At 39.3% G+C, this 57,671-nt stretch carries 50 protein-coding genes, 1 other RNA gene and 2 pseudogenes (1 of these 53 running past the window's edge); 32 read left to right on the top strand and 21 right to left on the bottom strand.

Annotated features, from left to right (window positions below):
- The 8 genes from AC1M83_RS12190 to AC1M83_RS12155 form a co-directional block, all read left to right on the top strand.
- A protein-coding gene (locus AC1M83_RS12190) for a YiaD family glycine zipper/OmpA-like lipoprotein (RefSeq protein WP_092768184.1) crosses the window boundary here: on the top strand, window positions 1–556 show its 3' portion. It extends 98 nt beyond the left edge of the window; only the last 556 of its 654 coding nucleotides appear in the window; its start codon lies off the left edge, out of view; it ends in the stop codon at window positions 554–556.
- 139 nt (window positions 557–695) lie between these two features.
- Entirely contained in the window at window positions 696–2,735 is a 2,040-nt protein-coding gene (locus tag AC1M83_RS12185) for a UvrD-helicase domain-containing protein (protein WP_092768186.1), read from the top strand.
- Between the two features lie 24 nt (window positions 2,736–2,759).
- On the top strand, window positions 2,760–3,212 hold the full coding sequence (gene dut, locus AC1M83_RS12180) for a dUTP diphosphatase (RefSeq protein WP_481590782.1): 453 nt from the start codon (window positions 2,760–2,762) through the stop codon (window positions 3,210–3,212).
- 195 nt (window positions 3,213–3,407) lie between these two features.
- The gene (locus AC1M83_RS12175; protein WP_481590781.1) at window positions 3,408–4,832 is read left to right on the top strand and encodes a phosphomannomutase/phosphoglucomutase; all 1,425 of its coding nucleotides are present in this window, start codon (window positions 3,408–3,410) and stop codon (window positions 4,830–4,832) included.
- Window positions 4,833–4,854: 22 nt separating this feature from the next.
- Entirely contained in the window at window positions 4,855–5,760 is a 906-nt protein-coding gene (gene argB / locus AC1M83_RS12170; protein WP_035267425.1) for an acetylglutamate kinase, read from the top strand.
- A 172-nt stretch (window positions 5,761–5,932) separates the two neighbouring features.
- A complete protein-coding gene (locus tag AC1M83_RS12165; protein ID WP_481590780.1) occupies window positions 5,933–6,781 on the top strand; it encodes a class II glutamine amidotransferase in 849 nt (282 codons plus the stop codon).
- Window positions 6,782–6,890: 109 nt separating this feature from the next.
- Entirely contained in the window at window positions 6,891–7,973 is a 1,083-nt protein-coding gene (locus AC1M83_RS12160; protein ID WP_481590779.1) for a hypothetical protein, read from the top strand.
- Window positions 7,970–8,293 (top strand): RnfH family protein, encoded by a 324-nt coding sequence (locus AC1M83_RS12155; RefSeq protein WP_035267448.1) that lies wholly within the window; start codon window positions 7,970–7,972, stop codon window positions 8,291–8,293. The genes AC1M83_RS12160 and AC1M83_RS12155 overlap by 4 nt, the downstream gene beginning before the upstream one ends.
- A 45-nt stretch (window positions 8,294–8,338) precedes the next feature.
- Here AC1M83_RS12155 and AC1M83_RS12150 read toward each other — a convergent pair whose 3' ends face one another.
- Window positions 8,339–8,737: an outer membrane protein assembly factor BamE gene (locus tag AC1M83_RS12150; RefSeq protein ID WP_092768200.1), complete on the bottom strand. Its 399-nt coding sequence runs from the start codon at window positions 8,735–8,737 to the stop codon at window positions 8,339–8,341.
- A 112-nt stretch (window positions 8,738–8,849) separates the two neighbouring features.
- Here AC1M83_RS12150 and fur point away from each other — a divergent pair, with 112 nt between their 5' ends.
- Window positions 8,850–9,287 carry a ferric iron uptake transcriptional regulator gene (gene fur, locus AC1M83_RS12145; protein ID WP_035267453.1) on the top strand — a complete coding sequence of 146 codons (438 nt, stop codon included), beginning with the start codon at window positions 8,850–8,852 and terminating at the stop codon, window positions 9,285–9,287.
- A gap of 55 nt (window positions 9,288–9,342) precedes the next feature.
- Here fur and AC1M83_RS12140 read toward each other — a convergent pair whose 3' ends face one another.
- Window positions 9,343–10,467, bottom strand: coding sequence for a PilT/PilU family type 4a pilus ATPase (locus AC1M83_RS12140; protein ID WP_180000250.1), 1,125 nt, complete (start codon window positions 10,465–10,467; stop codon window positions 9,343–9,345).
- 34 nt (window positions 10,468–10,501) lie between these two features.
- Window positions 10,502–11,539: a type IV pilus twitching motility protein PilT gene (locus AC1M83_RS12135; protein ID WP_092768204.1), complete on the bottom strand. Its 1,038-nt coding sequence runs from the start codon at window positions 11,537–11,539 to the stop codon at window positions 10,502–10,504.
- A gap of 122 nt (window positions 11,540–11,661) precedes the next feature.
- Here AC1M83_RS12135 and AC1M83_RS12130 point away from each other — a divergent pair, with 122 nt between their 5' ends.
- A complete protein-coding gene (locus tag AC1M83_RS12130; protein ID WP_481590778.1) occupies window positions 11,662–12,348 on the top strand; it encodes a YggS family pyridoxal phosphate-dependent enzyme in 687 nt (228 codons plus the stop codon).
- A 116-nt stretch (window positions 12,349–12,464) separates the two neighbouring features.
- Window positions 12,465–13,262, top strand: coding sequence for a thioesterase family protein (locus tag AC1M83_RS12125; RefSeq protein WP_180028750.1), 798 nt, complete (start codon window positions 12,465–12,467; stop codon window positions 13,260–13,262).
- Between the two features lie 44 nt (window positions 13,263–13,306).
- Here AC1M83_RS12125 and AC1M83_RS12120 read toward each other — a convergent pair whose 3' ends face one another.
- The 3 genes from AC1M83_RS12120 to AC1M83_RS12110 all read right to left on the bottom strand — a co-directional run bounded on the left by AC1M83_RS12120 (window position 13,307) and on the right by AC1M83_RS12110 (window position 19,392).
- Entirely contained in the window at window positions 13,307–16,906 is a 3,600-nt protein-coding gene (locus AC1M83_RS12120; protein ID WP_481590777.1) for an AAA family ATPase, read from the bottom strand.
- Between the two features lie 9 nt (window positions 16,907–16,915).
- The gene (locus AC1M83_RS12115; protein WP_481589482.1) at window positions 16,916–18,163 is read right to left on the bottom strand and encodes an exonuclease SbcCD subunit D; all 1,248 of its coding nucleotides are present in this window, start codon (window positions 18,161–18,163) and stop codon (window positions 16,916–16,918) included.
- A 95-nt stretch (window positions 18,164–18,258) separates the two neighbouring features.
- Window positions 18,259–19,392 (bottom strand): hypothetical protein, encoded by a 1,134-nt coding sequence (locus AC1M83_RS12110; RefSeq protein WP_481589481.1) that lies wholly within the window; start codon window positions 19,390–19,392, stop codon window positions 18,259–18,261.
- A gap of 365 nt (window positions 19,393–19,757) precedes the next feature.
- Between AC1M83_RS12110 and AC1M83_RS12105 the strand changes: the two genes are divergently transcribed.
- On the top strand, window positions 19,758–20,210 hold the full coding sequence (locus AC1M83_RS12105) for an ABZJ_00895 family protein (RefSeq protein ID WP_035266293.1): 453 nt from the start codon (window positions 19,758–19,760) through the stop codon (window positions 20,208–20,210).
- 64 nt (window positions 20,211–20,274) lie between these two features.
- A pseudogene (locus AC1M83_RS12100) lies at window positions 20,275–21,186 on the top strand (TIGR01777 family oxidoreductase).
- Here the strand turns inward: AC1M83_RS12100 and thiO are convergent.
- Entirely contained in the window at window positions 21,183–22,289 is a 1,107-nt protein-coding gene (thiO, locus tag AC1M83_RS12095) for a glycine oxidase ThiO (RefSeq protein ID WP_035266290.1), read from the bottom strand. The pseudogene AC1M83_RS12100 and the gene thiO overlap by 4 nt on opposite strands.
- Before the next feature lie 200 nt (window positions 22,290–22,489).
- Window positions 22,490–23,500 (bottom strand): porphobilinogen synthase, encoded by a 1,011-nt coding sequence (gene hemB, locus AC1M83_RS12090; RefSeq protein ID WP_035266288.1) that lies wholly within the window; start codon window positions 23,498–23,500, stop codon window positions 22,490–22,492.
- Window positions 23,501–23,608: 108 nt separating this feature from the next.
- On the opposite strand from hemB, the gene AC1M83_RS12085 reads away from it, so the two are divergent.
- Window positions 23,609–24,106: a thioesterase family protein gene (locus AC1M83_RS12085; protein ID WP_035266285.1), complete on the top strand. Its 498-nt coding sequence runs from the start codon at window positions 23,609–23,611 to the stop codon at window positions 24,104–24,106.
- 52 nt (window positions 24,107–24,158) lie between these two features.
- On the opposite strand, the gene glpK is transcribed toward AC1M83_RS12085, so the two are convergent.
- Entirely contained in the window at window positions 24,159–25,643 is a 1,485-nt protein-coding gene (glpK, locus tag AC1M83_RS12080) for a glycerol kinase GlpK (RefSeq protein WP_035266283.1), read from the bottom strand.
- 132 nt (window positions 25,644–25,775) lie between these two features.
- Between glpK and ssrA the strand changes: the two genes are divergently transcribed.
- Window positions 25,776–26,136: a transfer-messenger RNA gene (gene ssrA, locus AC1M83_RS12075) on the top strand.
- Window positions 26,137–26,223: 87 nt separating this feature from the next.
- Here the strand turns inward: ssrA and AC1M83_RS12070 are convergent.
- Window positions 26,224–26,976: pseudogene (locus tag AC1M83_RS12070) on the bottom strand (tyrosine-type recombinase/integrase); the annotation flags it as partial.
- 260 nt (window positions 26,977–27,236) lie between these two features.
- On the opposite strand from AC1M83_RS12070, the gene AC1M83_RS12065 reads away from it, so the two are divergent.
- From AC1M83_RS12065 to AC1M83_RS12040, 6 genes are all read left to right on the top strand, one after another.
- On the top strand, window positions 27,237–27,416 hold the full coding sequence (locus tag AC1M83_RS12065) for a hypothetical protein (protein ID WP_092768250.1): 180 nt from the start codon (window positions 27,237–27,239) through the stop codon (window positions 27,414–27,416).
- 684 nt (window positions 27,417–28,100) lie between these two features.
- The gene (locus AC1M83_RS12060) at window positions 28,101–30,035 is read left to right on the top strand and encodes a TonB-dependent receptor plug domain-containing protein (RefSeq protein ID WP_481590776.1); all 1,935 of its coding nucleotides are present in this window, start codon (window positions 28,101–28,103) and stop codon (window positions 30,033–30,035) included.
- Window positions 30,035–34,234, top strand: coding sequence for a cobaltochelatase subunit CobN (gene cobN / locus AC1M83_RS12055; protein ID WP_481590775.1), 4,200 nt, complete (start codon window positions 30,035–30,037; stop codon window positions 34,232–34,234). Before AC1M83_RS12060 ends, cobN begins: the two co-directional genes overlap by 1 nt.
- 10 nt (window positions 34,235–34,244) lie before the next feature.
- Entirely contained in the window at window positions 34,245–34,748 is a 504-nt protein-coding gene (locus AC1M83_RS12050; RefSeq protein WP_092768924.1) for a MotA/TolQ/ExbB proton channel family protein, read from the top strand.
- Window positions 34,748–35,053 carry a DUF2149 domain-containing protein gene (locus AC1M83_RS12045; RefSeq protein ID WP_092768927.1) on the top strand — a complete coding sequence of 102 codons (306 nt, stop codon included), beginning with the start codon at window positions 34,748–34,750 and terminating at the stop codon, window positions 35,051–35,053. The genes AC1M83_RS12050 and AC1M83_RS12045 overlap by 1 nt, the downstream gene beginning before the upstream one ends.
- Window positions 35,054–35,312: 259 nt before the next feature.
- A complete protein-coding gene (locus AC1M83_RS12040) occupies window positions 35,313–35,753 on the top strand; it encodes a transposase (protein WP_481590774.1) in 441 nt (146 codons plus the stop codon).
- Window positions 35,754–36,048: 295 nt separating this feature from the next.
- Here the strand turns inward: AC1M83_RS12040 and AC1M83_RS12035 are convergent, their stop codons facing one another.
- From AC1M83_RS12035 to AC1M83_RS12020, 4 genes are all read right to left on the bottom strand, one after another.
- A complete protein-coding gene (locus AC1M83_RS12035; RefSeq protein WP_481589477.1) occupies window positions 36,049–36,768 on the bottom strand; it encodes a PqiC family protein in 720 nt (239 codons plus the stop codon).
- Window positions 36,755–38,404, bottom strand: coding sequence for a PqiB family protein (locus tag AC1M83_RS12030; RefSeq protein ID WP_481590773.1), 1,650 nt, complete (start codon window positions 38,402–38,404; stop codon window positions 36,755–36,757). Before AC1M83_RS12030 ends, AC1M83_RS12035 begins: the two co-directional genes overlap by 14 nt.
- Before the next feature lie 93 nt (window positions 38,405–38,497).
- Window positions 38,498–39,232, bottom strand: a complete 735-nt coding sequence (locus AC1M83_RS12025) for a paraquat-inducible protein A (protein WP_481590812.1) — start codon at window positions 39,230–39,232, stop codon at window positions 38,498–38,500.
- Between the two features lie 35 nt (window positions 39,233–39,267).
- Complete coding sequence (locus AC1M83_RS12020; RefSeq protein ID WP_228143131.1) at window positions 39,268–39,900, bottom strand: paraquat-inducible protein A; 633 nt, start codon at window positions 39,898–39,900, stop codon at window positions 39,268–39,270.
- Between the two features lie 423 nt (window positions 39,901–40,323).
- Between AC1M83_RS12020 and AC1M83_RS12015 the strand changes: the two genes are divergently transcribed.
- Genes AC1M83_RS12015 through AC1M83_RS11985 form a run of 7 tightly spaced genes read left to right on the top strand, consistent with a single transcriptional unit; the run spans window position 40,324 to window position 47,822 of the window.
- Window positions 40,324–41,298 (top strand): acyl-CoA desaturase, encoded by a 975-nt coding sequence (locus AC1M83_RS12015; RefSeq protein ID WP_481590772.1) that lies wholly within the window; start codon window positions 40,324–40,326, stop codon window positions 41,296–41,298.
- A complete protein-coding gene (locus AC1M83_RS12010; protein ID WP_481590771.1) occupies window positions 41,295–42,581 on the top strand; it encodes an NAD(P)/FAD-dependent oxidoreductase in 1,287 nt (428 codons plus the stop codon). The genes AC1M83_RS12015 and AC1M83_RS12010 overlap by 4 nt, the downstream gene beginning before the upstream one ends.
- An 8-nt stretch (window positions 42,582–42,589) precedes the next feature.
- Window positions 42,590–43,378 carry a DUF1365 domain-containing protein gene (locus AC1M83_RS12005; RefSeq protein WP_481590770.1) on the top strand — a complete coding sequence of 263 codons (789 nt, stop codon included), beginning with the start codon at window positions 42,590–42,592 and terminating at the stop codon, window positions 43,376–43,378.
- A gap of 1 nt (window position 43,379) precedes the next feature.
- Window positions 43,380–44,576, top strand: a complete 1,197-nt coding sequence (locus AC1M83_RS12000) for an SAM-dependent methyltransferase (protein ID WP_035269391.1) — start codon at window positions 43,380–43,382, stop codon at window positions 44,574–44,576.
- A 20-nt stretch (window positions 44,577–44,596) separates the two neighbouring features.
- Window positions 44,597–45,376 (top strand): DUF1295 domain-containing protein, encoded by a 780-nt coding sequence (locus AC1M83_RS11995; RefSeq protein ID WP_481590769.1) that lies wholly within the window; start codon window positions 44,597–44,599, stop codon window positions 45,374–45,376.
- A gap of 8 nt (window positions 45,377–45,384) precedes the next feature.
- Entirely contained in the window at window positions 45,385–46,434 is a 1,050-nt protein-coding gene (locus tag AC1M83_RS11990; protein ID WP_481590768.1) for an SAM-dependent methyltransferase, read from the top strand.
- Between the two features lie 44 nt (window positions 46,435–46,478).
- A complete protein-coding gene (locus AC1M83_RS11985) occupies window positions 46,479–47,822 on the top strand; it encodes a sensor histidine kinase (RefSeq protein WP_035269429.1) in 1,344 nt (447 codons plus the stop codon).
- Window positions 47,823–47,890: 68 nt separating this feature from the next.
- On the opposite strand, the gene AC1M83_RS11980 is transcribed toward AC1M83_RS11985, so the two are convergent.
- The 6 genes from AC1M83_RS11980 to AC1M83_RS11955 form a co-directional block, all read right to left on the bottom strand.
- Window positions 47,891–48,574, bottom strand: a complete 684-nt coding sequence (locus AC1M83_RS11980; RefSeq protein ID WP_092768268.1) for a response regulator transcription factor — start codon at window positions 48,572–48,574, stop codon at window positions 47,891–47,893.
- A 10-nt stretch (window positions 48,575–48,584) separates the two neighbouring features.
- Window positions 48,585–49,085: a chalcone isomerase family protein gene (locus AC1M83_RS11975; protein ID WP_481590767.1), complete on the bottom strand. Its 501-nt coding sequence runs from the start codon at window positions 49,083–49,085 to the stop codon at window positions 48,585–48,587.
- Window positions 49,055–49,633 (bottom strand): nuclear transport factor 2 family protein, encoded by a 579-nt coding sequence (locus AC1M83_RS11970; RefSeq protein ID WP_180028018.1) that lies wholly within the window; start codon window positions 49,631–49,633, stop codon window positions 49,055–49,057. Before AC1M83_RS11970 ends, AC1M83_RS11975 begins: the two co-directional genes overlap by 31 nt.
- A 140-nt stretch (window positions 49,634–49,773) precedes the next feature.
- Entirely contained in the window at window positions 49,774–51,039 is a 1,266-nt protein-coding gene (locus AC1M83_RS11965; protein ID WP_481590766.1) for an OprD family outer membrane porin, read from the bottom strand.
- Window positions 51,040–51,103: 64 nt separating this feature from the next.
- The gene (locus tag AC1M83_RS11960; protein WP_035269629.1) at window positions 51,104–52,450 is read right to left on the bottom strand and encodes an MFS transporter; all 1,347 of its coding nucleotides are present in this window, start codon (window positions 52,448–52,450) and stop codon (window positions 51,104–51,106) included.
- Between the two features lie 365 nt (window positions 52,451–52,815).
- On the bottom strand, window positions 52,816–53,625 hold the full coding sequence (locus tag AC1M83_RS11955; RefSeq protein ID WP_180000496.1) for an IclR family transcriptional regulator domain-containing protein: 810 nt from the start codon (window positions 53,623–53,625) through the stop codon (window positions 52,816–52,818).
- Window positions 53,626–53,780: 155 nt separating this feature from the next.
- On the opposite strand from AC1M83_RS11955, the gene pobA reads away from it, so the two are divergent.
- On the top strand, window positions 53,781–54,971 hold the full coding sequence (gene pobA / locus AC1M83_RS11950) for a 4-hydroxybenzoate 3-monooxygenase (protein ID WP_481590765.1): 1,191 nt from the start codon (window positions 53,781–53,783) through the stop codon (window positions 54,969–54,971).
- Between the two features lie 77 nt (window positions 54,972–55,048).
- Here pobA and pcaU read toward each other — a convergent pair whose 3' ends face one another.
- On the bottom strand, window positions 55,049–55,873 hold the full coding sequence (pcaU, locus tag AC1M83_RS11945) for an IclR family transcriptional regulator PcaU (RefSeq protein ID WP_481587829.1): 825 nt from the start codon (window positions 55,871–55,873) through the stop codon (window positions 55,049–55,051).
- A gap of 272 nt (window positions 55,874–56,145) precedes the next feature.
- Between pcaU and AC1M83_RS11940 the strand changes: the two genes are divergently transcribed.
- From AC1M83_RS11940 to AC1M83_RS11930, 3 genes are all read left to right on the top strand, one after another.
- On the top strand, window positions 56,146–56,817 hold the full coding sequence (locus AC1M83_RS11940) for a 3-oxoacid CoA-transferase subunit A (protein ID WP_481590764.1): 672 nt from the start codon (window positions 56,146–56,148) through the stop codon (window positions 56,815–56,817).
- Window positions 56,818–56,837: 20 nt separating this feature from the next.
- A complete protein-coding gene (locus tag AC1M83_RS11935) occupies window positions 56,838–57,491 on the top strand; it encodes a 3-oxoacid CoA-transferase subunit B (protein WP_481590763.1) in 654 nt (217 codons plus the stop codon).
- Window positions 57,492–57,514: 23 nt separating this feature from the next.
- A partial coding sequence (locus AC1M83_RS11930) for a thiolase family protein (RefSeq protein WP_481590811.1) occupies window positions 57,515–57,671 on the top strand: 157 nt, incomplete at its 3' end.

Genomic DNA, 57,671 nt, shown 5'->3' with positions numbered 1-57,671 from the left:
AACTGCATTGGGTGCTTTAATTGGTGCAGCAGCTGGTTACGGTGTTTCTAAAGGTAATGCGAACACTAGCCGTCAAAATAACCGTGCAGCAGCGATTGGTGCTGTATTAGGTGGTGCTGCAGGCGTATATCTCGACAATAAAGAGAAAAAATTACGCCAAGCAACTGCTGGTACAGGTATTGATGTAAACCGTAATCCAGATGGCTCTATTAACTTAGTAATGCCAGGTGCTATCACGTTTGATACAAATAAATCAAATATCAAGCCAAACTTCTATGACACTTTAAACCGTGTTGCACAAGTTTTAACTGAAGACAACAAGAGCGGTATCCTTGTAACTGGTTATACTGATAGTTCAGGTAATGATGCGATTAACATCCCATTGTCACAAGCACGTGCTCAATCTGTTGCTAGCTATTTAGCATCTAAGGGTGTTTCTACAGCACGTATTAATGCTCAAGGTTTAGGTTCTTCAAACCCAATTGCTGATAACACAACTGCAGCAGGTAAAGAACAAAACCGTCGTGTAGAGATTGCTGTTTACGCAGTTCAATAATACATGATCTTAAAAAAGCCACCTTCGGGTGGTTTTTTTATGTCTGAAATTTATTCAAATATACCTTCATTAAATTTAACGTTAGTCATATTCGAAGCAGATGACTATAATCGAGCGCTGAAGGAAAAGAGGAAAGAATATGTCATCAGCCAGTCATTTGAACGACAAGCAACTTGAAGCCATGAAATACACTCAAGGACCCTTGTTAGTACTTGCTGGGGCAGGCTCAGGTAAGACCTCTGTAATCACACAGAAAATTGCATATTTAGTCAAAAAATGCGGTATACCAGCACATCGTATTACTGCGATGACTTTTACCAACAAAGCTGCACGAGAGATGAAAGAGCGTGTCGGTAAATTGCTTGGTAAAGAGGATGGAAAGGGTTTATCTGTTTCTACCTTTCACACCTTTGGTTTGAATTTATTAAGACTAGAATTAAAACATACGCCACTTAAAGCAAACTTTTCCATTTTAGATGCTGATGACTGTAAGCGTATTTTAATGGATTTAATGCACCGAGATAATTTGTCTGGTGCAGAAAGTAAAGAGCTGATCGCAAAAGCGATGAAGATGATCTCAGATTGGAAAAACGATCTAATTTTGCCTGAGCAAGCACATACGACTTGTGAAACGGCTGAAGATGTTCAATTTGCGCATCTCTATCAACTTTATGAGCGTAATTTACGTGCCTATAATGCGGTCGATTTTGACGATTTAATCGTAATGCCGACACGCCTTCTTCAAGAAAATGCTGAAGTCCGTGATAAATGGCAAAACCGTGTACGTTATTTATTGGTTGATGAATATCAAGATACCAATACCGCCCAATATATCTTGGTCAAACTGCTTGTTGGTGTCATGGGACAATTTACGGCTGTAGGGGATGATGACCAATCAATTTATGCTTGGCGGGGGGCAAAGCCAGAAAATATGGCCTTATTGAAGGAAGATTTCCCCAATTTAAAAGTCATTAAGCTTGAGCAAAACTATCGTTCAACCAGTCGTATTTTAAAAGCTGCAAACCATGTGATTGAGAATAACCCACATATTTTTGATAAAAAATTGTGGAGTGATAAAGGTCATGGTGAGATGATCCGCATTATTACTTGTCGTAATGATGATGATGAAGCGGAACGCGTTGTTAAAGATTTGCTGACTCATAAATTGATGAATGGTAAAAATTGGAAAGATTACGCCGTGTTATACCGTGGAAACTTCCAAGCACGTGTTTTAGAAACACAACTTCGTCAGATGCAGATTCCTTACAAACTTTCTGGTGGTCAGTCGTTCTTTGGTCGTGCTGAAATCAAGGATATTATGAGCTATCTACGTCTCATTATTAACCCTGAAGATGACAGTGCTTTCTTACGCATTATTAACACACCTAAACGTGCCATAGGACCTGTGACTTTAGAAAAACTAGGTTTATTTGCGCAAGAGAATAATCTTTCTTTACTAGGTGCCGCGAATGATCAGCGCCTAAGTATGGTATTACCGAAGAAGGCGACATCTCAATTGGCTGAGTTTGCTGATTTTATCGAAGGTTTTACGCGTGAACTGTTAGATGATGATGAACCTGTGCCTAAAGTCCGCCAAATGATGGTTGAGGCAGGATATATCGACTACATCAAAGAAACGGCAGCGACGCCAGCACAAGAAAAAACTAAAATTGACAATATTGAAGTGCTTTATAGCAGTATTCAAAGTTTGATCAATCGTGCTGAAGATGTCGATGAAAAAAATATCGAAAGTGTCATTCGTAAGATGGTGTTGCTGGATATGTTGGAGCAACAGCAAGAAGATGAAGATATCGATAAAGTAAACTTACTGACTTTGCATGCTTCTAAAGGCCTGGAATTCCCATTTGTTTATATTATGGGGCTTGAGGAAGAGTTGCTTCCGCACAAGAATTCAATTGTGGCTGATACCATCGAAGAAGAACGTCGACTGATGTACGTTGGTATTACCCGTGCCAAACAAGGTCTGACTTTGACGCTTGCAGAACAGCGTAAAAATGGCGGTCAGATGAAACAAATGACACCAAGTCGCTTCTTGGATGAATTGCCACAAGATGAAGTCGATTGGCTAGGTCGAAAAAAGAAATTGGCTGAAAATATCGATCCAAAATTACAGGCACAGCATTATCTGCAAAATCTGAAAGCTTTACTCAAACGTTAATTACATTTTAAAACAGGATTGAATATGAAAGTTCAAGTGAAAGTACTCGACCAACGACTTGGTCAAGAATGGCCATTACCTACTTATGCAACAACAGGATCGGCAGGTTTAGATTTACGTGCATGTGTAGATGAAGCGATCACTATTGAGCCTGGTCAGACTGTTTTAGTTAAAACAGGTATGGCAATTTATATCGAAGACCCAAGTTATGCGGGTTTGATTTTGCCTCGTTCTGGCTTAGGTCATAAACACGGGATTGTATTAGGAAATCTCGTCGGTCTAATTGATTCAGATTATCAAGGTGAATTAATGGTTTCAGTTTGGAACCGCAGTCAAAATGCATTTACATTAGAGCCGGGTGAGCGATTGGCTCAATACATATTGGTTCCTGTTTTACAAGCTGAATTTGATTTAGTTGACGAATTCAAGGCAAGTGAGCGAGGAGCTGGTGGATTCGGACACACTGGAAAACAATAGTATTTTGGATAAAAGCCTGTAAAATCAGGCTTTTATTTATATGTTGCAAAATATTAACAAAGATTATATAAATTGAAATTGGTACACGTTATATAAAGAATAACGATATTTTTTATTACTCAATATATTCAAAATTTATTTGGATCAACTCTCATCACGCTGTTCTGACTCAGCAGTCAACGGTGTTAATTAAGAATGAATACCCAACCACTTATTTTTCCAAGACAAATTTTCCGCGCTTATGATATTCGCGGAAAAGTCAGTCAATTGGATACAAGAACAATTTATGCGATTGCGCATGGGCTTGCTGCTCAGTATCAATCACGTGGCCAGAAAAGTATTGTGCTAGGTTACGATGCTCGATTGACTGGGCCTACTTTTGCTTGGATTATTGAATCAGTCTTCAAAAACCAAGGGATGAATGTCGAGAACATTGGATGTTGTTCAACCCCACAAATGTATTTTGCTGCTCGACATAAAAATGGCAATGGCATCATGGTGACCGCGAGTCATAACCCTAAACATGATAATGGGATTAAATGGATTATTGAATACGAACCACCTTGTCCAGACATGATTCAAAATGTTGGGGAGTATGCAGAAGGTTTCTATTTTCAACATGATCACTTTCCAACGCCACCTCAACTGACACATCAGATTAAATCAGAGTATTGCTTGGCTTATCAGCATGCTTTGCTCAAGGATATTCAATTAAAGCGTCCACTCAAGGTTGTATTAGATGGTATGCATGGTGCCGCTGGGCGTTGTGCTGATTTAGTACTACAAAAAATGGGATGTGAAGTCATTTCAATACGTTGTCATGAAAATGGAGAGTTTCCTGATCATCCTCCAGACCCTTCACAAGCGAAGCATTTGACGCAGCTAAAAGAAAAAATTTTGTTGCATCAGGCGGATTTGGGGATTGCTCTTGATGGTGATGGTGATCGTGCCGTCATTTTGGATGAGAATGCTCACATTGTGTCTGCTGATCGCTTGTTAGCATTATTCGCATCATTGTGTTTAACTCAGCATCCGCATCATGAAATTGTTTATGACGTCAAATGTTCAACGATGGTGTCAAAAACCATTGAACAATTACAAGGCATCGCAAAAATGATTCGTACTGGCAGCAGTTTCATGCGCCGTTATATTTCCCAATCCAAAGGTCGAGCTGTTTTTGGGGGAGAATATGCGGGTCATTATGTCTTCAATGATGGTCGTGGTTTTGGTTACGATGATGGTATCTATGCAGCATTACGGGTCATGGAGGCATTGAGTCAACTTAATATCACGCTATCTGAATATCTCGCTCAATTCCCAGATCGCTTTGGTACTGAAGATACCTATATTGAAACGCAAGATGCAAATCCGCAAGACGTCCTAGCCTTGATAGAGCAGAATTGTAAAAGTACTGGGGCTAAAATGAGTAAAATCGATGGTATTCGCCTTGATTTTGACTACGGATTTGGCATTATGCGAGCATCAAATACTGGTGAATACTTCACGGTACGGTTTGATGCAGATAGCCCATCGAAACTTTATGAAATTCGCCAGCATTTTGTAAAAATTTTAAATGAAAAATATCCTGTGCTTGCTCAAAGTATTTTGAATGCACACTAATGTAGGAATGAAGGAGAGGCGAATGCCACACCAACAAACTGGCATCGACAAAGCTCAAATTTTGACAGAAGCTTTGCCATACATCCAAAGATTTACAGGTAAAACACTTGTAGTGAAATATGGCGGCAATGCAATGACTGATCCTGCATTAGAAAGTTCGTTTGCCCGTGATATCGTGCTATTGAAAACAGTTGGTCTTAATCCGATTGTGGTTCATGGCGGTGGTCCTCAAGTCGATTCATTTTTGAAACAACTTGGGCGTGAATCAGACCGTATTGATGGAATGCGTGTAACTGATCCTGCAACCATGGAAGTTGTAGAAATGGTGTTGGGCGGAAGTGTAAATAAGTCTATTGTGAATTTGATCAATCAACATGGTGGTCGCGCAATTGGATTAACAGGTAAAGATGGTAACTTAATTCGTGCTCAAAAGTTGTTGATGGAAAAAACTCAAGAGGATGGATCTGTTCAACAGATTGATCTTGGGTTAGTGGGTGAAGTGGTCGGTGTAAAAACTGACGTTCTGGAAATGTTCACTCAAAGTGATTTTATTCCAGTGATTGCGCCACTCGGTGTTGATGAGGAAGGTAATACTTACAATATCAATGCAGATTTAGTTGCTGGTAAAGTTGCTGAAGCTTTGGGTGCAGAAAAGTTAATTCTTCTTACGAATATCAGTGGTGTATTGGATGAGAATAAAAACCTACTCACTGGACTAACAACACAAGAAGTCGATCGCTTGATCGATACAGGTGTGATCTACGGCGGTATGATTCCGAAAGTGGGATGTGCGCTTGATGCGGTGAAAGGTGGTGTAGTGAGCGCGCATATTGTGGATGGTCGTGTTCCACATGCGACTTTGTTGGAAATTTTTACGGATCACGGTGTTGGAACATTGATTACCAATCGTTCTAAGTCGGCGCACTAATTCATAATCACATAATAAAAAGTCACTTCGGTGGCTTTTTTTGTTTGATAAGAATAATCGTTTTATGTCCCATATATCCAGCATAAAACATATTCAATTGCTATATTCATATTTGCAACATCTATAAGGCTGATGCACAATAAAACTGATAATTAAAGCAAAATGAAAGATTATGTGCCAACTACTTGGAATGAATTGTGCCACCCCTACGGATATTACGTTTTCTTTTCGTGGTTTTTCTCAGCGCGCTGGAATAACGTCAGATCACTCAGATGGTTTTGGCATCGCTTTCTTTGAGGATAAGGCATGTCGCTTATTTGTTGATAACCAATCTGCAGTCGAGTCTCCAATTGCAGAATTCGTTCGTAATTACCCGATTAAATCGCGTAATGTCATTGCCCATATTCGTAAAGCAACACAGGGAAAAATTACTTTAGAAAATTCTCATCCATTTATTCGTGAATTGTGGGGGAGACAATGGATTTTCGCGCATAATGGCGATCTGCATAATTTTCATCCAAGGTTGTCGGGACAGTTCACACCAGTAGGTAATACAGATAGTGAGCTTGCATTTTGCTATTTATTAGAACATCTCGTACAAAAGTTTGGTTATGTAGAGCCAAGTGTCCACGATGTATTTCATGCATTAGAAGAAATTTCACCAACAATAGCAGAGCATGGGACATTCAATTTTTGTTTATCAAATGGACAGGCTTTGTATAGTTATGCGACCACAAAATTACACTGGATTGTTCGCGAATATCCATTTCAACCTGCACGATTAATTGATATTGATGTTGAGGTCGATTTTAGTCAGGTCACGACACCTGAGGATTGTGTGGCTGTGATCACGACAGAACCATTAACAGATAATGAAGCTTGGTTTGCATATACGCCCGGCGAAATGATTTTATTTCAGGATGGTAAGCCAACACTACGTACCATAACTCACGTTGAGCGATTGGTCAGAGAAGCTCGTGACCCAAGCTTGAAGCGTGTTACTCGCGCGGATCAGTATTAAAAATTTAATTTGAAGTGGCTAAGATCTACACTTATTTTTTTTACGCTAGACTTTGATTTTAATGATTGAGCTAGGCAAAATAGCGTAAAACTTTTTAATGGAATACCTCATGCAGGACACCGCTATGTCACGATGGTTATCGCCGCTGATGGCATTTTGTTTGTCATTTATCATTATTGTGGGTCTAGCACCAAGCTTAGGCTTGCAAATTGATCGACAACTCGATTTTTGGTTACTTTGGTTTGCAACGATGTTGTTTTTAGCGTTGCCAATTATTTATTTAGAAATTGGATTGGCGAAACGAGCTCAAACTTCAGCGCTGAACGCATTATCAAAATTGACCCGTGAAGCCGATGCAAACCAACGTTGGAGAGTAGTGGGCTGGCTTGCTGTTATTTTTATTCCATTCTTAGCAGGCGGTATATTACTTAATACTTCTAATGCTGTAGCACAACAAAATGATTTTGGTATTGGTTCAAATATTTTGATGGGTATCGCAGCATTCATTGCATTTGGTTTATCATTTCTTCAACGTTCTGTATTGGTTGTACTTACTGCGATTGCAACGATTGCAAGTTTAATCGCGGCTCAAGTTTTTGGTGTCCAAGTCAATGATTGGCAGCTGACTCCTGTTGAGTTTAAAGAGTGGGGCAATGCAACTATTCTTGCTTTAGTGGCTTCTGGTCTCGGGCTTGGATTATATTGGCAGACAAATCTCAATCAAGAGAAACAAGATGCTGCAACGCCAAAAACTTTACCGATTTGGCTAGCGCAACTGGTGGCTGTGGCTGGATTTGGATATTTTGCAATTAGTGCTGCAATTCCAGCATATATCGTTTTAATCGCGACAATATTTGCAGTAGCTTTACTCCTGCAACTTGGCAAGGAACAACTCGTACATCGTGGATTAGCTCAAGCGGTGCAATATATTTTATTGCTTGCACCACTTTTAATTTGGGTATTCCCTGCAGCCGATCTATTTTTAACTCCGATTTTAATGCTTTGGGGATTAAGCATTTGTTTAATCTATGCAATTTTCGTGGGTTGGATCATGAAAATTAGTCATTTACGTAAAGCGCTGAATTTTAGTAATGAAGCTTTTTATAATATCTGGCGTGTGGCTGTGCGTATTGTGACACCTTTAGCAATTGTGGTTGCTATGATTTCTTACTTAGGTCAATTGTTACCATGATCCAAAATGCAAAAGTTTGGGTTGCTTATGCTGCTGTAGACCAGCAGTTTCACATTGAACTTGAATTTGTGGAAGGCATGTCTGTTGCGGATGCTATTACACAAAGTGGTATTGCGTCGTGTACGCAGTTGCCAGATGAGTATGCTGTTGGAATTTTTGGGATGAAAGTACAAGATCAATCGCATGTTCTGCAAGCAGGTGATCGGGTGGAAATCTATCGGGCATTAACGATTAATCCAAAAGATATTCGCCGTAAGCGAGCGGCAGCGAATCCAGTTGGGCGCTATTGTCGTGGCAATCGCTTTAAACAATTGAAATGATATGAAAAACCCCTCTTTGAGGGGTTTTCTTTTATGTCTAATTCTTTATAGTGGTGGCGCGTTCAAAATCGCATCTTTCGAACCTGGTAAACCAGGTTGAGTTTCTGGGATAGTTTCTAAACCTTCGATTTTATTCACGACGCCAGAACCATCGAAATATACTTTTAGATGCTGACCTTGAGTTGCAGGAATATTTGCTTTTTTAGCATATGTACCTGGGGTATAATTGTAGATGTAATCCCAACGTAAAGGATTCAAAGGATCTGAAATGGTTGGGCTACCAAGTAAAAAACGAACTTGTTGGTAAGTCATCCCGACTTGAATTTTTGAAGCTTGCGCTTGGGTTAATGGTGTTCCTTGAGGAATATCAACTTTGTATACACCAAAGACAGAACAACCACCCAGTAAAGAAGCGACGAATAACGTCAGCATGATTTTTTGCATTTTGCTACACTATCCCAAATTAATTATGATGCAATTGATCCAAGGATAGATCATACTGCATCTCAACTCTGTTGCATATTCCAACTTAAAATTTGTTGAGAGACCTTTTTATATGCCTATTTCAAATCAAGATTTACGCAAAGCTGGACTTAAAGTTACCCTTCCACGAATCAAGATTTTGGAATTATTAGAAAATTCAAGACAGCATCATTTGAGCGCGGAAGATATCTATAAGACCTTACTTGAGCAGGGCGAAGATGTCGGTCTAGCAACTGTATATCGTGTGTTAACTCAGTTTGAAGCTGCTGGTATTATCCAACGTCATCATTTCGAGAATAATCACTCTGTATTCGAAATCATGCAAGATGATCACCACGATCATATGGTCTGCCAGAACTGCAACAAAGTTGTTGAATTCCACAATGATTTGATTGAACAAGAACAACATAACGTTGCTGAACAACTTGGTTTTGTTTTAACAGGTCACTCTTTGAATTTATATGGTTATTGCGATGCGCCTGAATGCCAAGAAGCATACCGTAAAAAATAAATCTTGATTGCATTAAAGAAGGAGCAATGATTGCTCCTTTTTTATTCACTATTGATTAATCATCTTGACCATCAAAAGTGAGGCGGGGGCCAGAATTCAACAGATAGTTTGGATCTTCTTCAGAGAGTTTGATTTGTAAGCGTAAATCGTTGGCAGAGTCAGCATGACGTAATGCTTCGTCATAAGTGATTTTCTCAGCTTTATATAAGTCAAATAGCGCTTGATCAAACGTCTGCATTCCAATTTCACGGGAACGCTTCATGACTTCCTTAATTTCATGAACTTCGCCTTTACGCACTAAGTCTGAAATCAGTGGAGAATTGATTAAGATTTCAATTGCAGGATGACGTGATTTTTTATCAGGAGTCGCAATTAACTGTTGTGCAATGATTGCCTTCAAATTAAGTGAGAGGTCCATAAACAGTTGGCTGTGACGATCTGTCTCAAAGAAATGAATAATACGATCTAAGGCTTGGTTGGCATTATTTGCATGTAAGGTCGCAAATACTAAATGACCTGTTTCAGCAAAACTAATCGCATAGTTCATGGTTTCACGAGAGCGGATCTCACCAATAAGAATAACATCAGGTGCTTGACGGAGTGTGTTTTTCAGTGCAATTTCAAAGGAGTCTGTATCAATGCCAACTTCACGTTGAGTAATAATACAGCCCTGATGTTGATGAATAAATTCAATTGGGTCTTCAATGGTAATGATATGACCTTTAGAATTTTGATTACGATGACCGATCATTGCTGCCAGCGAAGTTGATTTACCTGTACCAGTAGCACCTACAAATAAGATGATCCCGCGCTTAGTCATTGCCAGATCTTTAAGTACGGGCGGTAGTTTCAGCTCTTCAATACTTGGAATGACAGTTTCAATCCGACGTAAGACCATGCCAGGTTGATCACGTTGCTGAAAAGCACTCACACGAAAACGTGCAGTTTTATCGCGATTGGCAATAGCAAAATTACATTCGTGTGTTGCAGCAAATTCGATTCGTTGTCTTTCACTCATAATCGAGTGAATCAATTGACCTATGATTTCACCTGTGAGCTTTGTTTTAACTACAGGCACAATTTCACCATTAATTTTCATTGATGGTTCAATATCTGCACTGATAAATAAATCTGAAGCCTTGCGCGCAATCATCATGTCGAGCAGGTCATTAAAATCCATTTTGATTCCCCTAAATCAAATGACGTTCACTTTTTTATAAAAATGATTCTGGTTGTTTAGCCGCAGTACGTGCAACTTGCGGGGTAATAATGCCTTTCGCGACAAGATTTTTGAGACTTTGATCGAGAGTGGTCATGCCATAATTTGCACCGGTTTGTATTGCAGAATACATTTGTGCAACTTTGTTCTCACGGATGAGATTTCGAATCGCTGGAATTCCAATCATAATTTCGTGAGCAGCTACCCGACCGCCACCTGTTTTCTTTAAAAGTGTTTGAGAGATGACGGCTTGAAGCGATTCAGAAAGCATGGCACGAACCATGTCTTTCTCATCGGCAGGAAACACGTCGATAATACGGTCAATTGTTTTTGCGGCAGATGTGGTATGAAGTGTTCCAAACACCAAGTGACCAGTTTCCGCAGCAGTGAGTGCAAGTCGAATGGTTTCGAGGTCACGCATTTCACCGACGAGAATAATATCTGGATCTTCACGCAGTGCAGAGCGTAGCGCTTCATTAAAACCATGTGTGTCACGATGCACTTCACGCTGGTTAATCAAACACTTTTTGGATTGGTGCACAAATTCAATTGGATCTTCGACGGTTAAAATATGGTCGTACCGGTTGTCGTTAATGTAATCCATCATCGCCGCAAGCGTAGTCGATTTACCTGAACCCGTTGGTCCTGTGACCAAAACAATTCCTCGTGGATAGGCGCAAATGTCTTTGAAAATTTGCCCCATGCCCAAGTCTTCCATAGAAATCACTTGAGAAGGAATGGTACGGAATACCGCGCCAGCGCCACGATTTTGGTTGAATGCGTTGACACGGAAGCGTGCTACACCGGGTACTTCAAATGAGAAATCGGTTTCTAATTTTTCTTCATAATCGCGACGTTGTTTATCATTCATGATGTCGTAGATTAAGCGGTGTACTTCTTTGTGTTCTAAGGCTGGTAAGTTAATACGACGAACTTCACCATCAACACGAATCATCGGTGGCATTCCTGCAGAAAGGTGCAAGTCAGACGCCCCGTTTTTCACTGAAAATGCCAGTAATTCTGTAATATCCATAAATTCCCCGAACGCATTAAAATCGTAATTATTTTGATAGAATAATAAGGCTTTCCTACAGCTTAACCAACAGTTAGCGTGCAAGAAAGTAAAAAAAGATAAATTAACTGAGATAGCTATACATGATGAGTCTAGAGCAAGCGAGAAATAGTGTCATTCAACAAATTGAACAAGCCTGTGAAGTTGCTCAACGACAATCTAACGAGGTTAAACTCCTTGCTGTTTCCAAAACGCATCCAGCGGATATTTTGAGAGAAATGTATCAGACTGGTCAACGAGCATTTGGTGAGAATTACCTGCAAGAAGCATTAGATAAAATCAAAGCGCTGAATGATTTAGACATCGAATGGCATTTTATTGGTCATGTACAACGCAATAAAACCAAACAGTTGGCTGAACAATTTGCATGGGTGCATGGGGTTGATCGCTTTATTATCGCAGAGAGACTCTCTAATCAACGCACAATCGAACAGGAGCCTATCAATATTTGTCTTCAAGTGAATATTGATGCTCAAGAAAGCAAAGATGGTTGTGCAGTTTCAGAGGTCGAAGATCTGGTTGCTCAAATGAGCATATTACCTCGACTTCGATTACGAGGATTAATGGTCATTCCAGCGCCTGGCAATGTAAATGCACTCTATGATGCCAAGACACTTTTTGATCAGATGAAAGAGCATCATGCACATCCTTCTGATTGGGATACCTTGAGTATGGGAATGTCGGATGATTTACAAGATGCGATTAGCGCTGGATCGACTATGGTTCGCATAGGGACGGCCTTATTTGGGGCGCGAGATTACTCAAAATGATTGGATTCAGTCTGCACTGAACTTTCGGGTTCAGTCACTGTCATTGTAAATACAACTTTTTATGTATAAAAATAAACCAATATATTTCACATAATCATAAAACAGGGAAGAATTGGATGAGTTCGTATTATCAGCTTTTAGAACGAAAAGTGTGTGATGATGGATCAGTACTGGCTAAGTATAAGTCGACTATACATGCTCAAGGTGCATGGAATGCGCACGAACAGCATATGGCGCCCGCAACAGGGATTATTTGTGCAGAGTTGGATCACTTTTCTGCTCGGTCTGACCTACGGATTGGACGTATAAGTTTAGATATTTTGGGCCTGATACCCGCTGGGGAGTTTCAAATTGAAACTCGAATTATTCGACCTGGAAAAACCATTGAATTGATCGAGTCGACCATGTCTGCACATGGTAAAAGCTGCATTCAGGCACGTACTTGGCGAATGATGATGAGTGATACTCAGGCAGTCGCAGGATTAGAAGATCAAAAAGTTGCTGATCCTGACGAGGGGATCTTATGGGAAGAAATTAGAAACTGGCCTGGAGGCTATATTCAATCACTTGAGGCACGCCGTTTAGATCGACGGGCAGGCAAGGGAATTGTATGGCTAACCAATCCTTATGACATGGTTGAAGGACAAATACATTCAGACTTTGTGAAGTTGATGGGAATGGTCGATACAGCGAATGGAATTGTCACACGACAAGGTTGGCCATTTAACTATACTTTCCCAAATTTAGATTTACAGATACATCTCTATCGTATGCCAATAGGTAAGTGGCTAGGTCTGGAAACAGTGCAACAATATGGTGATGACGGTATCGGGTTAACTTCATCTATTCTTCATGATCTGAACGGACCTTTTGGACGAGCTGAGCAAATTTTAACTTTAAGAAAACTGGCTTAGATTAAAGCCGTCATTTGACGGCTTCAACTTATTATCATTAACCATTAACCGACAATATTAATGGTACTCGCACCTGCACCTACAGGTTTGACTTGAATCTGTACAGGAATACGTTCATGCATTTCTTGTATATGAGAGATGAGCACGACCTTACGACCTTGGCTTTGTAAATGATCGAGGGCATTCATGACCATATGTAAGGATGCCGGGTCGAGCGTACCAAAGCCTTCATCAATAAACAGTGATTCAAGTTTCATTGAACCTGATGCCATGTTAGCAATCGCTAAAGCAAGGGCTAAAGACACTAAGAAAGTTTCACCACCTGATAACGACAACACAGGTCGAACTTCGCTGTTCATATCTAAGTCAATAATGGCCAAACTTAAACTGTCAGGAATACGATGCAACTGATAACGTGGCGCAAGCGGCTGTAATTGCTGATTGGCATATTCCACCAAAATATCTAAATGATGCTCTTGAGCAATCTTTTTAAACTTGGTGCCTTCCTTATGCCCAATCAAATCGTAGATACGACCCCAACGATATTCTTCTGCTTTAATTTGCTCAATTTGGCTTTGATACTTAGCATAGTTGGCTTGATTGGCGGAATTCATGCGTAACTGAGTTTCTGTATCGGTGAGCGCTTCTTGTTGAGCGAGCTTTTCCGTTTGCAAGTTCTCAAGTTGCTGCTCGAGCATGCTGAGATCATGTTCAGGCTGATGTTTTAAATGTGCCTGATAACGTTCTTCTAAAACTTGCCAAGCGGTTTTGGCATTCTCTAAAAGTTGTCGCTGCGTATTTAACTCATGGCGTATTTGTTGATGCTGCGCTAAATCAATGCTTAACCATGTGGCAATGTGATCTGTGGTTACGGTTGGATGGCTCAGTTGCCATTGCTGAATAGCCTGTTGTACTTGCTGTAATGCCTGTTCAATATGATGTAAATCACTGAGCAATTGCTGCTGTTGTAAATTGGCTGCATTCAGCTGTTGTTCAGCATGTGCAGTTTTACTGCGTTGTGCATGCACCTCATTGGCATGAGTGACAGCAGTTTCCTCTAAATGTTTTTGCCAATCTGCAGCATAACGATAGCTTTGACCGGCATAGTCTTGGGTCAGTTCAGCAAGTTTCGAGCGTAACATTTTGCCTTGCTCAATCAGTTGCTCAATCTGGTGAGTCAGGCGTTGTTCGTGTTTTTGTGCTGCTTCAAAGCGTAGCGTCATTTTTTCAAGTTCTAGCTGTGCTTGCAGCAGTGATCTCTCTACTTGTTTTTGCATCGTGAGCAATGCAACACGCTGCTGCAGCTGCTGTTGCAATTCGGCAACCCAATGTATTGGTGTGTCTTGCTGATAGCGAGCAGGCAGTAACTGCACAATAGGTTGAATACCTTGTTCAAGTTGTACACGACGTTGAATATTCAATAGTAATTGCTGTTGTTGCTGCTGATCTTTACGCCATTGCTCAAGCAATTGACTAAGTTCTTGTTCTTGCACCTGTTGTTGTTCGATGTGCGATTGCAGTGTTTCGATCTGCTGCATTATGCGCTGCTGCAACTGAATCGGGTCTGCCATGTCGAGATTTGAACCCAGTTGTTGTAATGCTGCTTGAATATGCTCGAGCTGTTGCTGAGTGAATTGCGTGAGCTGTTCCATACGCTGTTGTTGCTGTTCAAGTAAGGTCTGTACTTTGGATTGCTCAATCTGTGCTTGCTGTACCTCACGATTGACCTGTTCCAATTGTTGACGAGCCTCTTGCAATTGGTGCTCGTGTAGTTGCAATAAACCTTGTTCTAAGCGTTGATGATGGTCTAAAAACGGATGTTCATGGCTACCACAGACCATACATGGTTGATTGGCTTTTAGCTGTTCACGTAAATGCTGCACGTTTTCGCTATGTAATAGACGCTGTGCCTCCAAGATGCTTTGTAGTTGAGTATAAGCAGCTTCTTGTGTGGCTTTTTCGCTCACGCGTTTTTCAAGGGTCTGTTGAATCAGCTGCAGTTGCTTTTGTTGTTCAGCAATTGAGCCTGTCAGGTCGTGTGTTTCGCTGATATGGGTAATGACTTGATCAAGCTGCTGTTGTTGATGTTGCAGTCGTAATACCATACTTTGCTGATGTTCACGCTGTTGTTGGATGTTTTTTAGCGATTGTGTCAAAGCGTCAAGACTTTCATGTTGAGCCACATAGCTTTGCAGACGTTGTACAATGGTTTGCTGTTGCTGTTCTAAAGTTGCAAAGGATTGTTGTAATAGTTCTGGCTCTTGTTGATGAAGCAACTGATATTGCTCGACATAATGTTGTAGCGCCTGCAAAGTACTTTGTGGTTCTTGGTCAAAGCATTGTAAAAATTGGCTTTGGGTTAACTCAAAGTTGATTTGTTGCTGTTTATTTTGCCAAGCCAATATGCTGGTCTGTTGTTGTTCCACAGCATGTTTTGACGGTTCTAATTCATTGAGAACAAGCTGATCTTTATCTGCACTGAGTTTTTTATACTGTTCAGAAATACTGTGAATGTCATGATCCAACTTTAAGCCTTGTTCAAGATGAGGCTTAATATCCAAACGTTGCTGCTCAAATTGCGCTTGGGCATGTTCATAGGCTTTTAAGCGCTGTTGTTCAGTAGTAGCTTGTTGTTGTAAAGAGACAAACTCAGCTTGAAAGGCCAGTTGTTTTTGTTGCACCTCAAGTTTTTGTGGTTCTAAACGTGCACGCTGTACATATTGTTCACGAATGGCTTGAAATGCATCAAGCTGTTGTAGCAATTGTTGTTGTGCTGCGGATTTATTTACGGCATCAAGCTGAACTTCATAAATCTCTTTTTTGCCATGGACTTCAGCATACAATTGATCACGCTCAAGATACCATTTACGTTCATTTTCAAGCAGCTTTTCTGATTGTGCCAAATGTACGAGTTGTTGTTTTAACTGCTGATGTCGTTGATTTAAGGCTGCAAGTTGTTCTTCACTCAGAATATCAATATGACCGAGTTGCTTTTCTAAATCAGTACGTTGGTGTTTAATTTCACTAAATTTATCAGCGGCTTTTTTACTGACTTCACTAAAAATTTGCGAATTGGTTAAATATTCGAGTAAATCTGCACGTTCATGGTCTTTGGCTTTTAAAAATGCCCCCACTTCAGACTGTGCTAACAGGACTGCACGGGTAAATTGCTCAAAACTGAAACCAATCAGCTTTTCAATCAGTGGCGTCACTTCCGAGATTTTTTGCGTTAAGGTCGCGCCATCATCTAAACATTGAACAAAGCGCTCGACTTTTAAATTGCCATCAACTTTTTTACGCGCACGGCTAATGTCCCACCGCGCCAAATAGCGTTTACCATCAAGGGCAAGAAATTCAAGTTCAGCAAAACCAGCGGTGGTACCACGACGCAGAATATTCTTCGAATCTTTAATTGAAATGTCTTTACCGCCTACATCTTTCATGCTGCCAGCTGCGCCACGTAAACGTGGGATTTCATCGTACAAAGCTAAACACATGGCATCGAGCAGCGTCGATTTTCCTGCACCTGTTTTACCAGTAATGGCAATCAGACCTGCCTGAGCCAATGGCGCTTGTTCAAAATGGATATGTTGTTCACCGGCTAAAGAGGCCAAGTTGTTTAAACTGAGTCGAATAATTTTCATGACCTGTCCTTAGTGCGCTTTTTGATCCAAATCGTGTTGTGCCGCTTCAAGCAAAGTTAAGAAATCACGCTTCACCGATTCATCCTGCTCATAGCCCATTTTTTCCCACAAGCTTAAAAATAATTTTTCAGGGGTGGGGGGCGCTAAATCGACTTTGTGACTTTCATCGTTTTGCTCCGTTGCTTTTTGATAAATTCGAGCTATACGCAGTAAACGATAACGATTTGGTGGCAGTGCCAGTTCAATCTGCTGACGTAAGTCTACAGGCGGTGGGGCATCTGTCGTATATTCAATCTCTAGAAAATGTCGTGCATTGAGATTGTCAATTTCGCCTTTTGGCAGGGCATGTACCGTAGTGATTAATTCAGACAAGGGTTCACGAATTCGAATCAAATCCACGGTACGTGGAATAATGTGCGCTTGATATTGAAAATGATTTTGTTCATCAGCTTCGGGGTCAATGGTGACTTCAACCACTTGATGTTTATAGTTGCGTTCACTAAAAGACAGTGGAATAGGTGAGCCACTGTAGCGAATATGTTCCTCTCCAACTTTTTGCGGTTTATGCAAATGACCGAGTGCCACATAATCAATCACATCATCAAATAATGCAGTGGATAAAGCCTCTTCGTTACCAATCACAATTGGACGTTCGGAATCTGAGGTTTCACCGCCTTGCATATGGGCATGTGACATCAAAATTAAGGCTTGATTGGGTTGTTTACGCGCTTTAGCTTCCGCAATAAGTTGTTGGTGTAAATAGGCAATCGCATTTTGGCTGTTGGTGGTGTTTTCATTTAAGCCTGTAATTTCGGCACTGCGTAAATAAGGCAGGGTTAAGCACCAAGCAACGATATTTTTATCAGCATCATAAATAGGTACCAACAAACGATCGAGATCAAATTCACCATCCTGTTTGCCAATAATACCGACCGCTTTGGCATTGAATTTCGCTAGAAAAGGTTCAACCTGTTCAATGCGGTAACCGGAATCATGATTACCTGCGATCATTAAGGTTTGCATATGCGGGGCAATGGCATGGGCATCGGTGAGAAACTGGTATAACTGTTTTTGAGCAGATGATGCAGGATTGACCACATCAAAAATATCACCGGCAATCAGCAGGGCATTCGGTTGTTTTTGTTGAATTTGCGCAAGTAGCCAGTTTAAAAATTGTGTGTGTTCATAGTCACGATCATGATTGTGAAAAAATTGCCCCAAATGCCAATCTGAAGTATGAAAAAAACGCACTGCCATTACCGAACCCCAAAACATCTCAATTGTCATCTTATCCAATATCGGACTTTAAAACATCGAAATTTTTAACATCTCTATAAGACAGCTTTTAATCGCTATTTTTTATTCGATTTACTCTTTTTTCGTCTTTTTCTCTTGTTTCTATTTTTGATTCTCGAGTTGATCGAGATTTGCTTATGAGAAGAGGATGCATGCAGTTTAGCTGCTGTTAACGATTGATCTATTTTATGATGAAAAAAAGACTGGATGACTAAGGGTACCAATAGAATGCTTAGCCAAATACTCATATTGATGGGAATTATTTGATAGATATAATTTAAAGAATAGACTGAAACCGTAAAAATGAGTGCAAACCAAGCTTCTGTTTTAGAAATTTGATCTTCTGAAAAACGTTTGATATGGATCAGCGTATTTTGTTTGACATCTGAAAAATAAGAACGCGTGTATTTATTGGGAAAATAGCTGAGAAGCAGCATTAAGTTTTGAAAAAGATATAAAGACGATAAACCGAGTAAAAAATATCGAAATAATAAAATTAAACGCTCAACCCAACGATGCTCAGATGTAATATCGCCCTGTGAATAAAGTTCTATAATTTGATCAATAGACAAAATTAAAATTGAACAACAAGTAAAGAAACTCAGTAGAAAACGGCTTAAATGATGATGCTTAATTTCAAAAAAGGCATGTACAATCGAATAGAGTAAAAATATTAACAAGATTATTGTGATGAATGTCGATAATACTGTATCAACACCAAGCATCTGTTTTTCGAAAAACCAATAGCAAATTCCAAGTGCGAATAAAAAACTAAGCCCTTCACCAAAAGGTGTGGTTAAACTCTGATGATGCTCTACAGAAAAAATCATTAAGTAAGCACCAAGATAGAAATAGACCCAAATTATTAATGGATTCGAGCTAGAACTCTGTATAGAAATAAATGAAAGTGCACTCAGAAATAGACTTAAAATTGAATAAATTAAGATTTTTTCTTTATTTTTAATGATTTGATAACTTTGATAAAAAACACCACAGAGTAAACTGATGATTGTAAGCGGTATGTGAAATTGATGATTAAGAAAAGCTTTAAGAAAAACAGTGCAATAGCAAATTAATACGATACCGATAAGAAAGCGAGTGAAGGGATAATTCAATACATCCCAAAAGTCTGATTTAAAGTTTAGACGTTTTTTTAGACTAATTTTATGTTTAATTTTTTCTTTATACATTGCGACTAGGATTTATTCTGATTGTTATCTCATCTTTATGGATAAAAGTATATTTAGAAAATTTATTAAGTTCAAAAATAAAGCCGACGATTCGAGTGATGTGAAATCGTCGGCCAAAATACTTCAGTCATTCAAATTTAGGCTGCTAAACTAAATTTTTCTGCAAGAAGCATGATTTATAGGTCTCATTGGGGTATAAGGTCACCGTGTATCATTGCGGATGCCGGTGCAATGACTACGCGGTTGCTACTGACCTTGTACCTTATATAACGCATAAGGTTGTGATTCGGTTGACAAGAAAATTAAAAATATTTGATTTATTTTCGGTTATGCTTTGTGACAGGAATTTATTGCGTCTGAGAGTTATGGTTTCTTTAAGAAAATATTTTTTATGGTTCTTTTTACTTTGCTTAGGATTAACGCTGGTTGCAGGTATATTGGCAGCGTTATTGCCTTCGGCAATTGCAGGAATAGTCACTGCACTTCCATATTTAATAGCGATGATTGTTGTTTTATATAAATTTATTCATCAACAACAACGTGCACCTTCGGATCAAGAACGTAAAAAATTCACATTAGGCTTTACATTGATTTTTTGGGGCTATAACTTTCTTGGTGTTTTTTTAAGTATTTTATTTTTCTCGAGAAAAGACCCTGAAATTTGGCAGAACTTTTTACTCTATGTCCAAAATTCCAGTTTCTTAAGTCTCAGTGCAATTATGATTTTGATGCTGGCGATCCCATTATATTTAATTACCTTTTGGTTTTATGGTCCACAAGCGAAGCGCATGGCGAATAAATTGGTGGTAAATAAGTAATCATGAATTGAGCTCAAAGGCATCTTTCACCATGATAGAGGGATCAGATCATAAGAGTATTTCTATGTATCATCCTTGCGTTTTGGTTACTGGTGCAACAGGTTTTATTGGATCTTATTTGGTTGCATATTTGCTAGATCAAGATTATCAAGTGATTGGTTTAAGCCGACAGTCCAATCCAAAAATGAAGCATCCACGTTTGACATGGGTTCAATCTTTCGATGATATCCAACACGCTCAAATTGACTATGTTATTAACTTAGCGGGTGAAAGTATTGGTGATGGTCGCTGGACGCAAAGGCGAAAACAAAAACTCATCGACAGCCGAGTGAATACGACCGATGCATTATTACATTATCTGCTGACCCATCAGCAACATCCCAAGCGAATTATTTCTGGTTCTGCTGTGGGGTATTATGGTATTGATCCTGATTAAGAATGGTCAGAAAAAAACAATGAGCAGGGATCATCTCAACCGATCTTTATGTCCGAACTTTGCCAAGAGTGGGAGAGGTCGGCGCTCCAATACAAAAATCAGTTTGATATTAAGGTCATTCGTTTAGGCGTGGTGTTTGGGCATGGCGGAGGAATTTTACAACAATTACTCTTACCGATTCGATTTAATCTGGTAGGTAAAATTGGTTCAGGTCAGCAGCCCTTAGCATGGATTCATATTCAGGACGTGATTCAGGCGATTGAATTTCTGATGTTGAATGACACTCCAAACGAAGTTTTTAATTTCGTTGCTCCTGAACAAACGAATCAGGTGTATTTTGTTCGCACCGCAGCAAAAATTTTAAACAAGAAACCGCTTTTAAGTCTGCCTGATTCATTGTTTAAAATCATGTTAGGTGAGCAGTCTCAATTGGTTTTAAATGGACAATACGTTATACCAGAAGCACTTATTCAAGCAGGTTATACATTTCAGTATCCAGAACTCACAATGGCGTTGGAGCAACTACTTCCATCACATTAAACTTGAAACTTCAAAGATGGGTCATAGGGTCTAGGATCAACGAGGGTGGTCTGATTCAGCATGAGTTGTCGTAGTAACTGCGCTGCAGCTGGCCCCATGCATAAACCATTTCTAAAATGACCAAAATTCGCCCATAAGTTTTTCATTTCAGGCATTAAACCGATATACGGAATTCCATCAGGTGAGCTAGGTCTCAAGCCTGCCCATTGTCGCACAATCGGGAAATTTTTAAGTTCAGGTATGAGTTGAATGCATGCTTGGTAAATGGATTGTTGTGTTTTCAAATTTGGGCGATGTTCAAAACCTAATTCCGCCATACTGGAACCACAGACGATATGGCCATCTCGACGTGGAATCATATACATGACATTGTACATACACATCGTGGGTAGCCAGTTTTCAGGGGTTTTGAATAGGATCATCTGCCCCTGAACAGGTTGAACAGGGATATTGAAATCGAGTTGTGATGCCCAATGTGCCGACCAAGCTCCAGTAGCGATAACATACTGATCAGCTTTAATTTGATGTTGATCATGCAGAACAATGGATTGCACTTGCTGATTTTGAATCAGTAATTTTTCTACCCACTTATGCTCGATAATCTTTACTTTTGAATGTGATTTAAGATAAGTCAGAATAGACTTTAAAAGACGAGGATTACGAACATTAGACAATTGTGGAAAATGCAAAGCCTGCTTGAAAGTATTAGAAACTCGTGGATTCAGATTTCTTAATTGAGTCTCGTCGAGTAAATCGCAATGCTGCATCGGCTCGTTATATTGCGCCTTATAACTGAGTCCAATCTCAAAATCATCTTCATCAAAAATTAACATGCCTGAATCGTGAATTTCGAAATCAATGCCACTCAATGGTTGAATTTTTTGATTCCAAGATTGATATAACGATTTACCATGTTGTGCCAATTGATTGACTGCTTTGGGATAACGCCAAGGATACATAGGTGACAAAATACCACCACCTGCCCAAGATGCAGCTTTAGCTGCTTGTTTTTGATCAATGAGGGTAATTTCACAACCTTGTTCGAGTAATTCAAGCGCTGTTAGTAAGCCGCTAATTCCACATCCAATGATGGCAACGTGCATTTTTATCCACCTTCAAAATGACGGGGTGTATTAGACCATATTCAAGCTCTAATCGTGCAAATAATCTCAATGATGTAAAGAGATCGATGAGATGTAAGATGTTAAATGAGTGAGTTAAAAGTTGGGTCTCGAATACAATGATGATGATTTTAGTAGAAAAAAAGCGCTTTATGGAAAAGCGCTTTTGATTCAATAGTGTATTACAGATCTTTAAGCATTTTTGCAGCATCTTCAGCAAAATAGGTCCAAATTCCATCTGCACCAGCACGACGACAGCTCATCAATGATTCTAAAATCACACTTTCAGAAAGCCAGCCGTTTTGGATTGCTGCTGCCAACATGGCATATTCACCACTCACTTGATAAACAAATGTTGGAATGCCAAATGTGTCTTTAACTTCACGTACAATATCTAGATATGGCATCCCTGGTTTTACGATCACCATGTCTGCACCTTCTTGAATATCTAGTGCAATTTCGTGAAGAGCTTCAGCTCGGTTTCCTACATCCATTTGGTAGTTATACTTATTACCACCTTTTAAATTAGATGCTGAACCCACTGCATCACGGAAAGGACCATAGAAGCTTGATGCATATTTGGCAGAATAAGCCATGATATTGGTATAAAGATGACCATTTGCTTCAAATGCTTGACGAATCGCAGCAATACGACCATCCATCATATCACTCGGTGCGAAAACATCGGCTCCTGCTTCTGCATGGCTTAAACCTTGTTTAATCAGACACTCAACAGTTTCATCATTCAGGACATAACCTGTTTCATCGATGATGCCATCCTGACCGTGTGTTGTATAAGGGTCTAAAGCGCCATCAGTGATGAGTACCATTTCTGGTAATTCTTTTTTTAGAAGACGGACAGTGCTTTGAACTAAACCATCATCTCTCCATGCTGCTTCAGCAGTTAAACTTTTGTCTTCTTGTGGGGTAACTGGGAATAAAGCTAATTTAGATACACCTAATTCTAAAAGTTTTTCAGCTTTGTTTAACAACAAATCAGCTGAAAGACGGTGAATATTTGGCATACTAGGTATTTCTTGGGTTTGATTTTGACCTGGTAGAACAAATACCGGATAAATGAGATGTTCAGCAGAAAGATGTGTTTCTCTCACCATCGCTCTGAGTTTGTCATTTTTTCGAATACGGCGCATGCGTGTTGCAGGAAAAGCAGGGCGATTAAACGTATAAGTCATCACAATCTCGATGTTTGGTATTTTACTTGGGTCTAATTGTAGCCCCCTTAAGGCGGTTTTTGGGAAAATGCTGATGGTTTTTTCTCATGATGTTAATTTGAGTTTTGTATGAACGATTCCCAAAAAAAATGGATGGGTAACCTCCATTTAGGTGCTAAACCAGATCTTGAAGTGGTATTAAATCAACTCACTCAAGTATTTAATACCTCTCCTTATTTCGCTTACAACGAAATGCAAATGCGTGTCGTAGAAGGTGAAATCCAAGGTTATATTGAGATGAAACCTAATCTCATTGGTAATATTTCTTTCCAAATTTTGCATGGCGGTGTAGCAGCAACATTACTCGATAGTATTGGCGGGATTGTTGCAATGGGCGAGCTTTACAAGCGTGCAGAGCCTGATATGTTGCCTGAAACTTTAAAGAAAGTTTCACGTTTAGCAACAGTGGATATGCGAGTGGATTATTTATCACCAGGGCGCGGAAAGTATTTTATTGCCACTGCTGAAGTCCTACGCATGGGTCGCAAAGGTTGTACGATGCGCATGAATATGGTGAATGATGAAGGTAAAGCAATTGCAACAGGTATTGCTTCATACGCATATTGAAAAATCTATGTATCTCTTATAAAAAAACCGCCCTTGTAGGCGGTTTTTTATACTAAACATCTGATCTTGAACGTTTTAACGCACTATTCCATTGATGTAAATGAAATTGACGTTGATCTTCAGACATTGTTGGCTCAAAGGCTTTTTCCAATTTCCATGATGCCGCAATATCAGACGGATTTTTAAATACACCTGCAGTTAAACCTGCCATTGCCGCAGCTCCCCAAGCCGTTGACTCCAAAAGTTGCGGTCTTAACACAGGAACATTCAGTAAATCGGCTTGAAATTGCATTAGCATATCATTTTGACTCGCACCACCATCTACACGTAATTCTTTTAAAGGGTTTCGAATATCAGATTGCATGGCATTCAAAACGTCAGCGACTTGAAATGCGATTGATTCGAGAGCTGCTCGCGCAATATGTGCTTTATTTGTCCCTCTAGACATACCGCATAATAATGCGCGGGCATCCGTATCCCAATGAGGTGCTCCTAAGCCTGTAAAGGCAGGAACAAGTACGACACCATCGGTATTGTTAACTTGACACGCCAATTGTTCAACTTCTTGGCTACTTTGAATAATTCCAAGTCCATCACGTAACCATTGTACAATTGCACCAGCCATAAAAACACTACCTTCAAGCGCATACGAGGTGTGTTCTTTACATTGCCAAGCTAAAGTGGAGAGAAGCTGATTCTGACTCAGTTGAATTTGATCACCTGTATTGAATAACATAAAGCAGCCAGTACCATAGGTGTTTTTTGCTGAGCCTATATCAAAACATGATTGACCAAATAAGGCTGATTGTTGATCACCTAGAATCCCTGTAATTGGAATTTCTGCACCTAAGAGACCTTTGGCTGTATTGGCAATATGGCAATCAGAAGCCACGATTTTGGGTAGTATTGCTTTTGGGATATTAAATAGTGCGAGTAATTCGTCATCCCATTGCTGGGTATGCAAATTCATTAACATGGTTCTTGAAGCATTCGAGACTTCAATCACGTGTTCAGCACCTTGAGTGAGATTCCAAACTAACCAGCTATCAATGGTTCCAAAAGCCACTTCGCCTTGTTCCGCACGAGCTCTTAAACCATTAATATTTTCAAGTAACCACACTAATTTTCCAGCACTGAAATAAGGATCAATGCGGAGTCCTGTGGTGAAATTTATCTTGGTTTGTAAGTCTTGTTGAATGAGGGAATTACACCAATCACTCGCTCTGCGATCTTGCCAAATAATCGCAGGGGCTAGAGGTTCACCAGTTTTTTTATCCCAAATCACTGTCGTTTCGCGTTGATTGGTTAGGCCTAAAGCTTTGATATCTTTAGGCAGTAATCGCGCATCAGCAATTGCTTGCTGTACCACTGCGATTTGTGAGCTCCAAATCTCTTGTGCATTTTGCTCTACCCAGCCTGACTTTGGGGTTCGTATTTTAGTTTCTCTTTGAGCTGTTGCATGAACGTTTCCATGTTCATCAAAAATGATCGCACGACTTGACGTCGTCCCTTGATCCAGTGCAAGTAAATAACTCATAAAATATGCAATTTTGAACTTGAAAAAAGGGATTTTATCTCAATTATTGAAATAAGCGCATGTGTATGTGTAATTGTTGTGAAATTAGAGGTCGTATTTTCAAACTTTTATGCTATGATTGCGTTGTACTTTGGGGATGTTCCTGGCTTCGACGCTGGTGATGAAACTCATAGATGCATGCCGAGAGCGCATTTTCTCTCGTAAATAAAATTTGCATTTTAAATAGTCGCAAACGACGAATCTTACGCTCTAGCTGCCTAAGGGCAGCTTGTCCGCATCTCTGAATACTTGTGGTTAGAGATCCCGACTGAAGCGCACGCACACAAGTCCGTATAACATCAAGCCTTGGGGTGTTGTACTAAACTTAAAGGATCGCTCTCTTAACCCTGTTCGTCGGGTCTTTGAGGGTTAAAACAATAGACGATATCTAAGCATGTAGTAATCTCGAGTGTAGTGCTTGCGGACGCGGGTTCGACTCCCGCCATCTCCACCAAAATTCTTGTAATAAAAAAGCCACTTATTTTAAGTGGCTTTTTTATTTGCCACATTTTTATACCAAGATCTGACTACATTGATGAATTTATGCTGTTAATGCCACGCTGAGTTTTGCTATTTCTTGCCTGTTTTTATCCCCATGCAACCATTTCGTATAGCGCTTAATCAGCATGTGTAAGCTATGACCAAGTTGGTCGGCTACAAACATTGGATTGACGCCATCCATAAGTAACATCGTTGCATAGGTATGCCGTGCATTGTAGGCAGGGCGATGACGTATAGAACACGATTTCATTGCTTCTACAAGACGCTCTCTCGGTGGTTTTTCATTAAATAATGGTTCCTTCATCTTGGGACATAGCATTACATAATCTGTTTGGTAGCCTTGATCCTTTTTAAATTGAAGCAAAGCTTTTAAAGCCAAAGTCAAGCGTTCATTCAAATAGACCTCACGAGAAGTATGTGTTTTGGTCACTTTTTTTTCTAAACCACGAACACGGCTTTTGCTAACTTTGAATGTGACATTGAACCAATCGATATCACTTTCTCTGAGCGCAATCATTTCTGAAGGTCTACAGCCTGTCTAAAAAGCAAATTCAAAATACTAGCGACAAAATTTATCCTCATCATGTAAGCTTTTGTCGAGCCAAGCTAGTAAGGCTTCCATCTCCTTACGTGTGAAGGGGGCAGGTATTTCTGCCTGAACCTTACGATTCTTAATTGTATGCATAGGATTTGGAGAAATCAGATTATGCTTAACAGCCAATTTAAATACCCCGCTTAGCGTAGTTGCACAGTTATTAAATGTTTTCGCTGTTTGAAAATCACGATCGATGATAGATCTGTTTCATAAATCACAAAACGATCTATCTCTTGCTGATTATTTGTACCGAAAAATTTAAAAATCCATACATAATTTGCGGACTAAAATCATCAACTGAAAGAAACTTTTTGATACACATTTCAAGCGATACACAGGCATCTTATAGTCAACCATTGATTTAATGGTTGAACTACTAAAAATGCTTGTGCCTGCTAAAGGTAGACTATCCAAGTTAAGTGAAGAAAATCAGGCTTTACTCCGTCTGAGCTATTGGCGTGTCAGAGCCTACTGCTTCAAGAATCGTCCGCCACGTAAAGGATTGCCTGATCAAGTCCAATCTATTTAATTTACCCGAGAGTCTGCCTGAAGGCGAAGGTATCGACTGGAATGTGGTGATCGTAGATGCCACAGAAACTCCAACACAAAGACCTAAAAAAACAGAAGAAAAGCTATAGTGGCAAGAAGAAGGCACATACATTTATAGAACACAGCAATTTCTGAGTTTATGCACGAGTCGTGGTGCTGTACATGATTTCGAGCTTTGCAAACGCAACTTGAATCCGATTCCTAAAGGTGCTTTTATTCATGCAGATGAAGGCTATCATGGAATCTATGCAATGTATCCAAATAGCTCATTGCCTCTAAAAGCAAAGAGATGCTGCAAACTAGATCCCGAGCTAAAAGTTTACAATTGAGAAATCAATAAAAGAAGAATTGGGATTGAACATGTATTGGGCAGTTTGAAAGCCTTCAAAGTCCTTGCGGCGCGATATCGTAATCGAGTCAAAAGACTAGGTTTAAGATTCAATTAAATTGCTGGAATCTATAACATGGAACTGCATAAAAATGAATTATGAAAGAATTCTATAATTTTAATAAACTCTTAAAGTGTAAATTTAAAAATTCTTAGATTCTTAAATGAAGTGCGACAGAGATTAATTCTTAGTAGAAAGAGGTTTTAGTTTTTTGTCAAATTTGTACTTATCAACTCCAAAAGAGTCTCACATTTATTGGCTATTTTGGGCTCAAAGATTTTCAACTGAATATATTGAAAATAGAAATTTATAAATTAAAAAATTGCATTATATTATGTTATAACATAACATTATAAGCAATAAAAAATAACCTTAAATATCACTATGCGTATCTTTTTAGGAATGGGTCTCTTTGTAACTCATGTTGTCTTTGCAGAATCAACAGACACAAATCATCATCCAGCACACAGTATGAATACGATTGTGGTCACAGCATCTGCAAAAAAAGAAAATATTCATGAAGCAATGGCGAGTATTGATGTGATTGATGGTAAGCAACTTAATCAACAATTTATAAATGATGTTTCAGATGCTTTGAACGATCGAGTAGGTCTACAAAATGTAGGTATCGGGCTAAATCGGAAAGGGGTTTCGATTCGAGGAATGAACCCGACACACACCCTATATTTAGTCGACGGACAACGAATTAATAGTTCATCCTCAGCCATTGCTCACTCTGATGGTGAATTAAATTGGGTTCCAACCGAAGCGATAGAACAGATTGAAGTGGTTCGAGGACCGATGTCTTCACTCTATGGATCAGAAGCTTTAGGTGGAGTAGTGAATATTATTACTAGAAAACCAATCGAAAAATGGACAGGCTCTGCTTCGATTCAATCGTTATGGAATGAATCTAATTTGGGTGGTGATCAGTATAAAACCAGTGCTTACTTGTCTGGTCCACTCATTGAAAATAAATTAGGTGTCAATTTCTGGGCCGAATTTAGAAAACGTGATGCGCTTGAAGATCCTACCAATTCTCGTTTAAGCAAACACGATGAGCAGAAAAATACCAAAGGGCATCTTGGTCTATTTTGGCAAGCAACAGATCAACAACAGATTGAATTCATAAGTGAGTACGGCCATGAGGATCGACAAGATTTAAGAGGTGGAACACGTAATCAATATTATCAAGTTGATGATGAAATTGAGCGGGCTCGATTCGGGTTAAAACATGAAGGTGAATGGGGTTGGGGTAAAAGTATTGTTAAGCTTTATCAAACACAATTCAAACGAGAAAGTGAGCGCAGTGATGGCGGAGATACGACATCTCCACAAAAATTAACTGATCAAGTGGCTTCGACACAGTTTCAATTTGATTTATCTAATCATCATTTAATACTGGGTAATGAGCTTCGTAAGGAAAAGTTGGAAGATCCAACGGTCAATTTAAAACAAAAAGACAGTATTACCCATTATGGAATTTATCTACAAGATATTTGGCAAATCTCTGATCAATTTAAAGTTGGATTTGGGGCACGTGGCGATGAGCATTCAGATTTTGGATGGGAACTGAGTCCGAAGTTTAATGCGTCTTATCAACTCAGCGATGCATGGACAGTCAAAGCTGGTGTGGGCAAAGGCTATAAAGCGCCAACTTTAAAGCAACTATCTAAAGAGTTTGAGTCTAATGCTGCAATGGGTGGTATGGGTACTATTCGAGGCAATCCTGATCTTAAGCCTGAAACCAATACCGCTTATGAAGTTGGATTACATTTCCATCGAGATAATTTTGAAACCTCATTAGGGTGGTTTAGAAACAATGTCGATGATTTGATAGATACACAGCGTCAGCCTACATGTTCAGTCGCAGGGAAAATTTGCTTAGATTATGTCAATGTGACAAAAGCAGAACTACAAGGTATTGAATGGAGTGGTGCTTATCACATAGAGCCATATTTACATTTAGAAGCCAATTACACTTATTTAGACGCAAAAGATAAAAGTAAAAATATCCCTTTAGCCGATCGTTCAAAGCATCAATTAAATAGTTCAGTCATTTGGCAAGTGAACGACAAACTGCAAACCAAATTACGCCAGCAATATCGCAGTAAACAATTTCAAGCTGTGAATACACCTCACAGTCAAGGATATATCTTCTGGCACATGTATGCAGATTATAAAGTGACTCCGAATTGGACAGTCCAGACAGGAATTGAAAATCTGACAGATAAAAAAATTGGCATGCAACCTGATCAATTACAAACTTTTAGTGATGCAGGACGTCGTTACTTTGTTGGTATGAATGTGAGATTTTAATGATGAAGAAATCTTTCATTCTGCATGCAATAGATCCAACTCATATTCAAAAAAGTTTGGATCTAAACTCCATCCTGCGTATTTTGAGCATCTTCTTATGTGTTTATCTCACATTAAATGTGGCTTTTGCACAAACAGCAGATGCTCAAACTAAGGTATTGGTGTTACATACCGATTTTGTGGCAAATACTAAATTTGAAAAACTTGTGCCAATTGCAGCGAAACAAAATGTGCAATTACAGCATTTACAAGTAAATCAAAATCAAAAAGCTGTTCAGCAATCTATTCAGCAGGCGGATGTGATCATTTTAGATGTTCCGCGACCGCCAGATCGTAAACAGGTTGAAGAGCTTGCACTTGAAAGTTTAAAGGCTCAAGACAAAGCATATATGACCGTTGGTGGTGGAGCACCGCAGTTCCAGAAAATTCCAAAATTATTTGGATTTAAATTATTAGATCTGTATTACAACGGTGGAGAAATTAACTTTTCACATTATTTTGAAGCAGTACATCTTTGGAATACTGAAGGTAAAAAAGCCACATTTAAGACGCAAAAATTACCAGAAATTTCGATTTATCACACCAGTGCACAAGACTATTTTGACAATGTGCAATCCTATTTAGATTGGTATCAACAGAATCTAAAACATCAGAAAAAATCAACTATTCAAGGACAAAATGCCTATTTGGTTTATGTGCTTCATCCAAGCAATATCACCAATTTAACGTCTGAAAAAATTGATCAACTCATAACGCTTACTGAACGAAAAGGTGTTGTTCCTATTGTCTTGCTTTGGAATGAGTCGAAAACCAAAACCAAACTTTCAGATTTTTTTAAAGTTGTACCAATCACCGCAATGGTCAATATGACGCATATTCAAAATGGTCAGGACTTAGTTGCCGAGCTACAAAAAATGAATGTGCCTATGGTTCAAAGTTTGAGTTTTAATGGCAATTTTGAAGAATGGAAAAACTCGAAATCAGGCATACCTCCGCATTTAGCATCTATCTTTTTGAGTCTTCCCGAAACTTGGGGATTTTCTGATCCTTTAGTGCTGTCTTTAAATGAGGGTGGTCGCGAGCAATGGATTGAACCACAGGTCAATATATTACTTGAACGTGTAATTGCCCAATCCAAATTGAAGATTAAACCCAATAAAGAAAAGCAAATTGGGGTGATGTTTTGGAATTATCCTTATGGTCAAAATAATTTATCTGCATCAAATTTAAATATTCCGCTGAGCATCGAAAATATTCAAAAAAGTTTAAAAGAACGTGGATACGACACCGAACTGATCAGCGAAAAACAAATTATTTCAGATGCTCAAACTTTATTATCTGCATATTACCAGCATGAAAAATTAGCTGACCTACAACAGAAAGAAATGCTCAGCTATTTTCCTGTTCAGTATTATCTTGATTGGTTAAAAACCTTGCCTGAACAGCGTCAACACGAATTAAAAGAAAGCGCGGATATTCAAAAATTATCTAAACATTGGGCAGTCGTGAAAAGGGAGGGCGAGTTTTATTTTGCAATTCCAAGTCAGCGTTACGGAAATTTATTACTACTTCCTCAGCCTACTCGTGGTTCTAAAGTAGGTGAGAATTACCACAGTCAAGACGCTGTTCCAGATCCATTATATTTAGCGACTTATCTGTATTTGCAACAAGCAACCGATGCATTGATTCATTTGGGAACACATGGCACACAAGAATGGTTGCCTGGAAAAGACAAAGGCTTAGCAGCGAATGACTATCCTTTATTGACCGCAGGTGCTTTACCGATTTTTTATCCTTATGTTCAGGATAATATCGCAGAAGCCATGCAAGCGAAACGACGTGGTCGTGCAGTTATAGTGAGTCATCAAACTGCGCCTTTAGCACCCTCTGGTTTATATGATGAATTACGAGATATTCACGATTTAATTCACCAATATGCTCAGCTCGATGAGGGTTTAGTCAAGCAGCAAACTCAAGGAAAACTGATCGCTTTAACAGAGCAAAGTGGTGTGCTTAAAGATTTAAACCTGACTCAGGTTCAGGCTCAGAATAATTTCCCTCAATTTTATACTCAGCTTCATGATCATTTGCATCGCCTAGCGCAACAAGCTGTACCCATGGGCTTGCATCGTTTCGGTTTGTCAGCCCAAGATAATCAAAGATTAATGATTGTTTTACAGCAGTTAGACTCAGACTATTTCAAAGCATTAAAGCTGGATAAAAATGAAGTGTTTAATGCCGATGTTGAAACAATTCGTCAATCTCTAGCTTATCGTTATTTGGCGCATTATGTTTTAAATCCGGCTGAATCCACAGGTTTAGGATGGTTTAAATCTAAGGCTTCAAATGTTGAGGTTGATGCAGATATTCAAAAGATAGGGCAAAGTGGAAAACTAAAAGCGTATATCGAAACTGCACAAAAAAATTATGAATATTTGATTGCAGATAGAGAAATGCAAAGTTTGTTGAATGCTTTATCTGGAGGCTATGTTTTACCGGGAACGGGGGGAGACCCGATTCGTCAGCCTGAAAGTGTCAGTGGACGCAATTTATATGCTTTTGAAGCCAATAAAATCCCGACTAAAGCGGCTTATGAAATGGGACAAAAAACCTTTGAGCAGATGATTGCGCAGTACCAACAAAAGTATCCTCAGCAGTACCCTAACAAAGTTGCATTTAGTTTGTGGTCTTCTGAAACGATTCGTCATTTAGGTGTTTCGGAAGGACAAGTTTTGGCAGCGCTTGGTTTAAGACCTGTGTGGGATCAAGCAGGTAAAGTGGTGAGTTTAGACATTATTCCACAACAAGAGCTCAAGCGCCCACGTGTGGATGTTGTGATTCAAGCCACCAGTGTTTATCGAGATCAATTTGATGGTTTTATGCGTCTACTTGCTGGTGCAATGGCAAAACTTTCAGCGCTAAATGAACCCAATAATCAGCTTTATCAAAATTCACAACAGATACAGCAATCATTAATTGCTCAAAAAGTTGATCCTGAACGAGCTAAAGCGTTATCACAACTTAAAATTTTTAGTAATGAACCTGGAGAATATGGCTCAGGTTTAACGAAAAAAACCTTGTCCTATGATGATTGGGAAAATGATCAAGAATTAGCTAATACCTTCTTAAATAATCTGCAATATGCCTATAGCGATAAAACGTGGGGTGAGCAAGCACCAGTCAATCTATTCGCTGAAAATTTAAAAGGCGTTGATGTTGCCATTATGTCACGTTCTTCAAATGTGCATGGCGTGTTATCGACAGATCATCCATTTGAATATTTAGGTGGATTATCTTTGGCAATTCGTTCCGTTCAAGGGAAATCACCGGAATTACTCATTACAGATTTACGCCAAAATAAAGCTGAAGTCACCTCATTGAAAGCTTATTTGTCAGATGAATTACGTACCCGTTATTTAAATCCTGAGTGGATTAAAAGTATGCAAAAGGAGGGTTATGCTGGCACATTGGAAGTAATTAATGTGACCAATAATTTATATGGCTGGAATGTGACTGACCCTTCAGTTGTCCGTGCTGATCAATGGAAAGATATGTATGAAACTTACGTTCAAGATAAGCGCGAACTTGGTGTAAATGAATGGTTCAAACAACATAATCCATCTGCGCAACTCCAAGTATTAAATCGTATGGCGGAAGCGATTCGTCAAGATTATTGGCAAGCTGATGATGAGACAAAACGAGAAATTGCAGAAAAAATTCAAGCGTTGCAAGAACAAGTGAATTTGCCTTTAGAGTCTGAAAAGCTTAATGAATTTACCCAAAGTATTTTGAAGCAAAATGACAGTGTATCACTAGAAAAAAATGCACAGATGACTGTAGTAACTGATCAAGTAAATCTTGAAAATTCATCTGAAACAAAACGCACAGCCGATGAGCAAAATACTCAAAATCAGCAAGCTATAGGACAAGGTTTAAACCCAACAACACAGACTTTGCAAGCGGCCGATGCCAATCAGTCTGCTCAAGATCAACATCCATCTTCTATAGAAATACAAACACCCAAAATAGATCAAAAAAATACTCAGAATCAGGCACAACAGAAAGTCAAAGGTCAGGCTTTGGAACAAGTCCAGAAAAAGTCGGAAGTACAAGATTATGCTTGGGTTGGTGCCTTCATACTGAGTTTATTGATTGGATTTGGTTTTTTTAAACAATTTATGCAACAGCGAAAAAAATAAGAGGAAATTTATGCAAATTTTAGAAGTCGAAAGTTTGATTTATCAGGCTTCAAAACTTTTCTTATGGCCTGTGATGTTGCTCATCCTTATCTCATTGATTTTTTCATTGGTTTCTTTGGGTAGCTTTATTATGGAATGCGTGTTCAGAACCTCTAAACGTTATCGATCGATTTTGATGAAATATGCAGAACAAAATCAATTTCAAGCCTCGACTGATGATTTAGAACTTTGGATTATTAAACGTTTGGAATGGCTAAGAATTGTATCCCGAACTGCACCGATGTTGGGATTGATCGCAACTATGATTCCAATGGGTCCTGCATTACTCGCTTTATCTTCAGGTCAAGCTGAACAAGTGGGGCAGAATATGGTGATGGCATTTTCTTCAGTAATTTTATCTTTAGTTTCGGCTTCTATATGTTTTTATATTTTGGTTATCCGACGTCGTTGGTTGCTTGAAGAATTACGTGAGTATGAAAAAGAATTTGAAAGTCTTCATCAAGGGGAAGCTTAATGCGATTTTTGGAACAGGATGAAAGTGATGATCCTATGCTTTCTGTTGTGAATTTGATTGACCTTTTTTTAGTTATTATTGTGATTCTAATGATGTTGGTAGTACAAAACCCGCTAAATCCATTTTCAAATAATAATGTCGTTGTAATTGAAAATCCTGGTGAAAAAAATATGAAAATTTCATTTAAAGAAGGACAAGAACTTAAACAATATGAGTCTACAGGTCAAATTGGTGAGGGCGAAGGAAGTAAGGCAGGGGTGACCTATAAACTGAATGATGGCCGAATGATTTACGTGCCTGAATAAAATGTACGTGTGATACAAACTCATCTATTAATCTAAACTTTAACATTTGATCTATTTTTCTAAATATTAATACATAATTTGCGGACTAAAATCATCAACTGAAAGAAACTTTTTGATACACATTTCAAGCGATACACAGGCATCTTATAGTCAACCATTGATTTAATGGTTGAACTACTAAAAATGCTTGTGCCTGCTAAAGGTAGACTATCCAAGTTAAGTGAAGAAAATCAGGCTTTACTCCGTCTGAGCTATTGGCGTGTCAGAGCCTACTGCTTCACAAATCTTCCACGATGTAGATGATTGCCTGATCAAGTCCAATCTATTTAATTTACCCGAGAGTCTGCCTGAAGGCGAAGGTATCGACTGGAACGTGGTGATCGTAGATGCCACAGAAACTCCAACACAAAGACCTAAAAAACAGAAGAAAAGCTATAGTGGCAAGAAGAAGGCACATACATTTAAAGTTCAAGCCATTATCTATTATAGAACACAGCAATTTCTGAGTTTATGCACTAGTCGTGGTGCTGTACATGATTTCGAGCTTTTCAAACGCAACTTGAATCCGATTCCTAAAGGTGCTTTTATTCATGCAGATGAAGGCTATCATGGAATCTATGCAATGTATCCAAATAGCTCATTGCCTCTAAAAGCAAAGAGATGCTGCAAACTAGATCCCGAGCTAAAAGTTTACAATTGAGAAATCAATAAAAGAAGAATTGGGATTGAACATGTATTGGGCAGTTTGAAAGCCTTCAAAGTCCTTGCGGCGCGATATCGTAATCGAGTCAAAAGACTAGGTTTAAGATTCAATTAAATTGCTGGAATCTATAACATGGAACTGCATAAAAATGAATTATGAAAGAATTCTATTGTTGAATGTCTTTATCTAAAAAATTATATACCAATTTATCAAAGATAGATGTTTTAAATACAACTCAGAGCTTTGCTGTATTCAAAACAGATTCAAAAGAAATCTCAAGTTTTTATGAAAATTAACTACATACCCCACCAGTAATCGGCTGATTCCTATTTTCTAAGTGCTTGACTGAACTTGCAATACTGATTGAAAGTTGATCAATGGCTTTTTGCGAAACAGTGACTAAAGTGTTTAAGTCTTTATTTTTTTGTGGAATTTCTTCATAAAAACTCATCCGACAACTGAGTTGATGACGTTGAGGTAATGTTTGAGCGTTTTTGGGTATGGATAAGGGGCGATTAGGATCATCATATCTTAAAGTCCAAGTCGCATTCATGAGCATAAAGCGTTGCTGATTTGATTTTTCGATGAAATCAAAGTTAGAAAAATCTAAGGCAATTCGATAAGCTGCTTGTCCACCAGTCATACCACTATTATAACGATCCACTGCACCTAATGTTTGCTGTAAACGCGCAGAAACAGCATCTCTCAATTCAGCCGATAAAGTAGATGTCCAACGATCATCGAACAATACTTTAGCCTGCCCATTTTCTTGTTGAATTACCAATGGAATTCGGTTTAAACGATCGGATAATCCAACAGGAAGCACCTCAATCATCCTCACTTTTAGATTTGACGAAGATGATGTTAGCGTTTGAGTGCTCAATGAATAGAACATAGGCGTAGGGGATGAAGAGCACCCACTGACGATGAGTGCAAACAAACCAACACTCAAGCTTGAAAGGACTTTTAGGTAGCAGCGTTGCTGAGATTTCAATAATTTATTCTCTGTCATCTTTCTTCGGCTCCGCTGTTTTTCCACGAATCAATGACTCAGGATTTTGTTCTATTTGATCTGCCATTAACTGCAATGAAGCTGCGGCACGGGTAATTTGTTGTAAAGCACGACGTAGATCTTGTTGTAATGGTGCATCACTTGCCAAGATGGTTTCAGAAGACTGAACTGTTTTACGAACATCATCCAAAGTGGCTTGTAAATTAGGCGCAACTTTGCCATCCAGTTGATCGACCAAACTTTTTGAAGATCGTATAGTTTTATCTAAGTTTGCCAAGGTTTGACGAACGTCCTGACCAATTTCAACCAATGGAAATTTAGATACATTATCGGCGATTTGGGACACTTGTGCTTGAAGGCCTTTTAATTCTGTAGGAGTTGTTGGAACTTCAACTACACCATCATTTCGACGGATTGCAGTGGCATATTTAGCTTTAGGGAAAAGATCAAAGCTAATGTAGTTTTGACCTGTAAGTAAATTGCCAGTCCGCATTTGAGCTCGCCAACCACGCTCAACAAATTGCTTGAATACTGTACCTTGCGGGTCCAACTCATGACCTCCAGCAATACGTGAAGGATAAACTTCAGCATCAACACGCATTCGAATTTGCGAGTGATTATTGTAGAACTCAGTGTTGATTTTTTTCACAGTACCGACTTCGACACCCATGAAATCAATTGGAGCTCCTACTGATAAACCTCGCAATGACTCATTGAAATACATTACGATCCGTCTTGGATTAAGATCCGGCTCTTTAAGCGCAAGCTTTTCAGAGTCAAATAATTCAAATTTCATTTTATTCGGAGCAGGAGCTGCATCAGAATTTTCAGGATAACCAAATGCGATCCCTCCCGAAATGATGCTTGCCAAAGATTGTGTGTTTAAACTAAAGCCCGAAGCATTCAAATTGACATCTACACCACTGGCTTGCCAGAAACGCGCATCTGTGGTGACAAATTTGTCATAAGGTGACTTAATGAAAGTTTGAAGTTCAACGCTTTTTCCATCATCAGCCAGTTGGTATGAGGTTACTTGTCCAACGTTGATTCTTCGATAATAAATAGGTGAACCGAAATCGAGCGAACCTAAATCTTGTGCCTTTAAGAAAAAGATTTTTCCAGGAACATCGGAAGTCACGACGGGTGGAGTTTCTAGCCCTTTAAATGAAGTGGTTTTGACATTTGATTTACCGCCATCTACTTCAATATATGCGCCAGAAAGTAAAGTATCGATACCTGAAACCCCACTTGCACCAATACGTGGTCTCACTACCCAAAAACGTGAATCTTCCGTAGCAAAATTACTGGCATCTTTCCGAAGTTCAATTTTAGCAATGATATGAGAACGATCTTCCGAAAGGTCAATTTCGCGTACTAGACCCACATTGACTTGACGATAACGAACTGTAGTTTTGCCAGCTTCAATGCCTTCTGCAGTCCTAAAAGAAACCTTAATAACAGGACCAGTATTCAAATACGCCTTGAGAGCTAATGAAAATGCAATGAGTAATGCAACAATTGGAATAATCCAAATGAGAGAAGGTTTCCATTTGCTACGTTTCTTATCAGGTACACCGACCTGACTCAGAATTTGTTCATCATGAGGATGACCATTACTCGATTGGTTTTCTGACATAGTTATTGATCTTATTAAATCGTAATGTGGTTGTAATTTGTACGCTTCATCATATGAATATCAAGCAAGAAGTGAAAGGGTTTTATGTAAATCTCAATGTTCTGTAGCGTCATTTTTTTTTTCATGCTGACTCAGAATTGAAACGTAATAGTTGTCCCAAATGATTCTAGGATCAAAACTCAGTGAGGCTAACATGGTCAAAACCACAACTGCACCAAAAGCGACTGCACCTGTGCCTGCTAAAATAGTTGCCAATGATTGAATTTGTATTAGTGCTGCTAGCATGGCGACAACGAAAACATCAATCATTGACCAACGGCCAATAAACTCCACGACTCTATACATGATCGAGCAATGCTTCGGTGAGAGGTGAATTTTTTTTGAGGCTTGTAAATGTACAGCACTGAGCAGGAGAGCAAGGATGACCAATTTCAGTAGGGGAATAAATATACTGGCAATAAAAATAACGGACGAAACGAAATAGTCACCACTTTTCCAGAAATAGATGACTCCACTCATAATCGTGTCTTGTTGACGACCAAGAATAGATTCTGTAATCGTCATCGGTAAAACATTGGCTGGTATATAAAGAATACTCGCTGCAATTAAATAAGCTAGAGTTCGTTCTAAACTTCGGGTTTTACGGGTATGTAATGGGCTATCACAACGAGTACAGCGGGATTTTCGTGCTTGTTCCATGGCAGACAAGGACGTCATGCGGTTGAGTGTTCCACAGCAATGACAAAGTGTAAGCTCAAGATCAATTGCACGCGGTGCAAGCGTTTCTAATGAGACAGATTTCTGCATAGGGTGTGGCGAATGCTTCATCTGATCGGGTTGATTCGTATGAGTGGAAGTAATGGTCATGAGATTTGATTTCCATCAATTACGTTCCATAGATCTTTGATTTTGATTGATACTAAATAGACCAACAAAACACTTAAAATGGCAAATGCCCATAAGGCAATTCCAGGAATCACAACCACCATTCCCACTAATTTCACTAAGGTGACTAAAACGCCGATCAGAAAGACTTCAACCATTCCCCAAGCTCTCAATTGAAATAGTGACCGTAATGCGAGTTTAAGTGATGCATACTGTTGGGTTGCAATAACATTTTTATTGAACATGGCCATCAAAAGAATATATCCCATCAGAAGTAAGTAGGCCAAAGGGACAACAAAAGTGGTCATCAGAATAAGAAAGCCTACAAAAGCACGATCTGCCTCGAACATTGCCCAAGCCGCACCCAATAATGTGGTTTCTGAATAAATGCCTTGGAGTTCAACTTTGACAATTGAAAAACTATTGGCAATCGCAAAGATAATTAACGCAGTACAGACTAAGGCCAACAGTGTGTTAAATGTTGGAATTTTACGATAGAGCTCGGAACCGCAAGCCGAACAATAGGCACGTTCATTCTTATATAAATCGGATTTACGAAAGAGCGTATCGCACTCTTCACAAGCAACATAATTTTGATTGATTTGCACCATTCTTACATCAGGAGCGAGTTTAGAATCCGATACAGTTTCTACATTCGTTTCAGACATCGTTGTCTCAACTTTTTCATCAATATTCTTGGTTTTTTATTTCTCCCTATAGTTTATATCTAGATTCAATAGGTTTGCCTATGATTATTTTGTTGAATCGAGATACATACCTTCTCGGTTTGGTTTATCAGTGTGCAGTCATGTAACTCAACGAGGGTATAAAAAGGGTTGAAGTGCTCATTGATCAGCATTTGTGTAGTCAAAATGAGGGTGAGTTAAGTTTATATGATGAAATTAAATTAATATTAAATTCAATTATTAAGCGTGAAATTCAAGATACAGCGTGTGCTTCACATAAACTTCATATATCAAGAACTACACTTTATTTAAATCATAAAGATCGATTGCTTAGTTTGGGATGACTGTATGTTAAAAAGCCTCATGCAATGGCTGGATAGTTGGTCCGTAAGCGTACCACATGAAGCATTGACCTCTGAGAGTAAACAGATTCAATGGCTCAGAATAATTCCTTTTATCCTACTGCATCTTGCTTGTCTGGCAGTGTTTTGGGTCGGGTTTTCTTGGTTTGCTTTTGCATTTATGTTGTTTTTTTATTTTATTCGCATGTTCGCAATCACGGCTTTTTTTCATCGTTATTTGTCACACAAAACTTTTCAAACTTCGAGATGGCTGCAATTTATCTTTATTTTAATCGGCACAATGAGTGCGCAGCGTGGACCATTATGGTGGGCAGCACATCATCGATATCATCATCGTTATACAGATACTCCTCAAGACCCACATTCATCAACGCATGGATTTTGGTATAGCCATGTTGGTTGGTTTTTAAATGAATATAATTTTTCAACGCGTAAAAGTGTCATTAAAGATTGGCTGAAGTTTCCGGAGCTGATTTGGTTGGATCGTTTTAGTTTGATGATCGTATTAATGACGGCTATCGGAATTTATGGTCTTGGGGAATGGGCTGCTTGGATGTGGCCGCATTGGGGAACCAGTGGTTTACAGTTATTGGTATGGGGAGGCGCAATTTCAACTGTTCTGCTTATTCATGCCACATTGTGCATTAACTCACTGGCTCACCATTATGGAAGCCGAGATTTTGAGACGAATGATCATAGTCGCAACAACTTATTTTTATCTCTAATTACACTTGGTGAAGGCTGGCACAACAATCATCATTTTTATGCAGGAAGTACGCGCCAAGGGTTCTATTGGTGGCAGATCGATGTGACCTATTACATCTTAAAATGTATGTCATGGTTTGGCTTGGTTTGGGGAATGAAACCCATACCAGCTCGAGTCTATGAAGCAAGTAAAATTACGCGTTCGAAAATGGCCAAACGCCAACATTCTCAAGTTCAGTCAAAGGAATCAAGATGAAAATTGCAATTATTGGATCGGGTATTTCAGGACTTTATACAGCTTGGAAGTTGAGTAAGTTGCATGAGGTGACCGTATTTGAAAAGAATAATTATTTTGGGGGGCATACTGATACTCATCAATTAAAGATCGATGGTGAGCAAGTTGCAGTGGATAGCGGATTCATTGTTTTTAATGAACACAACTATCCTTTATTTTGTGAGATGTTGAAGGAGCTTGGTGTACAAGCTCAAAGCAGCGATATGGGGTTTTCAGTTAATAATCAGGTCACAGGACTGCAATATAACCCTTCCAAGAAATTCTCATTATTGTTCAAACCACAGAATTTTTTAAAGACCCGCTTTAGAGCGATGCTGTCCGATTTATTCAGATTTTATGCAGCAAATAAAGATCTTGATGTGGATGAGACCGACCCGCATTACACTATTGAGCAATATCTTAACGAGCATGGATACTCGGATGCGTTTAGGCAAGAGCATCTCTATCCGATGTGTGGTGCATTATGGTCATGCCCAGTAGAGCAAGCAGGTCAAATTCCATATAAATTTGTAGTCAGTTTTTTTCAACATCATCGTATGTTGCAACTCAAAGATCGACCACAATGGTTAACTGTAAAAGGTGGGTCTTCTAAATATATTCGTGCAATTCAAACTCAAGCAAAGCACATTCATTTTAAAAAAGTAGAGGTGAAGTCAGTTAAGCGCTCAGCAAATGACGTGAGTATTGAAACGGGACAGGGGATTGAACGGTTTGATTGGGTGGTATTTGCAAGTCATGCAGATGACACATTGAAGTTGCTCGCTGAACCAACGGTTAAAGAATCAGAAATATTAGAAAAGTTTCAGTATCAAGACAATCATATGGTGTTGCATTCAGATACCAGCATTATGCCAAAATCAAGACGTCAGTGGGCAAGTTGGCATGTGCATGTCACACCGAATAGAGCGGGTCAAGTCACTCCATTTCAGCAAAGTAGTGTCCATTATGGATTTAGTTACTGGATGAATCAGCTACAAAATTTGAAATGTGAAACTCAGATTTTTGCGACATTAAATCCTAATTTTGATTTAGATCCAAACAAAGTCTGGGTTCAGCGTCACTATCGTCATCCTGTATTTAATGCGGAAGCTATTGCAGCTCAGTCAAGATGGTCTGAAATAAACGGTTTAAATCGGACCTATTTTTGTGGTGCTTATTGGGGATGGGGCTTTCATGAAGATGGTGCAAGAAGTGCGTCATGGGTGATTGAAGCCTTATTAAATTCATCGAATCAAGCCGCTTAGGAGTACTTATGCAGCTGTATCCACTTGCAATTGCAGTTGCTGACATTCGTCATCGCCGTTACTTGCCTAAGCCTTATGCTTTTCAGAGTCAGCTGACGTATTTGTGGTTTGATCCAGAACAGCTCGAACACTTCGCGCAAACTTCGATACTTTGGTCAACGAAAAAATGGAACTTGCTGAGCCTAGATTCTGATGACTTCTTGGCAAACTATCAAGGCACGATTCGGGAGAAGGTTCTGCATGTATTGGAAGAACATACCTTAGAAGAGCAGATACAGATCGCTGAAATTCGAGTGTTGGCTTTGCCGCGCACGCTTGGCTTCAGATTTAATTCGGTGGTTTTTTATTTTCTATTTAATGCCCAGCAAAAATTACAGTTTATTCTTAGTGAAATCACCAATACACCCTGGTTGGAAAGACAGGTATATGTTCACGATTGTCGCACCGGGGAGGAGCAGCATTCCGAATATACCAGCTTCCACTTCCAGTTTGACAAAGCTTTTCACGTGTCACCCTTCATGCCAATGGATCTGAAGTATCAATGGACGTTTAGTTTGGCTGAAAAACAAAATTATGTGCTTATGCAATTGTTTAAAGAGGAAAAATTACAATTCGATGCATCAATGCGTTTTGAGTTAACCCCCATCACACTTCCTTCACAACTTCATCGCTATGCTGTTTTTAAACTATTTGAGCCGATCAAGATGGTTGCAGGTATTTATTATCATGCCTTTAAGCTTTGGATAAATAGAGTTCCATTTTATCGGCATCCCAATAAAACGAAGGATAAGCTGTGATATGAAATCATTGTTAATGGGAGAGCAATCTTCACTACCGCTGGTATTACGTCATTTACTGAAATTAAAACACGGCCAAATTCATTTTAAAGGGATTTGGGAGGGTTCAGTCGGTGAGGTGAGTGATCTAGACGCAGTGATTGAGGTCCATGATGCAAAGTTGATGGATCTACTTTTTCGTCAGGGGGTTCTTGGTGCAGCTGAAGGTTTCATTCAAGGATATTGGACGACACCAGATTTAGTGAAGATTGTGCGAATTCTTGCGAGAAATCGCGATATTTTAGATCGCATGAACCAAAGTGCCTTAGCAAAGGCGAGTCAACTCTTGCTCAAAACTTGGTATGCATCGCGTAAAAACTCATTGGAAGGTAGTCGCAAAAATATTGCTGAGCATTATGATTTAAGTAATGACTTTTTTAAGTTATTTCTTGATCCGAGCATGATGTACTCCAGCGCGGTATTCAAAGATCAATCTATGACTTTGGAACAAGCATCCGATTATAAAAAAGAAATCATATGCCAAAAATTGAAACTTCAACCGATGGATCATTTGGTTGAAATAGGCAGTGGATGGGGTGGTTTTGCGATCTATGCTGCGCAAAACTATGGTTGTAAAGTGACCACTATTACCATTTCTCAAGCTCAATATGACGAAGCTAAAGCTAGAATTGACGCTGCGGGTCTGTCTCATCGTGTTGAGGTTAAATTAAAAGATTATCGTTTACTTGAAGGTAAATTCGATAAATTGGTTTCAATTGAAATGATTGAAGCCGTTGGCGCGCAATATCTTTCGACATATTTTGAAAAGTGTCGACAGCTGTTAAAACCTAATGGTTTGGCGCTTATTCAAGCCATCACCATTGAAGATGCGCGATATGAAAAGGCATTGAGTACGGTCGATTACATCAAAAGATACATTTTCCCAGGTAGTTTTATTCCTTGTATCAGCGTGATGACCAACGTTGCATCAGAACAAAAATTACGTCTAAAGCATCTTGAAGATATTGGTTTAAGTTATGCACAAACGATTCACTGCTGGCGTGAACGTTTTCTACAACAGCGTGAGCAAGTTTTAGCACTGGGCTTTGATGAAAACTTTATTCGCATGTGGGATTTTTATTTATGTTATTGCGAAGGAGGTTTTCTCGAAGGCGTCATTAGTGATGTGCATTTATTGTTTGAAGCAAGTCCATACTAAATCAGTGAGAGGACACCTCGATGTTGCTCAATTTATTTGTGATGAATGTTTTCCTGATGCTTTGTGCATGGATTTCGGTGACATTTAATCATCGTGCAGGTTTGGTCGATGTCATTTGGAGCTTTGGAATAGCTTTAAATGTCCTCATCGCAGCAAATGTAATGAATGAAGCCCCTACATCTGTTCGCATTTTTCTAGCGATCGCGAGTGGTCTTTGGTTTCTCCGTTTAGCATGGCATTTATTCAGAAGATATATCCGAGAAGATGCTGAGGACACGCGTTATGCCAATATGCGCCGTGCGATGGGAGACTTTCAACATTTAGGTTTTCTTCTCTTTTTTCTATTTCAGGCTGGGTTGATCTCCTTATTCTCATATCCAATGATCAAATTGCTCAGTATACCTGCGATGCAGTGGAGTAACTCGACAGAACTGCTGCTGCTGATTTCAGGATTAATCATGCTGGTTGCATTTATTGGTGAGGCACTCGCAGATCATCAGTTGTATCAATTTAAATTGAACCCGAATAATCGTGGCAAAACGATGGATCAAGGGTTATGGAAATATTCACGCCATCCGAATTACTTTTTTGAATGGATACATTGGTTTGCTTATCCAATCTTAGGTATAGCGGCGGGAACGCCTTGGTTGTGGATCTATCCAGTGTTGATGTGGCTCTTTTTGTACTACCTCACGGGTATTCCATTTAGTGAACAGCAAGCACTCAAAAATCGTGGTGCAAACTACAAGATGTACCAACAAAAAACATCAATGTTTCTTCCTTGGCCACCGAAAAAGTAGGTAATTACATGGATTCAATCGTTCAACAATCGTTAAAACTCATTGAAAGTGGCAAAGTTCCAGATCAAGTGATTCGTCTTGGTATCCAAGCACTTTGCAAAAAACGTCTTGAGCAAGAAGGTCGTTTTGACCCTGTATTCGCTTCACAGCGTTATATGGATGTATTAAGAGACTTGAAAAAAAGTGAAATCGCGATTGATACAGACAAGGCAAATGAACAACATTATGAATTGCCTACAGCATTCTTTCAGGCCGTTTTGGGCAAGCGTTTAAAATACAGTGCCAGTTTATTCCATGATGCTAAAACCAGTTTAGATCAAGCTGAGGAAAATGCCCTGCAGGTCTACTGTGAACGTGCGCAATTACAAGATGGTCAGGACATCTTAGAAATAGGCTGTGGTTGGGGATCACTCAGTTTGTATATGGCAGAGCATTATCCAAATGCCAACATTACGGTAGTCTCAAACTCCAATACTCAACGTCTTCACATTCAACAACAAGCCAAAGAAAAGCAATTTAACAATTTGACAGTCATCACCTGTGATGTAAATCAACTCGAGTTGGAGCAAAACTCTTTTGATCGTGTTGTATCCGTTGAAATGTTTGAGCATGTTCGAAACTATCAGCGATTATTTGCCAATATTAGCCAATGGCTCAAAGCAGATGGTTTATTGTGGTGTCATATTTTCTGCCATCGATTTATTCACTATCCATTTGAAGTTAAAAATGATTATGACTGGATGTCTAAATATTTTTTTACAGGCGGTTTAATGCCTGCTGTTTCGACTTTCCTGCACTTTCAGGATCATTTACAGTTAGAAAACCAATGGCAATGGTCTGGACAACAGTATGAACATACAGCCAATGCATGGTTAAATAATATGGACCAAAAAAAGGACTTACTTAAACCACTATTTAAGCAAACTTATGGTCAAGATGCGGAAATCTGGTGGCAACGTTGGAGAATCTTTTTCATGGCTTGTGCAGAACTGTTTGGTTATGACAAAGGTCGTGAGTGGGTGATCTGCCATTATTTGTTTAAGAAGCGAGCTGTTTGAAGTTCAAACTAATTTTAGCGATAAGGTGAAGAGGGTACATGTCCATGATGAGGCTATTTAGGGATAAACGCGATCATCCTTTGGGTGAGGTGTTTAACCGCTATTATTGGCTACAAATTGGTCTTATTGCCTTGTCTATTGTGATTGGGATTGGTTGCAGTGCTTGGGTCATTAAAGGAACATTGCTGACCACAGCGCTCGAACAGGAGATGGAGCATTACTGGCAGCGTATGGAGCGTAATCCAGAAGCTGCTTTACCCGACACTAAAAATTTATATGGATATCGTTGGTCCGATGACGAGTTAGCCCCCTCTGAATTTCGTAATTTAAAACTCCAATCGGGTGTACATCGACACTATATCGATGGTAAAGACCGGATGACGGTTTATGGGACACGCAATGGTGAACACGTTTTTTTAGTGTTTGGTGAAAGTAATGTTAATAAACTTATTTGGCTGTTTGGTTTAGCGCCACTCATGGTCAGCTTATTTTTGCTATACAGTGTGCTGTGGTGGTGGAATCGCCGTGCACGCCGCTATTTTTCGCCCATCACACGCTTAGCCAATGCACTCGAACATATCGATTGGGAACATCAGAATAATCGAGCATCACCATTTAAAGAAATTAAAACAGATTCTAATTTGGAGGCTGAATATCTCAAGCAAGCACTTGAAAAATATCATCAAGTTCTAAGCGAATTCATTCAGCGTGAAAGAGAGTTTACTGGCGATGTTAGTCATGAACTTCGAACACCGCTCACAATATTGAAGGGCAATGTACAACTTTGTCAGGCCCGTTATGGTGATAACAAATCTTTTACTCGATTGCAAAACACAATCGAAGATATGCAGTTATTGGTCGATACACTTTTGGCGATTGCTCGAAATACCACAAGCAATTTACAAAGTGAAAAAACACGCTTATCAGAACTGCTTCAAGATGTTGTAAGTGACTTGAATAGTGTCAGTTTGGCAAAAGGAATGAGTATCGATTTAAACATCGAAGTTAATGAGGTCAAACGTCATTTATATCCATCGATGACAAAAATGGTGTTTAGCAATATTTTAAGAAATGCATTGAATTACTCTCAAGGTACAAGCATTAATGTCATTCTCGAAAAAAATAAAGTGTTGGTCGCAGATAATGGTATCGGGATTGATTTACCGAATAACTCTAAGGTGCAAGAACTAACGAATCAGCAGCTGCAACTCGATATCAAAGGTCATGGTATCGGGCTACAACTGGTTCAAAAATTATGTAAACAACTTGGCTGGAGAGTAGAGTTATTTGATCGTGAATACTATTTGATGACTCATCCAAAAGTTGACTTGTCACTCAGTTCAGGACTGATTGTGGTCGTTTACTTGAATGATCAGCCTCCAAAATAGTGTATTTGGAGGAATTTGATCTGAAGTGCGAATTCAGTAGTAACTAGTTTTTTCAGTAGTAACTAGTTTTATTCAACTGCGATCTTTAGACCTACCCCTGAAACGGTGTGTATTAATTTTTGTTCAAACGGCTTATCGACCATTTTTCTTAAATTATAGATATGGCTTCTGAGTGCATCGCTTTCTGGTTCTTCATCCCCCCATAACTCAAGCATGATCTCCTGTTTAGTGAGCACTTTAGGTGAGTTTCGCATAAGTAATTTTAAAAGTTTGAATTGAATAGGTGGCAGTTCGATCATTTGACCTGCACGAGTGATTTGCTGTAAAGCAGGGTCTAATGTGAGATCGTGAATTTTGATTTGGCTGTTAGATACTTCTCCTAATGAGCGTTTGATCAGTGCACGAACACGATAAACCAATTCATTAAAATCAAATGGTTTGACTAAATAATCATCTGTACCTGCTCGGAAACCTTTTAATTTATCATCCAAAGTATCACGAGCAGTCAGCATCAGTACCGGGAGGTCGAGTCCTTGTTCGTTGCGAAGCCATTCACACAGGTCATACCCTGTACCGTCAGGTAAATTAATATCTAACAGTAGAATATGATAAGGATGTTGCTTGAGCAGTTGACGTGCCACATCCAAATTACGCGCATGATCAACCACAAAATTATGCTCTTCTAAAAATTCACATAATGTTGAAGCAAGTTCGTAATGATCTTCGACCATTAAAATAAAATGTTTAGTCATGTCGACACGATTAGTCCAATAATTGCTTTTTTAAAGTATCACTAAATGGAGACGAACCCAGCCAAATTTTAAAATAATCATTGGCATTCATGTATTGAATTTTACCCAAAATTTTTTGATTTAGACTCAAAGTTAAAGTCTGGGTCGTATGGGTATAGCTTAGACTGTAAATATCACCAGATCGAACCGGTTGATACAATTGTGTGATCTGGTCAAGCTGTTTCAACGTATTGGCTTGTTTGACATTTCGTTTGAGAAAGTGCGTTGCAGCCTTTTTAAAAGCCCATTCTGGAATATGTTGAGTATAAGCAAAGTCCATGCGAATATCTTGATTCTTCCAAGTGCTTTGACAATTTTGAGCGAAATAAGTTGCTTTACCGACATTTTTTTGTCCGACTTTGAGGTCTCCTTGACCACACTCACGCACACTTTGTGCATGCGTGAGTGGTAATAAGAATAGACTCAAAGCAGAGAGGGTAATTATTGCGATTTTTTGAAAGGTAATAACCATGCGTATAACCCTCCAGCATATGGTAGTGAGCGAAATAAGCCATCAGCTGGGTCCCAAAAGTCTTGCTGGAACACAATTTTGTCTTGCTCATTGATTTTTATTTCACTGATTCCATGTGATTCCATGCTTCGAGTTGTACCGAAGATTTTAAAATCATATGCCATACGCCAATGCACATAGGCTGAGTCGTCAAAATGTGATGTGTTGAGCAATTTGACTGAAACATTACTGACACGGTTGTTCATACCTTTGAAATGTTCGACTAGATTTTCACGCTTACTAAATTGTGAAAGTGTGTCATTGATATATAAACTGTCAGCATACAGATTGCTTGCTCGGTTAGTGAATTCAGGTGTACCTAAGGTATTGAATGCACTGGTAAAACGAACCCCTATATCTTGAGCTTTGGCAGGCGTCATGGTGATGCCTTGAACTGTCGATCTTGCTTGAGCATAATCATCAGAGTAACTTGGAATACTTGCACAGCCTGATAAAAAGAGTAGAGGAAGGCTCAATGTCGCAGCCACAATTTTTTTGACGTGTTTCATGATCTCAATCCACTAATTTATTCTTATTTTTTAATCTACTGGCAATCTTGTGAAATGGATGTGAAATTAAAATATGAGCTGTGTTCGATGAAAGATATTTGTGTTAAAGGGAGTTCCGTTGAACTCCCTTTAACTTTGTTTTATTTAAATTTCCAAGTGTAATCAATGTTGACACGCATTTCGTCATCCGACTTAAATGCCATACCTACTGGTGGGATATCGTTACGGTAGCGACTATAACGTGTACGAATATTTAAACCTTCGAGTTTACCCGTTGGAACACGATAGCTGAGCTCGAAATCAAGAGCATCTTGTTCAAACGTCTGATTGTCGGTGTTACGAATTTCAATATCATCGCCTTTACTATAGCGAGTCATAAACTTTAGACCTTTCAATGAAGTGTCTTTAAAGTCATAGTCATAGCGTGCGTGATAGACTTTTTCATTAATGTTGGTGAAATCAGCACTCATACTATCTAAGAACACTGCTGGCTCTGAACCCGCTAAGGTCGGAAGAGCTGTATCACCAAAAGACTGCATATAGCCCAAACTGAAAGTATGATTGTTACGGTTAAGCCCAAAAATACCGCTCAAATGTTGATTTTCAATATGTCCTGCACGAGCTTGACCTGAGTCTTCACTCACAAACAGGCGTACATCCCCTAATAAATGCCCAATACCTATATCATGTTTGCTTTTTGCACCAATGAAATTTTGGTGATAAACATCATGAAGGTTGGCATGAAAGAGTTGCGCACTAATTTGATCGTTAAATTTATATTCAGCACCAAGCATGTGTAAGCCAGATGATTCGGCAGCAGTCTTAAATCGATTATTAGGATTGCCAACTTTAATTTTTTCATAATCTGTTGAATCACGTTGATTCACACGATCCACATACAGGGCATGAATTTTCAAATTATCTACTTCGTTGATTTGAAGATGTGTACCTCGATAATTTTGCTGGAATAAACGAGCTGGTGAAGAGAACAAAACAGGGAACATTGGTGCGAGTGTACCCCCATGTAAAGTCGATTTGCCCACTTTCGCTTTTGCCGTCCAGCGAATTTCTCCATACTGATCAGCTTTACCTGATGGACTGCTTGGTAGTAATCCCGAAGCTGCATAATCGTCGGCATCACTGCCTAAAAGATTAAAACCGGCCAGTGCCATAATGTCTAAACCTAGTCCTACGGTACCTGGTGTATAGCCTGAATTAGCTTTAAAGATAAAACCTTGAGCCCAGTCTTTCTGATCTTTACCTGATTCATCTTGTGTATATGCGCGATCAAAATAAAAATTGCGAGCTGTTAGAGTGACTGATGATTCATCTATAAATGAATTTGCTTGCGCTGTTGATAGAAATCCAGACGCAATTACCCCTAAAAAGATTGCAGAAAATCTCATTATTGTCCCTATATGAAAAGTGGAGCTAGACGTCTTGTCTAGCTCTAAAGTATTTAAAAAATGATTATGCAGATGTTGGTTGTTGGAAATGCAATTGTGCAGTTTCTTTATTTTTGAGTTTTGAAATGCTTAATACCATGATAATGGCTGCAACGAATGCCAACGCATAATAACCGTAAAGTACAAGTGATGAGATACCACTGTCGAGGAAAGCACCTGCAACTAGTGGAGACAAAATACCGCCTACACGACCAAAACCAATCGCATAACCTACACCAGTCGCACGAACATCAGCATCATAGATTGCAGGAGACATCGCATATAGACCTGCGACACATCCGTTTGACATCATGCCAAGGAATAAAGCAAGAATGAAAGCGATCATGAGTGAACCAGTACTGTTCACAAATAACCAGATCAAGATTGCAGTTAAGGCAAGGAAAGCCGCTTGAACATAGTAAATACGGATACGTGAACTAATCAGACCTAACAGCGCAGCACCAAACATACCGCCAGCACTAATCAGGACACCTGCTGTTACACCTTGTTCAGTGGTCATTCCATTTGCAGATAAGATTTTTGGTGTCCAACTCATGACGAAGTAGAAACCAAACATAACGAAGAAGAAGCTAAACCAGATACAAATCGTTTGAAGTGCCAATTTAGCGCTGAACAAACGTGCCAAACCACTCTTTGCTTGTTCGCTGGTCATAGTGACTGTAGGAAGTTGCTGTAATGGGGTAATATTAATTTTCTTAGCTAAAACATTAATACGTTCTAGAGCATTTTTTGGCTGTTTAACCAAAAGGTAATCAAGTGATTCTGGTAAGGTGAAATAAGACACGACCAACATGAACAAAGTCGCTAAACCACCTGTTAAGAAGACTGCACGCCATCCGAAATTGCTGATAAGCGCAATTGCAATAATCCCACCAACGGTTGCACCAATCGCGTAACCTGTACATTGTAAGCTGACTGCGAGACTTCTCCAACGCAGAGATGCGTACTCACTTGCAATAACATTACTACTTGCGAGAATACCGCCGATGCCTAAACCAGTCACAAAACGCATCATGCCAAGTTGCATTGCAGTCTGAGCAAATGATGCTGCAACCATACTTACTCCAGAGATAAGTAGGCAAAGTAAGATGAGTGGGCGGCGACCGATTTTGTCTGCCCAAGGTGCAAGAAATAGTGAGCCAGCACCCATACCAAATAAGCCAGCACTCAATAGTGCACCAAGTTCAGCGCCAGTCAGTCCCCACTCGGCAGAAACAGATGCAGCAGTAAAGGCCATGACAAGAACGTCAAAGCCATCAATAACATTTAATAAAATACAGATACCGATAACAAACCACTGAAACCCATTCATGGTCTTGTTATTCATTTCCTCACGCGGGTTCTGAACCATTTACTTTCTCCATGGAATAAGACCTCATTGAAAAGCACTACGTGTGGCATGTGATTACATGTCATAAACGTAGGCAGACTTCAGAAGTCATCCTAGTAATGTTTAAGGTGTTCATCGCAGTCAGAACCCGTCCATATTCTGGTATTGATGAAATAATCAACACGTCTGCAATGTGCATGAATTTAGCATTATTGGATCCAAATTCAAGCAAAAAAATATTAACTTAGATATATTTTAGATTAAATGGATCCATATTTGCGAAGAAGTACTTGAAAAATATACTAAAGTACTAGGGATTAAAAAAATGAACGCCTCAGTTAAAGAAAGGAAAAAAATCTTAAAAGTTCATTCGAATCTTCCTAATTTTATAAAATAGCGCGCAAATCATGAGCTACTTGTTTAAGCTGGGGCAAAATATTTTGGATTAAATATGTTTCTGTAATTCTGTGGCTGGATCCGATACAGTTGAGTGCGGCTACAGTATCACCTTGCATGTTGAGAATAGGGACAGCTAAAGCAATAATTCCCAATTCATGTTCTTCTGTAGAAATGCAATAGTCTTGTTTTTGAACAGTTGCAATAGTGTTTATAAACTTTTGATGATCTATGATGGTAAAAGGCGTTAATCTCTTGAGTGGATATTGTGCAAGCCATTGATTAAGTTCATCATGGCTCAATCTTGAGAGTAGTATTTTACCTGTTGAGGTGGCGTAGGCTGGAAGGCGATTACCTAGATGAATACCCAACGGACTCATTTTAGATGATTCGTTCTGTTGTGGAACACTTTTCGCAACAGGTACGACTTCATGTTCATCGAGTACCGTGACTGAATAGCTCAGTGCAGTTTTGATACTGAGTAAATTCAGCATAGGTTGAGCGACTTTTGGCAAATATGCAGAGCTTAGATAAGCACTTGAAAAGCGTAAAACTTTGTAGGTGAGCCAATAAAAATGTTCATCTGTGTCTAAATAACCTAAAAATTTTAAAGTTCTTAAATATCGTCGTGCTGCGCTGCGACTCAATCCTGTACGTTCAGCAATTTGGGTGACATTTAATTTTTGACGTTCAACACCAAAGCACTCTAATAGATTCAAACCTTTAGCAAGGCCTGCAATATAATCATCATATTGAATTACTTCTTTATTTTTAGCATTTGAAATCAATTCATTGCGCATGATATTGCTCTGATTTACACCCTTTAATTCTGATATCTTGTCCGATGATCGGTCATTTGTCACTAAATTCGGTCGTATTTAGGGCTAAAGTCTAGTACCTCAGTTGGAATTTCATTAGGTTTTACAAAAGGAAAAAAATTGAGGGTGTTTGCAATATGGAAATTTTAAAAACCAAAGTCGCGATTATTGGTTCAGGTCCAGCAGGTTTATTACTCGGTCAACTGCTCTATAAAGCGGGTATTGATCATATTTTAATTGAACAGCGTAGTGCTGAATATGTTGCCAGTCGTATCCGTGCTGGGATTTTAGAGCAAGTTTCAGTAGATTTATTGACTGAAGCTGGTGTGGATCAGCAACTCCGTGAAAAAGGGTTACCTCATCAGGGTATTGAAATTCTAACCAATGGTGAAAAGCACCGTGTTGATTTAACGCAGTTGACGGGTGGTAAACAAGTTACGGTATATGGCCAAACTGAAGTCACCAAAGATTTAATGCAGGCTCGCACAGCGGCTCAACTCACTTCATACTATGAATCAGCTAACGTTCAAGTACATGATTTCTACGGTCAACCAAGTGTTACTTTTGAGCATAATGGTCAGCAAGTTAAAGTTGAATGTGATTTTATCGCAGGTTGTGATGGGTACCATGGTGTGTGCCGTGCCAGTGTGCCAGAAGACAAAATTAAAACTTTTGAGAAAGTCTATCCATTTGGCTGGTTAGGGGTATTGGCAGATGTACCTCCTGTTGCGGAGGAACTAATTTATGTGCAATCTGATCGTGGATTTGCATTATGCAGTATGCGTTCTAACACGAGAAGTCGCTATTATCTACAAGTACCGTTAACGGATAAAGTTGAAAATTGGTCAGATGAGCAATTTTGGGAAGAGTTAAAAAATCGTCTAGATCCTGAAAGCCGTGAAAAGCTCGTGACTGGTCCATCAATTGAGAAGAGTATTGCGCCATTACGTAGTTTTGTCACTGAACCAATGCGTTTTGGTAAAATGTTCTTGGCGGGTGATGCTGCTCATATTGTACCGCCAACAGGAGCTAAAGGTTTAAACCTCGCTGCATCTGATATTGCGTATCTTTCTCAAGCTCTCATTGAATATTATCAAACGGGTTCTGAGCAGGGGATTGAGCAGTATTCTGAAAATTGTTTAAAACGTGTATGGAAAGCAGAGCGTTTCTCTTGGTGGATGACTCATTTATTACATCGTTTTGAGACAGAAACCGAATTCGAGCATAAAATTAAACAAGCTGAATTAAGTTATATTCTTGGTTCAGAAGCAGGTCAAACTACGCTTGCTGAAAACTATGTTGGACTACCACTCCAAAAAGCGAGTTAATCCTCGACGTTAAGTCTAATCCATTGGCTAATTTTTAGCGCACACCAAATTGCTCCACAATTTGGTGTGTTTTTTTATTAAACAAATTGTCTAAATTCAATCGAGGTTTGCTGTAATAAGGGCAGAATATACTGAATTAAATATTCCTTACTGGTTTTACCTGTCGGTGACACAATGTTCAATGCTGCGACAACATCAGCACGATGATTGTGAATAGGTACAGCCAAAGCATGTACGCCTAACTCATGTTCTTCAGCTGAGTAACAATATTCATCAGCTCTAACTTCTGCTAATAATTTTATAAATTTCTCATTATCGGTATACGTATATTTGGTGAGTGCTTTGAGTGGATATTTTTCCAACCATTCTTGTTGTGCTTCCTTGGATAAATAACTTAATAAAATTTTCCCTGCAGATGTCGCATGAGCGGGTAGTCGGTTACCTAAATGTAATCCATAAGGATTAACACGATCAGTCTGTTGATGCGCTGCACTACGTGCAATCGTAATAGCTTCGTAGCCATCTAATACCATCACGGAATAAATGAGAGAAGTTTGCTGAGTAAGTAAATTCAACAATGGCTGAGCAATTTTAGGCAGCTGTGCACCACTTAAATATGCACCTGAAAACTTTAAAACTTTAGGTGTTAAATAATAGTAATGACCATCAAACTCTAAATAACCTAAATATTCTAAAGTCATTAAATGTCGCCTTGCAGCGGCTCGAGTCAACCCTGTTTTTTCTGCAGCCATGGTCACATTTAAACGGTGACGGTCATTTGCAAAACAATCCAAGATAGCAAGTCCTTTGCTGATACCTGCAATAAAGTCTTCATGACGAATCCACTTTTTATTATCTGGATTTTGAAGTTGTCTGTTCCTTGAGTCTGATTCTGTAGACACAGCATTTTCCTTGCTATTTTAAAAATTGAATTATTGATGCTGATTTAGAATCTTGAGCAATATACTCAAGATATTGTTCGATCATCGAACAAAAAATCTGTAAATCGTACAAAAACCTTTTTTCAAGGTAGCTCAAGCTTTGTAATTTATCAAGAATGGAATGACGGAATCCAAGCGATTTAGTTGCATATTTCAATCTCCGTCCAGATTGAAATTGCGCTAATCGTGGATTCCCCAAATATTAAAATATGTTGTACAGAGGGAGTTGTTGGATGATCGATAAATCGTCACAGTCTTTAGTTGAAGCTTTATCCCAAATTAAAGACGGTTCAACCATTATGATTGGTGGGTTTGGTACCGCAGGTCAGCCTGCTGAACTCATTGATGGCTTAATTGAACTCGGTATTAAAGACTTAGTGATCGTCAACAACAACGCAGGTAATGGTGATTACGGCTTGGCTAAACTGTTACAAGCAGGCGCTGTACGTAAAATCATCTGTTCTTTTCCTCGTCAGTCTGACTCTTATGTCTTCGATGAACTCTACCGTGCAGGCAAAATCGAGTTAGAACTTGTACCGCAAGGCAACTTGGCTTGCCGTATTCAAGCGGCGGGTATGGGCTTAGGTCCAATCTACACACCAACAGGTTTTGGTACTTTGCTCGCTGAAGGCAAACCAACCATGAATTATGAAGGTAAAGACTACGTTTTAGAAAATCCAATCAAAGCTGACTTTGCGTTAATTAAAGCGCATAAGGGCGATCGCTGGGGGAACTTGGTGTACCGTAAATCTGCACGTAACTTTGGTCCAATTATGGCCATGGCAGCAGATATCACCATCGCACAAGTATCAGAAGTCGTGGACCTCGGTGCCTTAGATCCTGAACACATCATCACCCCTGGGATCTTTGTACAACACGTTGTACAAGTTCAACCTGCGCAGTAATTTGAGATTGGAGAAATAAAATGAGTTATCAAAAATTAACCCGTGATCAAATTGCTGAACGTGTTGCACAAGATATTCCTGATGGTGCTTATGTCAACCTTGGGATTGGTTTACCAACTAAAATCTCGAGTTACTTACCTTCTGACAAAGATGTCTTTTTACATTCTGAAAATGGTTTATTGACCTTTGGTCCCCCCCCTGCGGAAGAAGACCGTGACCCTGAGTTAATTAACGCGGGTAAAGAGTTTGTAACCCTGCTAGAAGGCGGAGCTTTCTTCCATCATGGTGATTCATTTGCCATGATGCGTGGTGGTCATTTAGACATCGCGGTACTGGGTGCTTTCCAAGTCGCTGAAAATGGTGATCTTGCAAACTGGCATACCGGTGCACCTGATGCGATCCCTGCTGTGGGTGGTGCAATGGACTTAGCCGTGGGTGCGAAAAAAGTCTTTATTACCACCGATCATGTCACTAAAAAAGGCGAACCTAAAATCGTTGCTGAGCTGACTTATCCTGCGACAGGTTTGAAATGTGTGGACCGCATTTATACGGACCTTTGTGTGATTGATGTGACGGCAGATGGCATGAAAGTCATTGAGAAAGTTGAAGGCTTATCTTTTGAAGAGCTTCAATCGATGACGGGTGCCAAACTCATTGATGCCACTCAGGCTTAAGACTGGTTTTAGGATCTTACACTATGAAAAACGCATACATCATTGATGCCATCCGTACGCCTTTTGGTCGTTATGCCGGTGGTTTAGCGCCTGTCCGTGCGGATGACTTAGGTGCAGTGCCATTAAAAGCGTTAATGGAACGTAACCCTTCTGTGGATTGGAATGTCGTCGATGACGTTT

This window comes from Acinetobacter sp. 25-47-130, assembly GCF_056779705.1.
This window is presented reverse-complemented; position numbering and strand designations above follow the sequence as displayed.

Excerpts from the sequence above, each read along its gene's own strand:
- AC1M83_RS11940 (WP_481590764.1), top strand. The coding sequence starts at position 56,146 with ATGATCGATAAATCGTCACAGTCTTTAGTTGAAGCTTTATCCCAAATT.
- thiO (WP_035266290.1), bottom strand. The coding sequence starts at position 22,289 with ATGCACGTTGCCATCATTGGATGTGGAATTAGCGGCTTACTAACAGCG.
- glpK (WP_035266283.1), bottom strand. The coding sequence starts at position 25,643 with ATGAGTTATTTACTTGCACTGGATCAAGGGACGACGTCAAGTCGTGCG.
- fur (WP_035267453.1), top strand. The coding sequence starts at position 8,850 with ATGCCTATTTCAAATCAAGATTTACGCAAAGCTGGACTTAAAGTTACC.
- pobA (WP_481590765.1), top strand. The coding sequence starts at position 53,781 with ATGGAAATTTTAAAAACCAAAGTCGCGATTATTGGTTCAGGTCCAGCA.
- AC1M83_RS12050 (WP_092768924.1), top strand. The coding sequence starts at position 34,245 with ATGCAAATTTTAGAAGTCGAAAGTTTGATTTATCAGGCTTCAAAACTT.
- AC1M83_RS11935 (WP_481590763.1), top strand. The coding sequence starts at position 56,838 with ATGAGTTATCAAAAATTAACCCGTGATCAAATTGCTGAACGTGTTGCA.
- AC1M83_RS12020 (WP_228143131.1), bottom strand. The coding sequence starts at position 39,900 with ATGGTGCAAATCAATCAAAATTATGTTGCTTGTGAAGAGTGCGATACG.
- AC1M83_RS12010 (WP_481590771.1), top strand. The coding sequence starts at position 41,295 with ATGAAAATTGCAATTATTGGATCGGGTATTTCAGGACTTTATACAGCT.
- AC1M83_RS11990 (WP_481590768.1), top strand. The coding sequence starts at position 45,385 with ATGGATTCAATCGTTCAACAATCGTTAAAACTCATTGAAAGTGGCAAA.
- AC1M83_RS11985 (WP_035269429.1), top strand. The coding sequence starts at position 46,479 with ATGATGAGGCTATTTAGGGATAAACGCGATCATCCTTTGGGTGAGGTG.
- AC1M83_RS12155 (WP_035267448.1), top strand. The coding sequence starts at position 7,970 with ATGATCCAAAATGCAAAAGTTTGGGTTGCTTATGCTGCTGTAGACCAG.
- AC1M83_RS12165 (WP_481590780.1), top strand. The coding sequence starts at position 5,933 with ATGTGCCAACTACTTGGAATGAATTGTGCCACCCCTACGGATATTACG.
- AC1M83_RS12035 (WP_481589477.1), bottom strand. The coding sequence starts at position 36,768 with ATGACAGAGAATAAATTATTGAAATCTCAGCAACGCTGCTACCTAAAA.
- AC1M83_RS12185 (WP_092768186.1), top strand. The coding sequence starts at position 696 with ATGTCATCAGCCAGTCATTTGAACGACAAGCAACTTGAAGCCATGAAA.
- AC1M83_RS12130 (WP_481590778.1), top strand. The coding sequence starts at position 11,662 with ATGATGAGTCTAGAGCAAGCGAGAAATAGTGTCATTCAACAAATTGAA.
- hemB (WP_035266288.1), bottom strand. The coding sequence starts at position 23,500 with ATGACTTATACGTTTAATCGCCCTGCTTTTCCTGCAACACGCATGCGC.
- dut (WP_481590782.1), top strand. The coding sequence starts at position 2,760 with ATGAAAGTTCAAGTGAAAGTACTCGACCAACGACTTGGTCAAGAATGG.
- AC1M83_RS12005 (WP_481590770.1), top strand. The coding sequence starts at position 42,590 with ATGCAGCTGTATCCACTTGCAATTGCAGTTGCTGACATTCGTCATCGC.
- AC1M83_RS11980 (WP_092768268.1), bottom strand. The coding sequence starts at position 48,574 with ATGACTAAACATTTTATTTTAATGGTCGAAGATCATTACGAACTTGCT.
- AC1M83_RS11975 (WP_481590767.1), bottom strand. The coding sequence starts at position 49,085 with ATGGTTATTACCTTTCAAAAAATCGCAATAATTACCCTCTCTGCTTTG.
- AC1M83_RS11970 (WP_180028018.1), bottom strand. The coding sequence starts at position 49,633 with ATGAAACACGTCAAAAAAATTGTGGCTGCGACATTGAGCCTTCCTCTA.
- AC1M83_RS12025 (WP_481590812.1), bottom strand. The coding sequence starts at position 39,232 with ATGAAGCATTCGCCACACCCTATGCAGAAATCTGTCTCATTAGAAACG.
- AC1M83_RS11995 (WP_481590769.1), top strand. The coding sequence starts at position 44,597 with ATGTTGCTCAATTTATTTGTGATGAATGTTTTCCTGATGCTTTGTGCA.
- AC1M83_RS12060 (WP_481590776.1), top strand. The coding sequence starts at position 28,101 with ATGCGTATCTTTTTAGGAATGGGTCTCTTTGTAACTCATGTTGTCTTT.
- AC1M83_RS12085 (WP_035266285.1), top strand. The coding sequence starts at position 23,609 with ATGAACGATTCCCAAAAAAAATGGATGGGTAACCTCCATTTAGGTGCT.
- cobN (WP_481590775.1), top strand. The coding sequence starts at position 30,035 with ATGATGAAGAAATCTTTCATTCTGCATGCAATAGATCCAACTCATATT.
- AC1M83_RS12015 (WP_481590772.1), top strand. The coding sequence starts at position 40,324 with ATGTTAAAAAGCCTCATGCAATGGCTGGATAGTTGGTCCGTAAGCGTA.
- AC1M83_RS11955 (WP_180000496.1), bottom strand. The coding sequence starts at position 53,625 with ATGCGCAATGAATTGATTTCAAATGCTAAAAATAAAGAAGTAATTCAA.
- AC1M83_RS12135 (WP_092768204.1), bottom strand. The coding sequence starts at position 11,539 with ATGGATATTACAGAATTACTGGCATTTTCAGTGAAAAACGGGGCGTCT.
- AC1M83_RS12140 (WP_180000250.1), bottom strand. The coding sequence starts at position 10,467 with ATGGATTTTAATGACCTGCTCGACATGATGATTGCGCGCAAGGCTTCA.
- AC1M83_RS12115 (WP_481589482.1), bottom strand. The coding sequence starts at position 18,163 with ATGGCAGTGCGTTTTTTTCATACTTCAGATTGGCATTTGGGGCAATTT.
- AC1M83_RS11960 (WP_035269629.1), bottom strand. The coding sequence starts at position 52,450 with ATGGTTCAGAACCCGCGTGAGGAAATGAATAACAAGACCATGAATGGG.
- AC1M83_RS12110 (WP_481589481.1), bottom strand. The coding sequence starts at position 19,392 with ATGTATAAAGAAAAAATTAAACATAAAATTAGTCTAAAAAAACGTCTA.
- AC1M83_RS12160 (WP_481590779.1), top strand. The coding sequence starts at position 6,891 with ATGCAGGACACCGCTATGTCACGATGGTTATCGCCGCTGATGGCATTT.
- AC1M83_RS12030 (WP_481590773.1), bottom strand. The coding sequence starts at position 38,404 with ATGTCAGAAAACCAATCGAGTAATGGTCATCCTCATGATGAACAAATT.
- AC1M83_RS12175 (WP_481590781.1), top strand. The coding sequence starts at position 3,408 with ATGAATACCCAACCACTTATTTTTCCAAGACAAATTTTCCGCGCTTAT.
- AC1M83_RS12125 (WP_180028750.1), top strand. The coding sequence starts at position 12,465 with ATGAGTTCGTATTATCAGCTTTTAGAACGAAAAGTGTGTGATGATGGA.
- AC1M83_RS12000 (WP_035269391.1), top strand. The coding sequence starts at position 43,380 with ATGAAATCATTGTTAATGGGAGAGCAATCTTCACTACCGCTGGTATTA.
- AC1M83_RS12105 (WP_035266293.1), top strand. The coding sequence starts at position 19,758 with ATGGTTTCTTTAAGAAAATATTTTTTATGGTTCTTTTTACTTTGCTTA.
- argB (WP_035267425.1), top strand. The coding sequence starts at position 4,855 with ATGCCACACCAACAAACTGGCATCGACAAAGCTCAAATTTTGACAGAA.
- AC1M83_RS12120 (WP_481590777.1), bottom strand. The coding sequence starts at position 16,906 with ATGAAAATTATTCGACTCAGTTTAAACAACTTGGCCTCTTTAGCCGGT.
- AC1M83_RS12150 (WP_092768200.1), bottom strand. The coding sequence starts at position 8,737 with ATGCAAAAAATCATGCTGACGTTATTCGTCGCTTCTTTACTGGGTGGT.
- AC1M83_RS11965 (WP_481590766.1), bottom strand. The coding sequence starts at position 51,039 with ATGAGATTTTCTGCAATCTTTTTAGGGGTAATTGCGTCTGGATTTCTA.
- AC1M83_RS12045 (WP_092768927.1), top strand. The coding sequence starts at position 34,748 with ATGCGATTTTTGGAACAGGATGAAAGTGATGATCCTATGCTTTCTGTT.